The 57,671-nt window shown below is 69.2% G+C and carries 49 protein-coding genes and 1 pseudogene (2 of these 50 only partly in view); 29 read left to right on the plus strand and 21 right to left on the minus strand.

Annotated features, from left to right (window positions below; translation table 11 throughout):
- Positions 1–788, minus strand: the 5' portion of a protein-coding gene (locus ACFVAV_RS09460) for an RNA polymerase sigma factor SigF (protein WP_379033569.1). The gene continues 1 nt to the left of window position 1, outside the view; 788 of the gene's 789 nt are visible here — the first part of the coding sequence; the start codon lies at positions 786–788; its stop codon straddles the left edge of the window (only 2 of its three bases are visible, at positions 1–2).
- Between the two features lie 104 nt (positions 789–892).
- A complete protein-coding gene (locus tag ACFVAV_RS09465; RefSeq protein ID WP_379032556.1) occupies positions 893–1,315 on the minus strand; it encodes an ATP-binding protein in 423 nt (140 codons plus the stop codon).
- A gap of 98 nt (positions 1,316–1,413) precedes the next feature.
- Between ACFVAV_RS09465 and rpe the strand changes: the two genes are divergently transcribed.
- On the plus strand, positions 1,414–2,070 hold the full coding sequence (gene rpe, locus ACFVAV_RS09470; RefSeq protein WP_379033572.1) for a ribulose-phosphate 3-epimerase: 657 nt from the start codon (positions 1,414–1,416) through the stop codon (positions 2,068–2,070).
- Positions 2,071–2,083: 13 nt separating this feature from the next.
- On the opposite strand, the gene ACFVAV_RS09475 is transcribed toward rpe, so the two are convergent.
- Complete coding sequence (locus ACFVAV_RS09475) at positions 2,084–2,554, minus strand: hypothetical protein (protein WP_379032559.1); 471 nt, start codon at positions 2,552–2,554, stop codon at positions 2,084–2,086.
- 543 nt (positions 2,555–3,097) lie between these two features.
- Between ACFVAV_RS09475 and ACFVAV_RS09480 the strand changes: the two genes are divergently transcribed.
- From ACFVAV_RS09480 to ACFVAV_RS09495, 4 genes are all read left to right on the plus strand, one after another.
- The gene (locus ACFVAV_RS09480; RefSeq protein ID WP_379032562.1) at positions 3,098–3,721 is read left to right on the plus strand and encodes a riboflavin synthase; all 624 of its coding nucleotides are present in this window, start codon (positions 3,098–3,100) and stop codon (positions 3,719–3,721) included.
- A 122-nt stretch (positions 3,722–3,843) separates the two neighbouring features.
- Positions 3,844–5,088, plus strand: a complete 1,245-nt coding sequence (locus ACFVAV_RS09485) for a bifunctional 3,4-dihydroxy-2-butanone-4-phosphate synthase/GTP cyclohydrolase II (protein ID WP_379032565.1) — start codon at positions 3,844–3,846, stop codon at positions 5,086–5,088.
- A 31-nt stretch (positions 5,089–5,119) separates the two neighbouring features.
- Positions 5,120–5,596 carry a 6,7-dimethyl-8-ribityllumazine synthase gene (gene ribH, locus ACFVAV_RS09490; RefSeq protein WP_355281318.1) on the plus strand — a complete coding sequence of 159 codons (477 nt, stop codon included), beginning with the start codon at positions 5,120–5,122 and terminating at the stop codon, positions 5,594–5,596.
- A 2-nt stretch (positions 5,597–5,598) separates the two neighbouring features.
- Positions 5,599–6,093, plus strand: a complete 495-nt coding sequence (locus ACFVAV_RS09495; RefSeq protein WP_379033575.1) for a PH domain-containing protein — start codon at positions 5,599–5,601, stop codon at positions 6,091–6,093.
- A 4-nt stretch (positions 6,094–6,097) separates the two neighbouring features.
- On the opposite strand, the gene ACFVAV_RS09500 is transcribed toward ACFVAV_RS09495, so the two are convergent.
- Positions 6,098–8,044, minus strand: a complete 1,947-nt coding sequence (locus tag ACFVAV_RS09500; RefSeq protein ID WP_379032567.1) for a gamma-glutamyltransferase family protein — start codon at positions 8,042–8,044, stop codon at positions 6,098–6,100.
- A gap of 169 nt (positions 8,045–8,213) precedes the next feature.
- Between ACFVAV_RS09500 and ACFVAV_RS09505 the strand changes: the two genes are divergently transcribed.
- Positions 8,214–8,906: an HAD family hydrolase gene (locus ACFVAV_RS09505; RefSeq protein WP_379032570.1), complete on the plus strand. Its 693-nt coding sequence runs from the start codon at positions 8,214–8,216 to the stop codon at positions 8,904–8,906.
- Positions 8,907–8,956: 50 nt separating this feature from the next.
- On the opposite strand, the gene ACFVAV_RS09510 is transcribed toward ACFVAV_RS09505, so the two are convergent.
- Complete coding sequence (locus ACFVAV_RS09510) at positions 8,957–9,376, minus strand: hypothetical protein (protein WP_379032573.1); 420 nt, start codon at positions 9,374–9,376, stop codon at positions 8,957–8,959.
- Positions 9,377–9,521: 145 nt separating this feature from the next.
- Here ACFVAV_RS09510 and uvrC point away from each other — a divergent pair, with 145 nt between their 5' ends.
- The 7 genes from uvrC (at position 9,522) to tpiA (ending at position 17,834) form a co-directional block, all read left to right on the plus strand.
- Entirely contained in the window at positions 9,522–11,510 is a 1,989-nt protein-coding gene (uvrC, locus tag ACFVAV_RS09515) for an excinuclease ABC subunit UvrC (RefSeq protein ID WP_379032576.1), read from the plus strand.
- Positions 11,511–11,631: 121 nt separating this feature from the next.
- A complete protein-coding gene (gene rapZ / locus ACFVAV_RS09520) occupies positions 11,632–12,588 on the plus strand; it encodes an RNase adapter RapZ (RefSeq protein ID WP_379032579.1) in 957 nt (318 codons plus the stop codon).
- Entirely contained in the window at positions 12,585–13,631 is a 1,047-nt protein-coding gene (gene yvcK, locus ACFVAV_RS09525) for a uridine diphosphate-N-acetylglucosamine-binding protein YvcK (RefSeq protein ID WP_379032582.1), read from the plus strand. Before rapZ ends, yvcK begins: the two co-directional genes overlap by 4 nt.
- Positions 13,622–14,605: a DNA-binding protein WhiA gene (gene whiA, locus ACFVAV_RS09530; RefSeq protein WP_067493655.1), complete on the plus strand. Its 984-nt coding sequence runs from the start codon at positions 13,622–13,624 to the stop codon at positions 14,603–14,605. Before yvcK ends, whiA begins: the two co-directional genes overlap by 10 nt.
- Before the next feature lie 200 nt (positions 14,606–14,805).
- Positions 14,806–15,822, plus strand: coding sequence for a type I glyceraldehyde-3-phosphate dehydrogenase (gene gap, locus ACFVAV_RS09535; protein WP_379032585.1), 1,017 nt, complete (start codon positions 14,806–14,808; stop codon positions 15,820–15,822).
- Between the two features lie 5 nt (positions 15,823–15,827).
- Positions 15,828–17,042, plus strand: coding sequence for a phosphoglycerate kinase (locus ACFVAV_RS09540; RefSeq protein ID WP_379032588.1), 1,215 nt, complete (start codon positions 15,828–15,830; stop codon positions 17,040–17,042).
- 3 nt (positions 17,043–17,045) lie between these two features.
- A complete protein-coding gene (gene tpiA / locus ACFVAV_RS09545) occupies positions 17,046–17,834 on the plus strand; it encodes a triose-phosphate isomerase (protein WP_379032591.1) in 789 nt (262 codons plus the stop codon).
- 63 nt (positions 17,835–17,897) lie between these two features.
- Here the strand turns inward: tpiA and ACFVAV_RS09550 are convergent, their stop codons facing one another.
- Positions 17,898–18,686, minus strand: a complete 789-nt coding sequence (locus tag ACFVAV_RS09550; RefSeq protein WP_379032593.1) for an META domain-containing protein — start codon at positions 18,684–18,686, stop codon at positions 17,898–17,900.
- A 137-nt stretch (positions 18,687–18,823) separates the two neighbouring features.
- Here ACFVAV_RS09550 and ACFVAV_RS09555 point away from each other — a divergent pair, with 137 nt between their 5' ends.
- Both ACFVAV_RS09555 and secG read left to right on the plus strand, forming a co-directional pair.
- The gene (locus ACFVAV_RS09555) at positions 18,824–20,410 is read left to right on the plus strand and encodes an MFS transporter (protein ID WP_379033578.1); all 1,587 of its coding nucleotides are present in this window, start codon (positions 18,824–18,826) and stop codon (positions 20,408–20,410) included.
- A 34-nt stretch (positions 20,411–20,444) separates the two neighbouring features.
- A complete protein-coding gene (gene secG / locus ACFVAV_RS09560; RefSeq protein WP_218718250.1) occupies positions 20,445–20,678 on the plus strand; it encodes a preprotein translocase subunit SecG in 234 nt (77 codons plus the stop codon).
- A 78-nt stretch (positions 20,679–20,756) separates the two neighbouring features.
- Here the strand turns inward: secG and ACFVAV_RS09565 are convergent, their stop codons facing one another.
- Positions 20,757–22,994 (minus strand): dehydrogenase E1 component subunit alpha/beta, encoded by a 2,238-nt coding sequence (locus ACFVAV_RS09565; protein ID WP_379032597.1) that lies wholly within the window; start codon positions 22,992–22,994, stop codon positions 20,757–20,759.
- A 420-nt stretch (positions 22,995–23,414) separates the two neighbouring features.
- Between ACFVAV_RS09565 and ACFVAV_RS09570 the strand changes: the two genes are divergently transcribed.
- Positions 23,415–24,392: an alpha/beta hydrolase fold domain-containing protein gene (locus ACFVAV_RS09570; RefSeq protein WP_379032600.1), complete on the plus strand. Its 978-nt coding sequence runs from the start codon at positions 23,415–23,417 to the stop codon at positions 24,390–24,392.
- Between the two features lie 152 nt (positions 24,393–24,544).
- Here the strand turns inward: ACFVAV_RS09570 and ACFVAV_RS09575 are convergent, their stop codons facing one another.
- The 6 genes from ACFVAV_RS09575 to tkt all read right to left on the minus strand — a co-directional run bounded on the left by ACFVAV_RS09575 (position 24,545) and on the right by tkt (position 31,982).
- Positions 24,545–25,303 carry a PaaI family thioesterase gene (locus tag ACFVAV_RS09575; protein ID WP_379032603.1) on the minus strand — a complete coding sequence of 253 codons (759 nt, stop codon included), beginning with the start codon at positions 25,301–25,303 and terminating at the stop codon, positions 24,545–24,547.
- Between the two features lie 133 nt (positions 25,304–25,436).
- Complete coding sequence (pgl, locus tag ACFVAV_RS09580) at positions 25,437–26,222, minus strand: 6-phosphogluconolactonase (protein ID WP_379032606.1); 786 nt, start codon at positions 26,220–26,222, stop codon at positions 25,437–25,439.
- Complete coding sequence (gene opcA, locus ACFVAV_RS09585; RefSeq protein ID WP_379032609.1) at positions 26,215–27,123, minus strand: glucose-6-phosphate dehydrogenase assembly protein OpcA; 909 nt, start codon at positions 27,121–27,123, stop codon at positions 26,215–26,217. The genes pgl and opcA overlap by 8 nt, the downstream gene beginning before the upstream one ends.
- Positions 27,120–28,694: a glucose-6-phosphate dehydrogenase gene (gene zwf, locus ACFVAV_RS09590; protein ID WP_379032612.1), complete on the minus strand. Its 1,575-nt coding sequence runs from the start codon at positions 28,692–28,694 to the stop codon at positions 27,120–27,122. Before zwf ends, opcA begins: the two co-directional genes overlap by 4 nt.
- 4 nt (positions 28,695–28,698) lie before the next feature.
- Positions 28,699–29,835, minus strand: coding sequence for a transaldolase (tal, locus tag ACFVAV_RS09595; protein WP_379032615.1), 1,137 nt, complete (start codon positions 29,833–29,835; stop codon positions 28,699–28,701).
- A gap of 5 nt (positions 29,836–29,840) precedes the next feature.
- Entirely contained in the window at positions 29,841–31,982 is a 2,142-nt protein-coding gene (gene tkt, locus ACFVAV_RS09600) for a transketolase (RefSeq protein WP_379032617.1), read from the minus strand.
- 440 nt (positions 31,983–32,422) lie between these two features.
- Between tkt and ACFVAV_RS09605 the strand changes: the two genes are divergently transcribed.
- A complete protein-coding gene (locus tag ACFVAV_RS09605) occupies positions 32,423–33,412 on the plus strand; it encodes a heme o synthase (protein ID WP_379032620.1) in 990 nt (329 codons plus the stop codon).
- A gap of 99 nt (positions 33,413–33,511) precedes the next feature.
- On the opposite strand, the gene ACFVAV_RS09610 is transcribed toward ACFVAV_RS09605, so the two are convergent.
- Positions 33,512–35,038, minus strand: coding sequence for an FAD-dependent monooxygenase (locus ACFVAV_RS09610; protein ID WP_379032623.1), 1,527 nt, complete (start codon positions 35,036–35,038; stop codon positions 33,512–33,514).
- 96 nt (positions 35,039–35,134) lie between these two features.
- Here ACFVAV_RS09610 and ACFVAV_RS09615 point away from each other — a divergent pair, with 96 nt between their 5' ends.
- Positions 35,135–35,737: a TetR/AcrR family transcriptional regulator gene (locus ACFVAV_RS09615; RefSeq protein ID WP_379032626.1), complete on the plus strand. Its 603-nt coding sequence runs from the start codon at positions 35,135–35,137 to the stop codon at positions 35,735–35,737.
- A gap of 206 nt (positions 35,738–35,943) precedes the next feature.
- Here the strand turns inward: ACFVAV_RS09615 and ACFVAV_RS09620 are convergent, their stop codons facing one another.
- Entirely contained in the window at positions 35,944–36,909 is a 966-nt protein-coding gene (locus tag ACFVAV_RS09620) for a quinone oxidoreductase family protein (RefSeq protein WP_379032628.1), read from the minus strand.
- 76 nt (positions 36,910–36,985) lie between these two features.
- On the opposite strand from ACFVAV_RS09620, the gene ACFVAV_RS09625 reads away from it, so the two are divergent.
- Positions 36,986–37,354 carry a hypothetical protein gene (locus tag ACFVAV_RS09625; protein WP_379032631.1) on the plus strand — a complete coding sequence of 123 codons (369 nt, stop codon included), beginning with the start codon at positions 36,986–36,988 and terminating at the stop codon, positions 37,352–37,354.
- A gap of 60 nt (positions 37,355–37,414) precedes the next feature.
- Here the strand turns inward: ACFVAV_RS09625 and ACFVAV_RS09630 are convergent, their stop codons facing one another.
- The 6 genes from ACFVAV_RS09630 to ACFVAV_RS09655 form a co-directional block, all read right to left on the minus strand.
- A complete protein-coding gene (locus tag ACFVAV_RS09630; protein ID WP_379032634.1) occupies positions 37,415–38,389 on the minus strand; it encodes a heme A synthase in 975 nt (324 codons plus the stop codon).
- Positions 38,390–38,455: 66 nt separating this feature from the next.
- Positions 38,456–39,238: an ABC transporter permease gene (locus ACFVAV_RS09635; RefSeq protein WP_379032637.1), complete on the minus strand. Its 783-nt coding sequence runs from the start codon at positions 39,236–39,238 to the stop codon at positions 38,456–38,458.
- Entirely contained in the window at positions 39,235–40,167 is a 933-nt protein-coding gene (locus tag ACFVAV_RS09640) for an ABC transporter ATP-binding protein (protein ID WP_379032640.1), read from the minus strand. Before ACFVAV_RS09640 ends, ACFVAV_RS09635 begins: the two co-directional genes overlap by 4 nt.
- Before the next feature lie 73 nt (positions 40,168–40,240).
- Positions 40,241–41,959 (minus strand): polyprenol phosphomannose-dependent alpha 1,6 mannosyltransferase MptB, encoded by a 1,719-nt coding sequence (gene mptB, locus ACFVAV_RS09645; RefSeq protein ID WP_379033581.1) that lies wholly within the window; start codon positions 41,957–41,959, stop codon positions 40,241–40,243.
- A gap of 82 nt (positions 41,960–42,041) precedes the next feature.
- Complete coding sequence (locus ACFVAV_RS09650; RefSeq protein ID WP_379032643.1) at positions 42,042–42,992, minus strand: rhomboid family intramembrane serine protease; 951 nt, start codon at positions 42,990–42,992, stop codon at positions 42,042–42,044.
- A gap of 72 nt (positions 42,993–43,064) precedes the next feature.
- Positions 43,065–43,298, minus strand: coding sequence for a hypothetical protein (locus ACFVAV_RS09655; RefSeq protein WP_379033610.1), 234 nt, complete (start codon positions 43,296–43,298; stop codon positions 43,065–43,067).
- Between ACFVAV_RS09655 and ACFVAV_RS09660 the strand changes: the two are divergent.
- The 10 genes and pseudogenes from ACFVAV_RS09660 to ACFVAV_RS09705 form a co-directional block, all read left to right on the plus strand.
- A pseudogene (locus ACFVAV_RS09660) lies at positions 43,198–43,467 on the plus strand (FAD-dependent oxidoreductase); the annotation flags it as partial. The gene ACFVAV_RS09655 and the pseudogene ACFVAV_RS09660 sit on opposite strands and share 101 nt — an antisense overlap.
- Before the next feature lie 4 nt (positions 43,468–43,471).
- Positions 43,472–44,560: an FAD-dependent oxidoreductase gene (locus ACFVAV_RS09665; protein ID WP_379032646.1), complete on the plus strand. Its 1,089-nt coding sequence runs from the start codon at positions 43,472–43,474 to the stop codon at positions 44,558–44,560.
- Positions 44,561–44,745: 185 nt separating this feature from the next.
- Positions 44,746–45,540, plus strand: a complete 795-nt coding sequence (locus ACFVAV_RS09670; protein ID WP_379033584.1) for a helix-turn-helix transcriptional regulator — start codon at positions 44,746–44,748, stop codon at positions 45,538–45,540.
- Positions 45,537–46,973 (plus strand): Fe-S cluster assembly protein SufB, encoded by a 1,437-nt coding sequence (gene sufB / locus ACFVAV_RS09675; protein WP_379032649.1) that lies wholly within the window; start codon positions 45,537–45,539, stop codon positions 46,971–46,973. The genes ACFVAV_RS09670 and sufB overlap by 4 nt, the downstream gene beginning before the upstream one ends.
- Positions 46,973–48,151, plus strand: coding sequence for a Fe-S cluster assembly protein SufD (sufD, locus tag ACFVAV_RS09680; RefSeq protein ID WP_379032653.1), 1,179 nt, complete (start codon positions 46,973–46,975; stop codon positions 48,149–48,151). The genes sufB and sufD overlap by 1 nt, the downstream gene beginning before the upstream one ends.
- A gap of 36 nt (positions 48,152–48,187) precedes the next feature.
- Positions 48,188–48,955, plus strand: a complete 768-nt coding sequence (gene sufC / locus ACFVAV_RS09685) for a Fe-S cluster assembly ATPase SufC (protein ID WP_379032655.1) — start codon at positions 48,188–48,190, stop codon at positions 48,953–48,955.
- A 1-nt stretch (position 48,956) separates the two neighbouring features.
- The gene (locus ACFVAV_RS09690) at positions 48,957–50,210 is read left to right on the plus strand and encodes a cysteine desulfurase (RefSeq protein ID WP_379032657.1); all 1,254 of its coding nucleotides are present in this window, start codon (positions 48,957–48,959) and stop codon (positions 50,208–50,210) included.
- Positions 50,211–50,213: 3 nt separating this feature from the next.
- Positions 50,214–50,690 (plus strand): Fe-S cluster assembly sulfur transfer protein SufU, encoded by a 477-nt coding sequence (sufU, locus tag ACFVAV_RS09695; RefSeq protein WP_379032659.1) that lies wholly within the window; start codon positions 50,214–50,216, stop codon positions 50,688–50,690.
- On the plus strand, positions 50,690–51,079 hold the full coding sequence (locus ACFVAV_RS09700; RefSeq protein WP_379032661.1) for a metal-sulfur cluster assembly factor: 390 nt from the start codon (positions 50,690–50,692) through the stop codon (positions 51,077–51,079). Before sufU ends, ACFVAV_RS09700 begins: the two co-directional genes overlap by 1 nt.
- A gap of 655 nt (positions 51,080–51,734) precedes the next feature.
- A protein-coding gene (locus tag ACFVAV_RS09705; protein WP_379032664.1) for an amino acid adenylation domain-containing protein crosses the window boundary here: on the plus strand, positions 51,735–57,671 show its 5' portion. 7,854 nt of this gene lie beyond the right edge of the window; only the first 5,937 of its 13,791 coding nucleotides appear in the window; its start codon is at positions 51,735–51,737; the stop codon falls past the right edge of the window.

Genomic DNA, 57,671 nt, shown 5'->3' on the forward strand with positions numbered 1-57,671 from the left:
CAGTCCCGTTCGGACAATTCGCGCAGGCGGGCAAGGGTTTTCGCGAGGATGCGCGAGACGTGCATCTGGGAGATCCCCAGCTGGGCCGCGATCTGGGTCTGCGTCATCGACTCGAAGAAGCGCATCGTCAGAATGCGACGCTCGCGTTCGGGCAGGCCCGCCAGCAGCGGACGCACCGCGATGTACTCCTCGACCCGGTCGAACTGCGATTCCTCCTCGCCCAGGGTGTCGAGCAGCGAGGCATCGCTGTCGCGCCCGACCGAGGCGGCATCGATCGAGGTGGGCTGATACGCGTTGCCCGCGATCACCGCCTGGGTGACCTCGTCGGGGTCGACGTCGAGTTCGGCCGCGATCTCCTTCGCGGTCGGGGAGCGACCGAGCCGTTGCGACAGCTGGTCGACCGCTGCCCCGATGCGTAGGTGGGTCTCCTTGACCCGCCGGGGAACTCGCATCGCCCAGGTGTTGTCGCGGAAGTAGCGCCTGACCTCACCCATGATCGTCGGGACGGCGAAGGACAGGAAGTTCGAGCCGCGGCTCAGATCGAACCGGTCCACCGCGTGCACCAGGCCGACGCGCGCCACCTGCGACAGATCGTCGAACGGTTCGCCGCGCCCGCTGAACTTCCTGGCGATGTGATCGGCCAGCGGAATGCACCGGTTGATCAGCGCGTCCCGCGCGATCGCGTGCGCGACACTGCCGGGCTCGGTCGCCGCGAGACGCTCGAACAGCGCGCTGACATCGTCGTAGCCGGAAACCGGCTCCTCGGTCTCGGCGTCCTCGGCGACGATCTCCTCGGCCGGGTTCTCCGCCGCGGCGCCGTTGTCGGCGGCCTGCGGTTCGGCGCGGGTTTCCTGGTCGGGCTTGTGGTCTTCGGTGGTGTCCTCGCCGCGCACTACGCCTTCCCCCGGACCCGACGGAATCGGACCGTCGTCGGATAACCGGACACGACCGGGTCGAAGCCCTGCTGATCGGCGCTCACCTCGTCGCTGAGCGTGCGCAGCACATGCCAGCCGAAGCTGCGCTGATCCGGCATGCCCTCGGCCGCGGCGACACCGTCGACCCGCACCATCAGTTCGCTGTCACCGACCACGAATTCGCAGGTCAGCGTCGTTCCGGGCGCCGCGATCGCGATGAGCGTCGAGCAGACCTCGTCCACAGCCAGGCGCACATCGGCGACCTCGTCGAGGGTGAAATCGCTGAGCAGGACCAGGGTTTCGGCCAGTCCGCGCAGGATCGGCAGCTGGGTCAACGAAGCTGCTACGCGAATCTCCACCGGGGCGCTGAACAGCCCTTGTTCCGCCGAAATATTGGTCACTCTATGGAGGCTACCCACATCCAGGCAGGGCAATCACCATTTGGTCGCTACACTTGCGCGCTGTGTCCACACCGACGTTCTCCCGCCCTGCCAAGCCGATGATCGCCCCGTCCATCCTGTCTGCGGACTTCGCGAACCTGGCCGCCGAGGCCGCCGCTGTCGAAGGCTGCGACTGGCTCCACGTCGACGTCATGGACGGCCACTTCGTGCCGAACCTCACACTCGGCCTGCCGGTGGTGCAGAGCCTGCTGAAGGCCACCGACATCCCGTTCGACTGCCACCTGATGATCGACGACCCGGGCCGCTGGGCGCCGGGTTACGCCGAGGCAGGCGCCTACAACGTCACCTTCCACGCCGAGGCGACCGACGACCCGATCGCGGTGGCTCGCGACATCCGTGCCGCGGGCGGCAAGGCCGGGCTGTCGGTGAAGCCGAATACGCCGATCGAGCCGTACCTGGAGATCCTGCGCGAATTCGACACCCTGCTGGTGATGAGTGTCGAACCCGGTTTCGGCGGGCAGTCGTTCATTCCGGGCGTGCTGGAGAAGGCGCGGATCGTGCGCAATCTGGTCGACGCGGGTGAATTGCAGCTGGTCGTCGAAATCGACGGCGGCATCAACCTCGACACCATCGAGCAGGCCGCCGCGGCGGGCATCGATTGCTTCGTCGCCGGCTCGGCGGTCTACAACACCGCCGATCCCGGCGCCGCGGTGCAGACGCTGCGCAGCATCGCGACTGCTGTCTGGCAGCCGTAGGTCGCGCATTCGATCAGAGCGAGCGGAGTGTGCGGGTGCCCAGCGCCCGCGCCGCTTCGATCACCGCGTGCAGCGGCGGCCGGGTGTCGGCCGCCACGGGCGCCTGCACCCAGGTGCGGTAGCCGGTGCGCTCGTCGTCGGGTGAGGGCAGCACGATCTGGCTGCCGTGGCACGCGACCGTCGTGTAGAGCCGGAACAATTCCGCGGAGGCGGTGGGGGTGAGGGTGTCGGGGCGGCACGGGCCGGTGAGGAAGGTCCAGCGCCTGGCCCGCGGGTGGTCGACGACCGGACCCGCGATCGCGGCGCCCTGCAACCGGGCCTGCACCCGCTCGCCCAGGTCGCCCGGCATGGTGACCGCGCCGTAGTGCGCGCCGATCAACAGCAGAATGCGGCGGGAATCGGGATCGATCGTCGCGGGCAGGTGCAGTTCCCGCCGATAACGGACGCACCGAATTTCCAGCGTGGAATCGACCAATGTGCTCACACGGCACCCCCACATGTATCGAACCTGTTGTGACCCACAGTATTGTCTGACTTCCTGGAGTGGTGGACTATCCCTGGGTCGAACTGCCTGCGGCTGCCTTGCCGCGGGCCGAATGCGCCGCCGACCAGGTCGAGACGAATAGTTGAACAGCAGGAATCGGCGACATAACAATATTGCGTCAATGGCCCGCCCGGCGCAAGCATTCGAATCACCGTGTTTCCAGTTCGTAATTCAGGGTAAGTCCAGGTTAGAGCTGCCGGAGGAATGGTCGCGACCGATTCTCCGAAAATTCGATTGAACAATTACCGCCGGAGTGATTAACGGCGGGGTTCCGTCATCTCTGCCCGCATTCGCCGCCGGATCGATGCGCCGCCGTTCGTTTCCCTGGGCGTGCTCGTGCCCGCGGTCCGATTCGACCCCGACCCGACCGGCCTCACCCGGCCCGCCACTAGGCTGTGCGGCGAGCGGGTGCCGCCGGGAATAGCGGCCGCCCACCTGCTGTTGGGCCCAACGGGTACGGATGACGCGACAAGGGAGTCAGGCATGTTCACAGGGATCGTCGAAGAGCTGGGCGAGATCGTCGCCACCGAACAGCTGGCCGACGCCGCCCGGTTGACGATCCGCGGCAAGCTGGTGACTTCCGATGCCGGGCACGGCGATTCGATCGCCGTCAACGGTGTCTGCCTCACCGTCGTCGACGTGGTCGACGGCGACAGCTTCACCGTCGACGTCATGGCGGAGACGCTGAACCGGTCGAGCATCGGCGGTCTGGTCGCCGGCTCCCGGGTCAACCTCGAGCGCGCCGCCGCGCTGAACAGCCGCCTCGGCGGCCATCTCGTGCAGGGTCACGTCGACGGCACCGGCACGGTGCTCTCGCGGACGCCGTCGGAGAACTGGGAGGTCGTCCGGATCTCGCTGCCGGACGCGATCGCGCGCTATGTGGTGGAGAAGGGCTCGATCACCGTCGACGGCGTCTCCCTCACCGTGTCGGGCCTCGGCATCGCCGACGAGCCCGCCGCCGACGGCAACCGCGACTGGTTCGAGGTGTCGCTGATCCCGACCACGCTGGCGCTGACCGTCCTCGGTACCGCACCCGTCGGCACCACGGTGAATCTCGAGGTCGACGTGATCGCCAAGTACGTGGAGCGACTCGCCCAGCGAGGCTGACCTACCGCGGCCCCGGGCGGCACCGAAAGCGCCTGGAGCACGCCGTACTGTGTAGGAAGAATCGAGGCCGAGAGGCCGAGAAATCCGCGGCGCCAGCCGCCAAGAATACGGAGCAAGCAGACGTGACCAGGTTGGACAGCATCGAGCGCGCGGTCGCCGATATCGCGGCCGGCAAGGCTGTCGTCGTCGTCGACGACGAGGACCGTGAGAACGAGGGCGATCTCATCTTCGCGGCCGAGAAGGCGACCCCGGAGCTGGTCGCGTTCATGATCCGCTACACCTCCGGCTACATCTGCGTGCCGCTGACCGGTGACGACTGCGACCGCCTCGGCCTGCCGCCCGCCTACGCGATGAACCAGGACAAGCACGGCACCGCCTACACCGTCTCGGTCGACGCCCGCGAGGGCATCACGACCGGCATCTCGGGCGCGGACCGCGCGGTCACCATGCGGCTGCTGGCCAGTGCCGAGGCCAAGGCCGACGAGTTCACCCGGCCGGGTCACGTGGTGCCGCTGCGCGCCAAGGACGGCGGCGTACTGCGCCGTCCCGGCCACACCGAGGCCGCGGTCGATCTGGCCAGGATGGCCGGACTGCGCCCGGCGGGCGTGATCTGCGAGATCGTCAGCCAGAAGGACGACGGGCACATGGCCCGCACCGACGAGCTGCGGGTCTTCGCCGACGAGCACGATCTGGCGATGATCTCGATCGCCGACATGATCGCGTGGCGGCGCAAGCACGAGAAGCATGTCGTGCGGGTGGCCGAGGCGCGGATTCCGACGGCGCACGGTGACTTCAAGGCGGTCGGCTACCAGAGCATCTTCGACGAGGCCGAGCACGTCGCGCTGGTGCGCGGCGACATCGGCGACGGCGAGGACGTGCTGGTGCGCGTGCACTCGGAGTGCCTGACCGGCGATGTCTTCGGTTCGCTGCGCTGCGATTGCGGTCCGCAGCTGGACGCGGCGCTGGAGATGGTCGACGCCGAGGGCCGCGGTGTCGTGCTCTACATGCGCGGGCACGAGGGCCGTGGCATCGGCCTGATGCACAAGCTGCAGGCCTACCAGCTGCAGGACACCGGCCGCGACACCGTCGACGCCAATCTCGATCTCGGCCTGCCCGCCGACGCCCGTGACTACGGCACCGGCGCGCAGATCCTGGTCGATCTGGGCATCCGGTCGATGCGCCTGCTCACCAACAATCCGGCCAAGCGCGTCGGTCTGGACGGCTACGGCCTGCGGATCACCGAGCGGGTGCCGATGCCGTTGCGTGCCAATGCCGAGAACCTGCACTACCTGCGTACCAAGCGGGATCGGATGGGCCACGACCTGATCGGCCTGGACGACCTGGATCTGGGCGAAACCGCGCAGTGACCACCACGCACACTCCCGAAAGGCAGCAACGATGAGCGGCACGGGTGTCCCGTCCTTCGCGCTGGCACAGGCCAAAGACGTCAAACTCGGCATCGTCGCCTCGCGCTGGCACACCGAGATCTGCGACACCCTCGTCGCCAACGCGCAGCGGGTCGCGAAGGAAGCGGGCGTCGAGCAGGTGACCGTGGTGCGCTGCGCCGGCGCGATGGAACTGCCGGTGGTCGCCCAGGAACTGGCCCGCACGCACGACGCCGTCGTCGCGCTCGGTGTCGTGATCCGTGGTGGCACACCGCATTTCGAGTACGTGTGTGACGCGGTGACCGCAGGCCTGACCCGGGTTTCGCTGGATGCGGCCACCCCGGTCACCAACGGCGTGCTCACCACCAACGACGAGGAGCAGGCGCGCGACCGCGCCGGGCTGCCCGGTTCCGCCGAGGACAAGGGCGAGCAGGCCTGCGCCGCCGCCTTGGACGCCGCGCTCACCCTGCGCGCCCTGCGATCGGCGTGACCGTGCCGGTGGTGCGGACCTGGCGGCGCGGTGCGGGTGCACCCGACCCCACGCCGGAGTGGGAGTTCGAGGTACGGCCACGCCGCGCGATCCGCACCGCCGTGGTGGTCGCGATCGTCATCCTGGTCTTCTTCACCGCGGGCGGCCTGCTGCTGCGCACCGGTTCGACCGGCGTGAACTTCCGGTTCGCCGACCAGATCGCGATGATCCTGATCGGCGTCCTCGGCGCGGGTGCGGTCCTATTGCTCACCCGCCCCCGGGTCCGCGCGGGCGCCGCGGGCGTCTCGGTCCGCAACATCCTCGGCGACCACGAGTACCCCTGGCCCTACATCCGCGGCGCCGCGTTCCCCGACCGCAAGTCCTGGGCCCGCCTCGAGCTGGCCGACGACGATTACGTCCCGATGCTGGCGATCCGCTCCAACGACAAGGCCCACGCCGCCGACGCCATCGAACGCCTGCGTGAACTGGGCGCCAGGTATTCGTCCGGCCAGGACTGACCCGCTAGCGGGTGTCGCCGAGGACGGCGCCTTCGCGGCGGGGGTCGGCGCCGCCGATCCAGCCGTCCTTGCCGTCGCGTTGTAGTGCGCTCAGGCCGCTGGACTGGGGGGCCACCGAGACCTGGTGGCCCATGGCGCGCAGGCGCTGGACGAGGGGGTCGTGGTCGCCGTTGTCGGTGGCATTGATGTCGGGGTGTTCGCCGCCGATGCCGGTCACCGGGGTGTTGCCCGCGCCGAAGGAGACACCGGAGACCGCCTGTTGCGGGTCGACGCCCCAGTCCAGGACGTTGACGAGGGTCTTCACGACGAACTGGATGATCACCGCGCCGCCGGGCGAACCGGTCACCAGGGCGAGGTCGCCGCGGTTGCCCGCGTCGTCGCGGTCGAACACCAGGGTGGGGGCCATCGAGCTGCGCGGGCGCTTACCGGGCTGCAGGCGGTTGGCGACCGGGGTGCCGTCCGGGTCGAGCGGATCGGCGGCGAAGTCGGTGAGCTGATTGTTCAGCAGGAAGCCGTCGACGAAGTGGAACGAGCCGAAGGCCGACTCGACGGTGGTGGTCATCGCGGCGGCATTGCCGTACTTGTCGACGACGGAGATGTGGCTGGTGCCGTGCTCGGGCGGCTGAGGTCCGTTGCCCAGCGGCACCGGACCGAGGTCGCCGGGCTTGGCGGTGCCCATGCTGCGCTGCGGGTCGATCAGCGCCGAACGCTGCTTCAGGTACTGCGGGTGCACCAGCGACAGCACCGAATTGCCCGGCAGCGGAACGAAATCCGGGTCGGCGACGTACTTGTTGCGGTCGGCGTAGGCGAGGCGCTCCGCCTCGGAGATCAGGTGCACGGCCTGCGCGTCGGGGCGCCCGCCGTTGGCGTCGAGGTCCTGCGGGCGCAGGGCCGGGATGTCGAAGTTGGCCAGGATGCCGAGCGTCGCGGCGACGGTGCTGCCGCCCGAGGACGGTGCGGGCATGCCGCACAGCTCGAACTTGCGGTAGCCGGTGCACAGCGCGCTGCGCTTCTTGACCTGGTAGTCCGCCAGATCGGAGGTGGTCAGCAGGCTGGGAGTGCGCCCGCCCGCGGTGCTGCCCGCCGCCTCGACGATGTCCTGGGCGATGGCACCGGTGTAGAGGGCCTGCGCGCCGTCGGTGGCGACGGCGGACATCGTCTTGGCCAGGGCCGGGTTGGTGAGGACGGTGCCGGACTTCTTGGGCGAGCCGTCGGCTTCGAGGAAGTACCCGCGGGCGCCCTCGTCGGCGGAGAGGTCCTTGGCGGACTCGGCGATCTGCCCGGCCAGCCGCGGGCTGATCGCGAAACCGCTGTCGGCCAGGCTGATCGCCGGGTCGAACAGTTCCTTCCACGCGGTCATCCCGTGCTCGCGGTGGGCGAGCTCGAGCAGCCGCAGCACGCCGGGCACCCCGATGGACCGGCCGCTGGCACGGGTGTTCGGGGCGGGTTCGGTGCGGTCGGTGTCGCTGACCCAGCGCAGGTAGTTCTCGGTGGCCGCGGCGGGCGCGGTCTCGCGGCCGTCGTAGGCCTCGACGGTGCGCGACTTCGCGTCGTAGTGCAGCAGGAAGGCGCCGCCGCCGATGCCGGAGGCCTGTGGTTCGACGAGCCCGAGCATCGCCTGCGCGGTGACCAGTGCGTCGGCGGCGGTGCCGCCCGCCCGCAGCACCCGGCACGCGGCCTCGGTGGCGAGCGGATTGGCGGTGGAGACCGCGTAGGTGCGGGTGCGCACCGCGGTCATGTCCGAGCGGTAGCCCGACGCGATCTCCGGGTTGGTGCTGAGATTCTGTGTGGTCGGGGCGCCGGTCGCCGGCGCGGCCGCGACGGGCGTGCCGTTCGGCGTGCTCGTGCATTCGGCTGCCGCGGCGTCGTCGGACGCGCAGCCCGTCAGCAGACCCACCGTGAGCACTCCGGCCGCCGCGGCCCCGATCCACGTCTGTCGCCTTGGCGTCATCCTGGCAGCGTAACCCCGCGCGGCCCACCCCTGCCGCCTTTTTCTGCCGCAGCGCCCGCCGGCGACCGGTTGCCGCGCCGTCGACGTGCCGGTGACGATGGCACGAATGTTCGGTTGCCGGACCATTTTTCCACCTGGCACCCCGCGCAGGCCTCGCTACCCTGGCGAGATGGATATCGACGCGGTGCTGTTCGACTTCTCCGGTACGGTCTTCCGCCTGGAGGACGACCGGACCTGGGCCGACGAGTTGATCGACGACGACGGTGCACCGTTCGACATCGCGGCGAAAGCCGAAGTGCTGCGGCGGATGACGGCCCCGGTCGAGCAGTTCATGACCTTCGACGCGGCAGGCCAGCACGCCTGGGACAACCGCGACCTGGACCCGGCCCTGCACCGGCACGCCTATCTCGCAGTGCTGCGCGGCTCCGGCGTCGCCGACGCCCAGGCCGCGCGCCTCTACGAACGACTCATCGACCCGCTGGCGTGGACCCCGTATCCCGACACCGGCGCGGTTCTGGAATCCCTGGCCGCCCAGGGCATTCCGATCGGCATCGTCAGCAATATCGCCTTCGACATCCGGCCCGCCTTCGCGGCCCGCGGCTGGGCTGACCTGATCGGGTCGATGACCCTGTCCTATGAGGTCGGCGCCATCAAGCCGGACACCCAGATCTTCCGCGCCGCCACCGACCGCCTCGGCGTCGACCCCGAGCGGGTCCTGATGATCGGCGACAGCGCCGAAGCCGACGGCGGCGCGACCACCCTCGGCGCCCGCTTCGCCCTCGTCGACGCGGTTCCGACCACCCAGCGTCCCCGCGCGCTCATCGACGCACTCGCCGAACACGGCATCCGCACGGCCGACTGATCCGCACGCCGCCTACGCCGGTTGCGGTCGCACCACTCGCGGGCGGGAGGTCAGCGCTCGCGGGTGAACCAAGCTCGGGCCGACGGACGCAGGAGCAGCGCGGCGACCGCACCGTTGGCGACGATGCCGACCGCACCTGGCGGCAGCCCGGTCAGGATCCCGGTGCACGACACCAGACCTGCCAGCGCGGCGACCCCGATCGCGGCCTTCCGGACCAGGTCACCGCTGAGGCCGAACAACAGCACCAGCGGGGTGAGCGCGAAAGTCGGCAGATAGCCCGCGATCAGCGCGCCGAGCGAATCCCCCGTGCCCAGCGCGACGGTGATCGCGATCAGCACGATGCCGACAGCGGTCGCGACCCCGGCGATGAGCCGCGCACCGCGCACGGTGCCCGGCATGACCCCCAGCGGAGTGGCCTCGTCGAACAGGTCGTCGTCGGCGTGGGGTGGGGCAGCGGGCGCGTTGGTCATCGGACATCCTTTCCGGCACGGAAGCCGGCCACCCACGCTACACAGGCGAGTCCCCGGGTTCGCCCGGCGCACCGTCGCGCGGGGTGGCCGAGTGCTGACGGATCAGCGCGACCGGCCTGTCGGATGTGCTCGCTAGGCTGGATGGGTGGCAGATCCCGCGACGTACCGGCCGGCGCCGGGCACTATTCCCGTCGAACCCGGTGTGTACAAGTTCCGGGACGTGCACGGGCGGGTCGTCTACGTCGGCAAGGCCAAGAGCCTGCGCAGCCGGTTGAACTCCTACTTCGCCGATGTGTACTCGCTGCATCCGCGGACCAGGCAGATGGTGACCACGGCGGCGAGCGTCGAGTGGACGGTCGTGTCCACCGAGGTGGAGGCGCTGCAGCTCGAATACAACTGGATCAAGGAATTCGATCCGCGGTTCAACGTCCGCTACCGCGACGACAAGACCTATCCGGTGCTGGCGGTGACGCTGAACGAGGAGTACCCGCGCCTGTTCGTCTACCGCGGCGCCCGCAAGAAGGGTGTGCGCTACTTCGGCCCCTACGCCCACGCCTGGGCGATCCGCGAGACCCTCGACCTGCTGCTGCGGGTGTTCCCCGCGCGCACCTGCTCCAACGGAGTCTTCAAGCGGCACAGCCAGATCGGGCGTCCCTGCCTGCTCGGCTACATCGACAAGTGCTCGGCGCCCTGCGTCGGGCGGGTCACCGCCGACGAGCACCGCCAGATCGTCGACGACTTCTGCGACTTCCTCTCCGGCAAGACCGACAAGTTGGTGCGCGCGCTGGAACGGCGCATGCACGAGGCCTCCGACGACCTGGACTTCGAGACCGCGGCGCGCCTGCGTGACGACGTGCAGGCGCTGCGCCGCGCGCTGGAGAAGCAGGCGGTGGTCCTCGGCTCCGGCACCGACGCCGACGTGATCGCCTTCGCCACCGACGAACTCGAAGCCGCCGTCCAGATCTTCCACGTCCGCGACGGCCGCGTGCGCGGCCAGCGCGGCTGGGTGGTCGACAAGTCCGGCGACGCGCTCGACGTCGCCGAATCCGGCACCGAACTCGCGGCGCTGGTCGAACAGTTCCTCACCCAGTTCTACGGCGAACAGGCCGCCATGGCCGAGCAGAACGCCGACGGCGATGTGGTCGTCGTTCCGCGCGAGGTGCTGGTCCCCGAACTGCCCGCCGACGCCGAGGAGATCCAGGACTGGCTGAGCAGGCTGCGTGGTTCCGCGGTCTCGCTGCGCGTGCCGCAACGCGGCGACAAGAAGGCGCTCGCCGAGACGGTGCAGCGCAACGCGGGGGAGGCACTGGCCCAGCACAAACTCAAGCGCGCGGGCGACCTGACCTCGAGATCACAAGCGCTGCAAGACATCCAGGACTTCCTCGACCTCGACAGCGCACCGCTGCGGATCGAGTGTGTCGACATCAGCCACGTCCAGGGCACCGACGTCGTCGCCTCGCTGGTGGTGTTCGAGGACGGCCTGGCCCGCAAATCCGATTACCGCCACTACGCGATCAAGGAGGCCGCGGGCGACGGCCGCTCCGACGACGTCGGCAGCATCGCCGAGGTGACGCGCCGCCGCTTCGCCAGGCTGGCCCGTGACCGCCAGCAGGTCGTCGACGTCGAGATCGACGAGACCGACGAGCCTGCCTCGCGCCCCGGCGTCGACCCGACCACCGGCAAGCCGCGCCGCTTCGCCTACCCGCCGAACCTCTACGTCGTCGACGGCGGCGCACCCCAGGTCGCCGCGGCCGCCGAGGTGCTCGACGAACTCGGCATCACCGATGTCGCGGTGATCGGCCTGGCCAAGCGGCTCGAAGAGGTATGGGTGCCGGGCGAACCCGACCCGGTGATCATGCCGCGCACAAGCGAAGCGCTCTACCTGCTGCAACGCGTGCGCGACGAGGCACACCGCTTCGCGATCACCTTCCACCGCAGCAAGCGCTCGCGGCGGATGACGGCATCGGCGCTGGACTCGGTGCGCGGACTCGGCGAGGCGAGGCGAACCGCGCTGGTCACCCACTTCGGCTCGGTCGCCCGCATCAAGGACGCGACTGTCGAAGAGATCACATCGGTGCCTGGCATCGGCGTCTCCACGGCGAAAGCGGTGCTGGAAGCACTGAACAGCCCGTAGCCGGAGACGGGGGCGGATCACAGGACGCAAGATTGCGAGTGCCGTACGTTGTGTGTCTGCGCCCGATACCCGAGCCGGTGCGGGATGATCGAAAGGCACCCAGAAACGGATCCGGTAGGACATGACACGCGTCGAATCGAACAACAATGCGGGGGCGGTACCCGGACAGACCGGGTCGGCCACCGAAAAACAGCAACCAGTAGAAGTGGTCATCGTGACCGGCTTGTCCGGCGCGGGCCGCGGCACCGCCGCGCGCGTATTGGAGGATCTCGGCTGGTACGTCACCGACAACCTGCCGCCCGAACTGATCGGGCGGATGATCGAGCTCGGCGCCGCGGCCGAACCGCCGATCCGGCGCCTGGCGCTGGTCATGGACGTGCGGAGCCGGTTCTTCACCGGTGACCTCTCCGGCGTCACCGAGCAGCTGCGCTCGGCGGGCATCCGGACAAGAGTGCTGTTCCTCGAAGCCTCCGACGACGTCCTGATCCGGCGGTTCGGCTTCGCAAGGCGCAGGCACCCGCTGCAGAGCGACAGCCCCGACGGCACCCTCTCGGCGGGCCTGACCGCGGAGCGGGTCCGGCTCGCCGCGGTGAAGGCGGCGGCCGATGTCGTCATCGACACCACCGAGCTGTCGATCCACCAGCTGCACCGCAAGCTGGAGGAGGTGTACGGCGCAGGCGCGCCCGCCGCGCTGCAACTGACTGTGCAGTCGTTCGGTTTCAAGTACGGTGTTCCACTCGACGCCGACATGGTGTTGGATGTCCGATTCCTGCCCAACCCGCACTGGATTCCCGAGCTGCGGGAACACACGGGCCAGGAATCGGTGGTCAGCGACTACGTGTTGTCGAGGCCGGGCGCGCAGGACTACCTGCAGACCTGCCACCATCTCGTCGACCTGACCACGACCGGATACCGCCAAGAGGGGAAGCGATACATGACGGTGGCAGTGGGGTGCACCGGCGGCAAGCATCGCAGTGTCGCGATCGCCGAGGCGCTCGGCGAACGCATCGGCGCCGATACCGGGCACACGGCGGTGGACGTCGTCCGCGTGGTGCACCGGGATCTGGGGCGCGAATGAGTGGATGGGAAGCCGACCCAGCCGTCGTCGCGCTGGGCGGCGGACACGGGCTCTACGCGACCCTGACGGCGGTACGCAGGCTGACCAGGCGGATCACCGCGGTCGTCACCGTCGCCGACGACGGCGGGTCGTCGGGCAGGCTGCGCGCCGAACTGGGCATGCTGCCGCCGGGTGACCTGCGGATGGCGCTGGCCGCGCTCGCCGAGGACGCCGACGGCGTCTGGGCGACGACGGTGCAGCACCGTTTCGGCGGCACGGGCGCGCTCGCCGGTCACTCGGTCGGCAATCTGATCCTGGCCGGGCTCACCGATGTCCTCGGCGACCCGGTGGCCGCGCTCGACGAGGTGGGCAGGCTGCTGCGGATCACCGGGCGGGTACTGCCGATGTCGCCGATCCCGCTCGACATCGAGGCCGAAGTGTCGGGCCTGGAAGCGGATCCGCGGATCGGCCGGTGCGTGCGCGGTCAGGTTGCGGTGGCGACCACGCCGGGTAAGGTCCGGCGGGTGCGGCTGATTCCGTCCGATCCGCCTGCCAGCCCCGAGGCGACCTCGGCCATCGAGCACGCGGATGTCGTTGTGCTCGGCCCTGGTTCGTGGTTCACCAGCGTCATTCCGCATGTCCTCGTGCCACAACTGCACGAGTCGCTGGTGCATACCAGGGCGCGCAAGGTGCTCGTGCTGAACCTGGCCGCCGAGCCGGGGGAGACGGCCGGCTTTTCGGCCGAACGTCATCTGCATGTATTGTCCCAGCACGCACCGGATTTCGCGGTCGACGACGTACTCGTCGACTCGGCGTCGGTGCCCGAGGGGCGGCAGCGGGAACATGTGGCAAGAGCCGCCGAACAGTTGCGTGCACGGGTAACGTTCAGCGATGTCGCCGAGCCGGGAACGGATCGGCATCATCCCGGAAAACTGGCCGCCGCACTGGATCAGCTGATCCGGCAGCCGCGGTCGCAACTGGCAGGGCTTCGAGTCGAGGGACGGCACACGGTCGGAGATGTGCGTTCCGGGTCGGTGGGAAAGGAGCGCGTCTCGTGGCGATGACAGCCGAGGTGAAGGACGAGCTGAGCAGGCTCGTGGTGTCGCAGGTCAGCTCGCGCAAGGCGGAATTGTCGGCATTGCTGCGGTTCGCCGGTGGTCTGCACATTGTCGGGGGCCGGGTGATCGTCGAGGCGGAGGTGGACATGGGGTCCATCGCGCGGCGGTTGCGCCGGGAGATCTTCGAGCTCTACGGGTATGGCTCCGATGTGCACGTGCTCGGCGCGGGCGGGCTGCGCAAGACGTCCCGCTACGTCGTGCGGGTGTCGAAGGAAGGCGAGGCGCTGGCGCGCCAGACCGGTTTGCTCGACGTGCGCGGACGTCCCGTCCGCGGGTTGCCCGCCCAGGTGGTCGGCGGCAGCATCGGTGACGCCGAAGCCGCCTGGCGCGGTGCGTTTCTCGCGCACGGTTCGCTCACCGAGCCGGGGCGTTCCTCGGCGCTGGAGGTGAGCTGCCCCGGCCCGGAGGCGGCATTGGCGCTGGTCGGTGCGGCCCGGCGGCTCGGTATCACCGCCAAGGCGCGTGAAGTCCGCGGCACCGATCGGGTGGTGGTGCGGGACGGCGAGGCCATCGGCGCGCTGCTGACCCGGATGGGCGCGCAGGACACCAGGCTCACCTGGGAGGAACGCCGGATGCGCCGCGAGGTGCGGGCCACCGCCAACCGGCTCGCCAACTTCGACGACGCCAACCTGCGCCGGTCGGCGCGGGCGGCCGTCGCCGCGGCGGCGCGGGTGGAGCGGGCGCTGGAGATCCTCGCCGACGACGTGCCGGACCATCTGGCCGCCGCGGGCAAGCTGCGTGTCCAGCACCGGCAGGCCTCGCTCGAGGAGCTCGGTCAGCTGGCCGAACCGCCGATGACGAAAGACGCCGTGGCCGGACGAATCCGGCGCCTGCTGTCGATGGCGGACCGGCGGGCCAAGGACCTCGGCATCCCCGACACCGAATCGGCGGTGACGGCGGAACTCCTCGACGACGCGTAGCGCGGGTGTTCGCCGCTCGCTGTGGTGAATCCGACGTTTAGGGCAGAGCGGTCATGCATGACCGCTCTGCCCTTTATTCTGGGATCCTGCAGGCCGGGGGCCGGACCTCACAAATCACAGGTGGCTGTCGTGAAGTCGAACACGGCTACTAGTGTGGTGCCGGTCGGAATGAATCCGCTTGAAAGCTGAGGAGCGATAACGTGACTGTCCGGGTAGGTATCAACGGCTTCGGTCGTATCGGACGTAACTTCTTCCGTGCGGTGGAGGCGCTGAAGGCTGTCGGCAAGACCGATATCGAGATCGTCGCGGTCAACGACCTCACCGACATCAGCACCCTAGCCACGCTGCTGAAGTACGACTCCATCCTGGGTCGGCTGCCGCAGGACGTCTCCGTCGACGGCGACACCATCGTGGTCGGCGAGCAGCGCATCAAGGCACTCGCGATCAAGGAGGGCCCCTCGGCACTGCCGTGGGCCGACCTGGGCGTGGACGTGGTCGTCGAGTCGACCGGCATCTTCACCGCCGCCGAGAAGGCCAAGGGCCACCTGTCCGCCGGCGCCAAGAAGGTCATCATCTCCGCGCCTGCCACCGGCGACGACATCACCATCGTGATGGGCGTCAACGACGACAAGTACGACGGCACCCAGAACATCATCTCCAACGCCTCGTGCACCACCAACTGCCTCGGCCCGATCGCGAAGGTGCTGCACGACTCGTTCGGCATCGAGCAGGGTCTGATGACCACCATCCACGCCTACACCCAGGATCAGAACCTGCAGGACGCGCCGCACAAGGACCTGCGTCGCGCCCGCGCCGCGGCCCTGAACATCGTGCCGACCGGCACCGGTGCCGCCAAGGCTATCGGCCTGGTGCTGCCCGAGCTGCAGGGCAAGCTGGACGGCTACGCGCTGCGCGTTCCGGTCCCGACGGGCTCGGTCACCGACCTGACCGCGACCCTGACCAAGGCCGCCACCATCGACGAGATCAACGCCGCGATGAAGGCCGCCGCCGAGGGTCCGATGAAGGGCATCCTGAAGTACAACGAGGACCCGATCGTGTCGAGCGACATCGTCACCGACCCGCACTCCTCGATCTACGACGCGCCGCTGACCAAGGTCATCGGCAACGAGGTCAAGGTCGTCTCCTGGTACGACAACGAGTGGGGCTACTCGAACCGCCTGGCCAACCTGGTCGATCTCGTCGGCAAGTCGCTCTGAGCCCGATGACAGTCCAGACACTGCAAGATCTGCTGGCCGAGGGTGTCGAGGGCCGGGGTGTGCTCGTGCGCTCCGACCTCAATGTCCCGCTCGACGACAACGGCCAGATCACCGACCCGGGCCGCATCATCGCCTCGGTGCCGACCATCCAGGCGCTGGTCGAGGCCGGCGCCAAGGTGGTCGTGATGGCCCACCTGGGCCGCCCCAAGGGCGAGCCCGACGCCAAGTTCTCGCTGGCCCCCGTGGCCGCGAAACTGGCCGAGCTGCTGGGCCGCAACGTCCAGCTCGCCGGTGACGTGGTCGGCTACGACGCGCTCTCGCGCTCGGAAGGCCTCACCGACGGTGACGTGCTGCTGCTCGAGAACGTGCGTTTCGACGCGCGCGAGACCAGCAAGGACGACGCGGAGCGGGCCAAGCTGGCCGCCGCCTACGTCGAGCTGGTCGGCGACGACGGTGCGTTCGTCTCCGACGGTTTCGGTGTGGTGCACCGCAAGCAGGCGTCGGTCTACGACGTCGCGCAGGTGCTCCCGCACTACGCGGGCACGCTGGTGGCCGCCGAGGTCGAGGTGCTGCAGAAGCTCACCCAGGACCCGGCCCGCCCGTACGCGGTGGTGCTCGGCGGCTCCAAGGTCTCCGACAAGCTCGCCGTCATCGAGGCGCTGGCCCCCAAGGTCGACACCCTGGTGATCGGCGGCGGCATGTGCTTCACCTTCCTTGCCGCACAGGGCCTTTCGGTGGGCACCTCGCTGCTGCAGGAAGAGATGATCGACACCTGCAAGTCGCTGCTCGACCGCTTCGGCGACGTGCTGCACCTGCCGGTCGACATCGTGGCGGCCGACAAGTTCGCGCCCGACGCGGACGCCAAGACCGTCGCGTCCACCGAGATCCCCGACGGCTGGATGGGCCTGGACATCGGCCCCGAGTCGGTGTCGCGGTTCTCCGCGCTGCTGACCGAGGCGAAGACGGTGTTCTGGAACGGCCCGATGGGCGTGTTCGAGTTCGAGAAGTTCGCCGCGGGCACCCGCGGGGTGGCCGAGTCCATCGTGACCGCGACCGGCAAGGGCGCGTTCACGGTCGTCGGCGGCGGCGACTCGGCGGCTGCCGTGCGCACGCTCGGCCTGCCCGACGACGGCTTCTCGCACATCTCCACCGGTGGTGGCGCGTCCCTGGAATACTTGGAAGGCAAAGAGCTGCCCGGTATTTCGGTGCTGGAGGGCTGAGCGATGGCAGCACGTAAACCGCTCATCGCGGGCAACTGGAAGATGAACCTCAACCACCTCGAGGCCATCGCACTGGTGCAGAAGGTGGCCTTCGCGCTGCCGGAGAAGTACTTCGCGAAGGTCGACGTGTCGGTGATCCCGCCGTTCACCGATCTGCGCAGTGTGCAGTCGGTGGTCGAGGGCGACAAGCTCCTGCTCACCTACGGTGCGCAGGACGTGTCGGTACACGACTCGGGCGCCTACACCGGCGAGATCAGCGCGCCGATGCTGGCCAAGCTGGGCTGCACCTTCGTGGTGGTCGGGCACTCGGAGCGTCGTCAGTACCACAACGAGGACGACGCGACCGTGCTGGCCAAGGCCAAGCAGGCGCTGAAGAACGAGATCACCCCGATCGTCTGCATCGGTGAGGGTCTGGGCGTCCGCGAGGCGGGCACGCACGTCGAGTACAACCTCGAGCAGCTGCGTGGTTCGCTGAAAGGCCTGACGGCCGAGCAGATCTCGCAGATCGTCATCGCCTACGAGCCGGTCTGGGCGATCGGCACCGGCAAGGTCGCCTCGGCGGCCGACGCGCAGGAAGTCTGCGGCGCGATCCGGGCCGAGCTGGCCGAGCTGGCCTCCCCGGAGGTCGCCGCGGGTGTCCGCGTGCTCTACGGCGGGTCGGTCAACGCCAAGAACGTCGGCGAGCTGGTCGGTCAGGCCGACATCGACGGCGCGCTGGTCGGCGGTGCCTCGCTCAAGGCGGACGAGTTCGCGACCCTGTCGGCGATCGCCGCGGGTGGGCCCCTGCCCTGATCGGGTAGAGCTGTGGCGAAGGGTCGGAAACCGAAATGGTTTCCGGCCCTTCGTCGTTCGTCGCTACTGCGCGTGCAGAATCAGGCCGTTGCCGTTGTCGTTGCGCAGGGTGAGGCTGTCACCGTCGATGGTGGCCGTCGTCCGGCCGTCGAGGGCGCGCAGTACGTCGTTCTCGATCTGCATGACGTCTGGTGCGCACATCATCTTGGTGGTGGCGACGGCGAAATTCACCGCGTCGCCGGGGCCGACGCCCGCGGTGCCGGTCATCCGGTTGCAGCCGGCCATCCCGTTGACGGTGCCGCCTGCGCCGATCGTCAGGTTGGGGCCGACCTCGTCGAGGGTGGTGGAGCGGACCTGGCCCTGCGCGGTGATCAGGGTGGTGACGACCCAGGTGGTGCCGGTCAGCGGCTTGTCCGGGGTGACGATCTTCTTGTCGGTGAGGTGGATGGTGGCGGTCTTGTCGGTGAGGGTCAGCTTGTCGCCGTCCAGACGCCAGGCGGGATCGGACTCCAGAAAGGAGTTCTGCCAGGCGTCGGCGTTGCCGACCTCATCGGTGCACGCCATCAGGGTGCTCGCCAGCGGGGACGTCTGCAGGACGTGGTTGCTCAGGTCGACGGTGCCGCTGCTGGTGTTGCAGCCGGAGTTCGCCACGATGCGGCCGTCGGCGAAGGTGAGTGTCATCGGACCGCCGCCGGGGATCGGGTCGCCCTCGACCTCGGTGGAGATGTAGGTGTGTCCCATCGGGGTCGCGGTGTCGTCCGGCGCCTTCCCGGAATCGGAGGAGGAACAGGCCGTGGCCGCGGCGGTGGCGAGCACACAGAGCGCGGCGAGACGGAGCAGGGTTGCCGACATGTAGCCCATCGTACGTGGCGGGTGGGTGAATTCGGCTCGAGCTGCGGCGAATCCGTCGCGCGACCGCACCGGGGTGGCCCGCCGTTGCGCGCACCGTCGCGGAAGGTCGCCGGGGATATGCTCGGCGGGTGAGCAGTGTGGCGGCGGAACCGGTATCGACGTGGGCGCCGTTGCGGTCGCCGGTGTTCCGGGCGCTGTGGATCGCGCAGCTGGTGTCGAATCTGGGCACGTGGATGCAGACGGTCGGCGCGCAGTGGATCCTGGTCGACCAGCCGAACGCGGCGGCGCTGGTGTCGTTCGTGCAGACCGCGCTCGCGTTGCCGGTGATGTTGCTGTCCATCCCGTCCGGAGTGCTCGCCGACCTGGTCGACCGGCGCAGGCTGCTGATCGGCGCGCAGACGGGGATGGCGCTGGCCTCGCTCACCCTCACCGTGTTCACCGCCACCGGGCACACCACACCCGCCGTGCTGCTCACCCTGCTGTTCTTGCTCGGCTGCGGGCAGGCGCTCACCGCACCCGCGTGGCAGGCGATCCAGCCGGAACTGGTGCCGCGCGACCAGATCACCTCCGCGGCGGCGCTGGGCAGTATGAGCATCAATATCGGCCGCGCGGTCGGGCCCGCGGTGGCCGGTGTGATCGTGTCGATCGCCGGGCCGACGGTGGTGTTCGGGTTCAATACGCTGTCGTTCGTCGGCATCGTCGCGGTGCTGCTGGTGTCGCGGTGGCCGACCCGGGTGCGCACCCTGCCCAGCGAGCGTCCGCTCGCGGCGCTGCAGGCGGGCACGCGGTTCATCCGGGCCGCGCCCGCGATCCGGCGGGTGCTGTTCCGCGCGATCCTGTTCATCGCGCCCGCCAGTGCGGTGTGGTCGCTGCTGCCGGTCATCGCGCACGACCGGCTCGGGCTGGCCTCCGACGGCTACGGTCTGCTGCTCGGCGCGCTCGGCCTCGGCGCGGTGTGCGGTGCGCTCGGCATGTCCCGGCTGCGGGTGCTCCTCACGCCGACCCAGCGGTTGGCGCTGGCCGCGGTGCTGTTCGGGCTCGGCGCGGTGGCGACGGCGCTGGTGCCGAGCGTCCCTATCGTGCTGGTGCTGCTGGTCGGGTCAGGCCTGGCGTGGCTGCTCGCCATGGCGACGCTGAACTCGACGATGCAGTTGCTGCTGCCCGCCTGGGTGCGGGCACGTGGCCTGTCGGTGTACATGCTGGTGTTCATGGGCGGGCAGGCCATCGGCTCGCTGCTGTGGGGTCTGGTCGCCGGCGCGTACGGCGCGGAGGCGGCGCTGCTGGTCGCGGCGGTGCTGCTGGCCTGCTGTGCGGCGAGCACGCTGTGGTGGCCGATCCGGCACAACGTCGAGGACATCGACCTGTCACCGGCCGCGTTCTGGCCCGAACCGCAGCTCGTCGTCGAACCCGACCCCGAGGACGGCCCGGTCCTGGTGATGCGCGGCTACGACGTGCCGCCCGAGGATGTCGCCGGGTTCACCGCGGCGATGGCCATGGTCGGCCGGTCCAGGCAGCGCACCGGCGCGATGGAGTGGCGGCTCTATCGCGACGTCGGCACCGTCGACCGATTCGTCGAAGCCTTCGTCGTGCGCTCCTGGGCCGAGCACATGCATCAGCATCAGGTCCGGCTGACCGCCCGCGACCAGGAGATCGAACAGACCGTCGCGCACTGGTCGGCGGATGCTGAGACGGTCTCCCACCTGGTCGCCGTCGAGCCTGGTTAGACCAGCCGGGCGTCGACCCCATAGGATGGGCGCCATGTCGCTGTTCCTCGATATCCTCCTTGTGATCACCAGCGTCCTGTTGGTGCTGCTGGTGCTGCTGCACCGCGCCAAGGGTGGCGGCTTGTCCAGCCTGTTCGGTGGCGGCGTCCAGTCGAGCCTGTCCGGGTCCACCGTCGTCGAGAAGAACCTCGACCGCATCACCATCTTCGTCGGCCTCGTGTGGCTGATCGCGATCCTCGGCATCGGCCTGGAGATCAAGTTCGCCTGAGTTCGCGCGAACTCCTTTTGCTCGACCCCGCCGACCCGCTTGCGCGACCGGTGGGGTTTTTGCCTGCGCACCGCCGGGCTAGCGCACCCGCTGGACCACCCGCTGTGCCGCCGCTTCGATGGCGGACTCGCTCAGCAGGACGGTGTCTGCCGCGGGGCCGAGGGGGATGAAGCTGTCCTCGCTCGTGACGCGGGCGAGTGTGCCGTGGAAGCCCGCGTCGACGAGCGCCGCGTAGACCGACTCGGACACTCCGCCGCTGCGCCGGGTTTCGTCGGCGACGAGCACGCGGCCGGTCGCCTCGGCGTGGTGGAGCAGGTCGGCGACCGGGAGTGGGTTCAGCCAGCGTAGGTCGAGCACCCTGGCGTGGATGCCCTGGGCCGCCAGGCGGTCCGCGGTGCGCAGGCACATCGGGACCCCGTTGCCGAAGGTGACGAGGGTGAGGTCGGCGCCGTCGCCGTAGAGCCGGGCGCTGCCGATCGGGACATGCTCGGAAGCCGGTGCGGCGAGCCAGGATTCGTCGCCGGGATGCAGATCCCTGGTGTGGTACAGCGCGATCGGTTCCACGAACAGGCAGACGCGGCCGTCGACCCGGGCGGCGGAGACGCAGGTGCGCAGCATCGCCGCGGCGTCGTCGGCGCGGGCGGGCACCGCCAGGACGACGCCGGGGATATCGCGTAGGGCCGCCAGGGAATCGTCGTTGTGGAAGTGGCCGCCGAAGCCCTTCTGATACGCGAGCCCGGCGATCCGCACCACCATGGGATTGCGGTACTGGCCGTTGGAGAAGAACGACAGCGTCGCCGCTTCACCACGGATCTGGTCGGCGGCATTGTGGACGTAGGCCAGGTACTGGATCTCCGGGATCGGCACGAACCCGGCCAGCCCGGTCCCGAGCGCCGTCCCGAGGATGGTCTGCTCGTCGAGCAGGGTATCGAAGACCCGCCGCGCCCCGAATCGCTTCCGCAGGCCCTTCGTGACGCCGTAGACGCCGCCCTTGCGGCCCACGTCCTCGCCGAAGACCAGCACGTCGTCGCGTGTGAGCAGTTCGCCCAGCGTGTGGTTGATCGACTGGGCGAGTGTCATCGGCGGCAGTGCGGGGACGGCCGAATCGCGGTGCGACCCGGTGTCCTCCGGTGCGCCGCCGGGGCCGAGCTCGAGGACATCGGCTGCGCGGTTGCCGACGCTCCGGGCGACGTCGCTGCGGACCGCGTCGGGACTGGACGGGGCGAGGGGAGCCGTCACCGCCGCCGCGGAGTCGAGCCGGGCCTCGCGGAGCACCTCGTCGGCCGTGTCGCGGACCCGAGCACCGATGCGCTCGTAGCGGTCGAGGAGGTCGACGGCATCGCAGATCCCCGCACCGAGCAAGTAGCGGGCGGTGCCGAGCAACGGATCACGAGCCAGGTCGGCGGCGAGTTCGGCCGGGCCACGGTAGGCGGCCTCGACATCCGATCCCGCGTGCCCGCCGAGGCGCACCGTGCGCAGGTGCAAGAAGACCGGCACCCGCCACGTCCGCGCGAGGGTCACCGCGTCTTCGGCGGCACCGAGGACATCCGGGAGATCGCAGCCATCGGCAGCGAGGTAGGTGAGCCCTGGGCGTGGACCGTAGGAACGTTCGATCCAATCCGGCGGCGTCGGCACACTGATACCGATCCCGTTGTCCTCGCAGACGAACACGAGCGGCATCGGCACACCCTGATACGCGGCGTGCACCGCCGCGTTGATCGCCCCTGCCGCGGTGGAATGATTGGCCGAAGCGTCACCGAAACTGCACACCACCACCGCATCGGCGGGCCACGGACACGCAATGCCTTGCCGTGCGGCCCGGTCCAGCGCGAACGCCAGCCCGACCGCGCGCGGCAGCTGCGACGCGATCGTCGAGGTCTGCGGGATGATCGAGGCTTGCTTGCTCCCGTACACCTTGTGCCTGCCACCGGAAATCGGATCTGCGGCGGCCGCGACAACCCCGAGCAGCACGTCCCGGATCGGGTCGGCCCCCGGAATCTGCCTGCACCGCTGGACGAAGAACGCGCCCGATCGATAGTGCAGCAGCGCCGGATCGTCGACCCGCAGTGCGGCCGCCACCGCCGCATTGCCTTCGTGTCCCGATGACCCGATGCTGTAGTACCCCTGCCGGGCGGCACCGAGCCGCCGCGCCGCCAGATCGAGATGCCTACTGGTGACTTGGGATTCGAACAGCTCCAGCCCCCGCGCGGCATCGATCGCGCCGACGGCATCGCACCGGTCAGCCGCGGTGAGACCGGCCAGCGCGGTCCGAAATGCCGCATCCAGGTCGAGCGAGCTCCTCGCCACTTCGCCCATCGCACCCACTCCTCGCCCGCAGTCGAGTCGACGTCCGATCCCGTCGGCATGCCAGGAATCCGATGCTAGGCGCTCGCACGCTCCCGACCGCCGCATTGGACCGACATCGACCGGCTGATGTCGACACACCGTCCAGCACATCGGCATGGACCTGCCCGTAGCGGGAAGCGGTGCGAGCAGCCGGCCGGGTCGAATGACCACAACCTCCAGCCCTGACGTCGGCCAGGTGATGGCACGCCGCCGGATCCAGTACGACGGTGCTGTGCGGTGACATTGGTCGAACTCGACCCGGGCGTGTGCGGCGATCGTGCCGGACCGCATGTTTCCGAAAGCGCACCGCCGGTCACTCCTGGCACCGTAGTGCTACCCGCTGACTCAGCGGCCGGTGAACAGCACGACGAGACGCCCGGAGGACCCATCATGCGAGGCAGAATCCCCCTGCGAATGCGGATACTGGCCGCACTCAAGCCCGAACCGGACTGGGACACGATCACCCCGGCCGAGGTCGTCGAACTGCGCGCCGCCCAGGCGCGCACCCTGGGATCCACGCTCGGCGCCTTCGTCCTCGGCAAGCCCGACCCCGGTGCGCGGATCACGACGCATTCCCTCGAGCTCGCGGGTCGCACCCTCGACGTGCGGATCTACCAGCCGACGAGCGGCGGCACCGGGCTGCCGTTGATCGTCGCCTTCCACGGTGGCGGTCTCATCGGCGGTGTTCCGGCCCAGGACGATTGGCTGCTCAGCCATCTGGCCGCGCGCACCCCGGCGGTGGTCGCCTCCGTGGATTACCGCCTGGCACCGGAGCATCCGGTGCCCGAACCCGTCCGGGATGCCTACGACGCCGTGCCTCGCCTAGTCGAGCAGGCCACGCGATGGGGCGCCGATCCGGAGCGCCTCGCCCTGCTCGGCGCCAGCGCGGGCGCCACGCTCGCGGCCCTCACCGCGATCAGGGCCGTCGACCGCGGGCTGCCGGTGCGCAGCCAGGTCCTGATCAATCCGCAGCTCGACTGGACCGACGCCGTGTTCCGGTATCCGTCGTTCACCGAGAACGCCGACGCCCCGACCGCATCGCCCGCCAATTGCCGTGCGGTACAACGGATCGCGCTACCTTCGTCGTTCGATGCCAGGACGATCTCGCCGCTGTACGCCGACGATCTCACCGGCGTCGCCCCCGCCCTCATCCTGTCGGCCGGTCTCGACACCATCGAGGACCAGTCGCCCGCCTACGCCGACCGGCTGCGCCGAGCAGGCGTCGAGGTGACACTGACCCGCTATGCCGCAGCGACCCACGCCTTCCTGAGCATGCCCCGCCTCGTCCCCGCGGCGCGCCCTGCCCGCGAGGAAATCCTCGCCCACCTGCGTAATCGCCTGCTGGAGCGCGCGAGTACATCTCACTGACCACGGGCGTGGGCGACGTCGAGTTCGCCCGTGGCGATTAACTTCGTCGCAGAGGCGGCAAGTCGCCGGCGAGCTATCGCCCGGAAGCCGAGGCCGAGCTATCGCCCGGAAGCCGAGGCCGAGCTATCGCCCGGGAGCCGGGGGCGGCGCTATCACTCGGAAGCCGGGAGCGGGGTCTCCTCGCGCGGCGCCACCCACAGGGCCTCGGCGAGGGCACACAGCTCGCCGCCGCGCGTGGAAAGGGCCACGCCCACCGTGTGTTTGCGGCCTTCGCTGCGGATCGCCCAGGCATGCGAGATGTACTCCGCGCCCGCCAGGACCGGCTGGAACCGGGTGGCGGTGAGGGCCGCGGTGACCGCGCCGTGGGCCATGCCCTGGAACACCCAGGCGGCGATACCGCCGGGGCAGTCGAGGGCAGCCCAGACGATCTCCAGCGGCAGTTCCCCGTTGTCGTCCGCGAGGCCCTGATCCGGAGTCCAGGCCGCGGCGATGACCGGACGCTCCGGTACCGGCCAGGGGAACATGCGCAGGCCGTGGCCGGGAGCGCACTGAACACCGCAGCCGAAGCAGTCGGTGACCGGGCGTTTCGGGCTCGCGAGCGCGGCTTCGGCAGCGCGCTTGGCCGCCGACCAGGAGGGACCGGGCGGCGCGGTGTGGCCGAGCGTGGCGGGGGAGGCCTGCGCCAGCAGCGTGCCGTCCCCGTCGGTCAGTGTCGCGTGCCCGGGTTCGGCGGCGGCCAGGGCGATCGGGGTGTCGATCGGGACAGCGCGGCGGAAATCGACGCGCACGGTGCCGGCGCCGGATCGGCGGGCCAGCATTCCGGCCACATATCCGCCGAACGCCACCTGCGGATAGCCGTGCACATGGCCGGGAATCGTCACCGTCTCGGTCTGGATCATGCTGGTGGTCACCCTTTCGGCCGGTAGAACACCCCCGACGATATCGACGGGTCGTGGGGGGCGGCCGTGAGGGGCGGGTGACCGCGTGCCGCGGTGGCATGCGAAAGGGCCGGACCCGGCTGGGCCCGGCCCTTTCGTCAAGCGGTTACTTCTCGTCGAGCAGCAGGTCGGCGGCGGCCGCCTCGTCGATCACCCAGGTGGTCGACTCGATACCGACGGCGCCTGCCGACGGGACATCGTCGGGGGAGGCCCCGTTGACGGCGGCGGCGACCGCCGCGGCCTTGCCGGTGCCGCTGACGACGAGCATCACGTGGCGGGAACGGTGGATCGCCGGGAGGGTCAGGCTGACCCGGGTCGGCGGCGGCTTCGGGCAATCATGAACGGCGACAACGTAATCCGTCTGTTCCCGGATCGCGGGGGAGTGCGGGAACAGGGAGTCGATGTGGCCTTCGGGACCCATGCCGAGGACCGTCAGGTCGATCTCGCCGCGTTCGTCGAGCTCGGTGTGGATCGCCTGGGCGTAGGCGGCGGCCGCTTCCTCCGGGGAGCCGTACGGGCCGTCCGAGGCGGCGATCGGGAAGACGTGGGCCGGGTCGAGCGGGACGAAGTCGAGCAGTGCCTGCCTGGCCTGGAGCTCATTGCGATCCGCGTCGCCCGCGGGGACGAAACGCTCGTCGCCCCAGTAGACGTAGAGCTGGGACCAGTCGATGGCGCCCGGGTTCTGCCGGACTCGCTCGAGCAGGCGGATGCCGTCGCTGCCACCGGTCAGCGACACCGAGGCGGTGCCGCGTTCGGCCTGGGCCGCGACGATCACGTCGACGAATCGTTCGGCGGCGGCATCGGCGAGACCGTCGGCGTCGTCGTGGACCTCGATGGTGTCGGCGGGGAATTCGGCACCGAGCTCGTCGTGCACGTCGATGTGGTCACTCATAGGTCACCTTCTCGATTCCGGCGAGCGCCTCGGCGTAGATCTCGTCGGCATCGAGCCGGCGCAGTTCCTCGGCGAGGCAGTCGCGAGTTTCCCGGCGCGCCAGCGCGATGCGCTGATCGGGTTCACCGGTGCGGGTCAGCGTTGCTGTTCTTCCTAGTTGCGGGCGGCTGATGGCGATCGAACCCGTGCCGCGGTGCAGCTCCACCCGCAGCTCGCCCGTCCTGCGGACGACGGGACAACTCAGGCGCGAGGCCAGCCAGCCCGCCAGCGTGTCCAGGGCTGGCTCGCTGGCCAGCCCGGACACGGTCACCGAGGTGACCGGCTCGAACGGCGGCTCGTCCAGCGCCGCGGCCAGCAGTGCGCGCCAGTAGGTGATGCGGCTCCACGCCAGATCGGTATCGCCCACCGCGTAGGAGTAGCGGCGCTTCTTGATGGTGGCCTGTGGATCGCGCGCGAAGGTGGCGTCGGTGATCCGGCGCTTGGCCAGCTTGCCCACCGAGTCCAGCGACGGGAACTCCGGCGCGCCACGCGGCCACCACGCCACCACGGGGGTGTCGGGCAGCAGGAACGGCGTGACGACGCTGCTCTCGTGGTTCACCAGCGGACCCTGTAGGCGCAGCACGATCACCTCGGCCGCGCCGGCGTCGCCGCCGACCCGGATCTGGGCGTCGAGCCGGGTGTCGGCGTCGCGGTCACCGCGGGCCAGCACGATCACTCGACACGGGTGTTCACGGCTGGCGTCGTTGGCGGCGTCGATCGCGTCCTCGGCCTCGGAGGAATCCAGGGTGCACACCACCAGGGTGAGCACCCGGCCCTGGGTGATGACGCCGTTGGTCTCGCGCAGCTGCACCATCCGCTTGGCCACATCGGCCGTGGTGGTGTCGGGCATGTCGACGATCACGGGCGCCGCCATTCCCGCCCGCTGCGCGCGAGCATCTCATCGGCCGAGGTGGGACCCCAGGTGCCCGCCTCGTAGGGTTCGGGCTTGCCATCGGCCGCCCAGTGCTCGAGCACGGGATCGAGGATGCGCCAGGACAATTCGACCTCGGCGTTGACCGGGAACAGCGAGGGCACGCCGAGCAGCACGTCCAGGATCAGCCGCTCGTAGGCCTCGGGGGAGGACTCGGTGAACGCCTCGCCGTAACTGAAGTCCATGTTCACATCGCGCACTTCCATGCCCGAGCCGGGCACCTTGGAACCGAAGCGCAGGGTGATGCCCTCGTCCGGCTGCACCCGGATGACCAGCGCGTTCTGGCCGAGTTCCTCGGTCATGGTCTGGTCGAACGGCAGGTGCGGCGCGCGTTTGAAGATCACCGCGATCTCGGTCACCCTGCGGCCCAGGCGTTTTCCGGTGCGCAGGTAGAACGGGACACCGGCCCAGCGGCGGTTCTCCACGTGCAGGGTGATCGCGGCGTAGGTCTCGGTCCGCGACTGCGGGTCGAAACCGTCTTCCTCGTGCAGGCCGACCACGGGCTCGCTGCCCTGCCAGCCCTCGGTGTACTGGCCGCGCGCGGTCGTCTCGTCCAGCGGCGCGACGAGTTTGGTCGCCGAGAGCGCCTTGATCTTCTCGGTGGTCAGCTGCTCCGGCTCGAAGGAGGTGGGTTCCTCCATCGCGGTCAGCGCCAGCAGTTGCAGCAGATGGTTCTGGATGACGTCACGCGCGGCGCCGATCCCGTCGTAATACCCGGCGCGCCCGCCCAGGCCGATGTCCTCGGCCATGGTGATCTGCACGCTGTCGACGTAGTTGGCGTTCCACAGCGGCTCGAACAACTCGTTGGCGAAGCGCAGCGCCAGGATGTTCTGCACCGTCTCCTTGCCGAGGTAGTGATCGATGCGGAAGACCTGCTCCTCCGGGAAGACCCGGTTGACCAGCGCGTTGAGTTCCTTGGCGCTGGCCAGGTCGTGCCCGAAGGGCTTCTCGATCACCACGCGCCGCCACGGCAGGTAGCCGTCGGCGTCGGTGCCGACCGGCTGCGCCAGCTTGTGCTCGGAGAGCTGGTCGAGCACCACGGGGAACATGTTCGGCGGAATCGACAGGTAGAAGGCGTAATTGCCGCCGGTGCCGCGGGTGGCGTCCAGGTTGCGCAGGGTGTCGGCGAGCGTCGCGAAGGCCGCGTCGTCGTCGAAACTGCCCTGGACGAACCGCAGCCCCTCGGCCAGATGGTCCCAGACCTCCTGGCGGAAGGGTGTGCGTGCGTGTTGCTTCACCGCGTCCAGGACGACGGCGGCGAAGTCTTCGTCGGCGTAGTTACGCCGGGCGAACCCGACCAGGGCGAAACCAGGGGGCAACAGCCCCTGGTTCGCCAGGTCGTAGATGGCCGGCATCAGCTTCTTGCGGGACAGATCTCCGGTGACACCGAAGATCACCATGCAGCACGGGCCCGCGATGAAGGGAACCCGTTTGTCTCGTTCGTCGCGCAGCGGGTTATGCCACAGCCCCGCCGCCGGATCCGTCGATGCTGCGCCGGCCATCGGGTCAGTTGCCCCCCGCCGACGCGGTGCGCAGTTCGCCGGTGGTGGCTTCGAGCAGTTCGATCCACGCCGACTCGAACTTGTCGACGCCCTCGCGCTCGAGCAGCGCGAACACATCGTCGAGGTCGATGCCGACCGCGGCCAGGTCGGCGAAGACCTGCGCGGCCTCGGTGGCCCGGCCGCTGAGCGTGTCGCCGAGCACCTCGCCGTGATCGGCGAAGGCCTGCAACGTCTTCTCCGGCAGGGTGTTCACCGTGTTCGGGCCCACCAGCTCGGTGACGTACAGGGTGTCGGAGTAGTCCGGGTTCTTCACCCCGGTCGACGCCCACAGCGGCCGCTGGCGGTTGCCGCCCTGCGCGGCCAGGTGGTTGTAGGTGGAGGTGTGCGCCCCACCGTCGAACACGTCCTGGTACTCGGCGTAGGCCAGCCGGGCGTTGGCCACACCGGCCTTGCCACGCAGCGCGAGCGCCGCCGGCGTGCCGATCGCGTCCAGCCGCTTGTCGATCTCGGTGTCCACGCGGGAGACGAAGAACGAAGCGACGGAATGGATCTTGGCCAGGTCGTGGCCGCCGATCTGGGCGTTGCGCAGACCGTCGAGGTAGGCGCCCATCACCGCGCGGTAGCGCGGCACCGAGAAGATCAGCGTCACGTTGACACTGATGCCCTCGCCGATCACCGCGGTGATGGCGGGCAGGCCCGCCTCGGTGGCCGGGATCTTGATGAACAGGTTCTTGCGGTCGACGATCTTCCACAGCTCGATCGCCTGGGCGACCGTCTTGTCGGCGTCGAAGGCGAAGCGCGGGTCGACCTCGATCGACACGCGGCCGTCGACGCCACCGGTGGCCTCGAACACCGGGGCGAGCACGTCGCAGGCGGCGCGCACGTCGTCGGTGGTCATGGTGCGGATCGCGGCGTCGGCGTCGGCGCCCTGGGCGGCAAGCTCTTTCAGCTGACCGTCGTAGTCGTGACCCTTGCTCAGCGCGGCCTGGAAGATGCTCGGGTTCGTGGTGACGCCGACGACGCTGCGGGTCGCGACCAGGTCGGCGAGATTGCCGGACTTGATCCGATCACGGGACAGATCGTCGAGCCACACCGAGACCCCCGCGGCCGAGAGCGCGGCGAGATTCTCGTTCTGTGCCATTGGTTTTACCCCTTCACCTTGTCGGTCGAACGCAGCGCGGCGGCGACGACGGCATCGGCGGTGATACCGAATTCGCGGAACAGCGTCTTGAAGTCGGCCGACGCACCGAAGTGGTCGATACCGACGACCTCGCCCGCGTCACCGACGAACCGGTGCCACGGCATCGCGATACCGGCCTCGACAGCCACCCGGGCGCGCACCGAAGGCGGCAGCACCTCGTCGCGGTAGCCCTGCTCCTGCGCGTCGAACCATTCCACACACGGCATCGAGACCACGCGGGTCGGGATGCCCTGCTCCTCCAGGGTAGTGCGCGCGGCGACCGCGAGCTGGAGCTCGGAACCGGTGCCGATGAGGATGACCTGCGGTGCACCGGTCGAGGCCTCGGCCAGGATGTATCCACCCTTCTTGACACCCTCGTAGCTGGTGCCTTCCAGGGTCGGGATGTCCTGGCGGGTCAGCGCCAGCGCGGACGGGCCGTCCTGGTGCGGGGCGTCGAAGGTGTGGAAGTGCGAGGTGTGCTCGTCGGAGTCGCGCTCGAGGATGGTGCGCCAGGCGTGCACGGTCTCGTTGGCGTCGCCGGGGCGCACGACATTGAGGCCGGGGATCGCGCGCAGCGCGGCCAGGTGCTCGACCGGCTGGTGGGTCGGGCCGTCTTCGCCGAGACCGATGGAGTCGTGGGTCCAGACGTAGATGGCGGGCACCCGCATCAGCGCGGCCAGGCGAACGGCCGGGCGCATGTAGTCGGAGAACACCAGGAAGGTGCCGCCGTAGGGGCGGGTCGGGCCGTGCAGCGCGATGCCGTTGAGGATCGAGCCCATCGCGTGCTCACGGATACCGAAGTGCAGGGTGCGGCCGTAGGGCTGCGCCTTCCACATGCCGGTCGAGATCGACTCGGGGCCGAAGCTCGGCTGGTTGGGCATGGTGGTGTTGTTGGACTCGGCCAGGTCGGCCGAGCCGCCCCACAGCTCGGGCAGCTCGTCGGCGACGGCCGCCAGGAACTTGCCGGAGGCCTTGCGGGTGGCCATGCCCTTCGGGTCGGTGTCGAAGGTCGGCAGCGCCTCGACCCAGCCCTTGGGCAGCGAGCGGGTCTGCAGGCGGTCGAACAGGGTCTTGTTCGACGGGTTCGTCTCGGCCCACTTGTCGAAGTCCAGCTGCCACTTCGCCTTCGCCTCGGCACCCCGGGCCAGGGCCTGGCGGGTGTGCTCGACGACGGCCGGGTCGACGTCGAAGGACTTCTCGGGATCGAAGCCGAGCGCCTTCTTGACCGCGGCGACCTCCTCGGCGCCCAGCGCCGCACCGTGCGCGCCGCCGGTGTTCATCTTGTTCGGCGCGGGGAAGCCGATGATGGTGCGCAGGATGATGATCGACGGCTTGTCGGTCTCGGCCTTGGCGGCCTCGATGGCCGCCTCGATCGCCACGACGTCCTCGCCGCCCTCGACGATCTGCACGTGCCAGCCGTAGGCCTCGTAGCGCTTGGCGACGTCCTCGGTGAAGGCGATGTCGGTGTCGTCCTCGATGGAGATCTCGTTGTCGTCGTAGATCACCACGAGGTTGCCCAGCTGCTGGGTGCCCGCGATCGAGGAGGCCTCGGCGGTGACGCCCTCCTGCAGGTCGCCGTCGGAGGCGATGGTGTAGATGAAGTGGTCGAACGGGCTGGTGCCCGGCGCCGCTTCCGGATCGAAAAGGCCGCGCTCACGACGGGCGGCCATCGCCATGCCGACCGCGGAGGCCAGGCCCTGGCCCAGCGGGCCGGTGGTGATCTCGACGCCGTCGGTGTGCCGGAACTCGGGGTGGCCCGGGGTCAGCGAGCCCCACTGGCGCAGGTGCTCGAGGTCGGTCAGCTCCAGGCCGAAGCCGGCCAGGTAGAGCTGGATGTAGAGGGTGAGGCTGGAGTGCCCACAGGACAGCACGAACCGGTCGCGACCGACCCAGCGCGGTTCCGCGGGATCGTGGCGCATCGTGCGCTGGAAGAGGGTGTAGGCGACCGGCGCGAGGCTCATCGCGGTGCCGGGGTGCCCGTTGCCAGCCTGCTGCACGGCATCGGCGGCGAGGACGCGGGCGGTATCGACGGCCTTGGTGTCGAGGTCCGTCCAGTCGCTGGGGTAGTTCCGCTGAGTGAGGGCGCGAATGTCGTCTGTGACTGACACGACCGTGGTTCTCCTGACCTGAGGTTTCGTCGACGGCGATACATGGCAGCTGCGATGTGTCTCGAACGGATCGCACGCGGCCGGGGGTGCGTACCGATGTACATCCACACCCTAGTGGTGGTGCTCGGTGGGAGCGGCGCGAACCCTGGTAGAGAGTGTAGTGCGGACCTGGGCGTCGTCTCCGGTGTGGGCGGCATCCATCGGCAGGCAGGGCGGTGGCGCGTCCGCAGTGCCGTTCACCTGCATGTCGATGCCGGTTCACCGTGGGGTGGGGCCACGCGACGGCCGTGTGAGCGGCAGTGACCGTGCCCACGGTGGCAGGGGCCTGGCGTGGAGCGGCACCGGCGTGGGTCTACCATCGTCTGTAGTAGTGGCCGCGCCGCAGCCGCGCGCTGCTCGTTCCAATGCCGGATGCGAAGCACAGCGTGCGAGGAGAAACAGTGCGGATCGATCCCCAGCCGGGTAGTAGCGGTGCGCACAATTCCTCGACGGCACTGGCCGATCGCCTCACCGGGGACGGTCTCGTCTCCAAGATACTGCGCAAGCCGCTCGCCTACATCGCGCTCACCAAGCCGCGTGTCATCGAGCTGTTGCTCGTCGCCACCATCCCGACCATGTTGCTGGCCGACCGCGGCACCGTCGACATCCGGCTGATCCTCGTCACCCTGTTCGGTGGCTGGATGGGCGCGGCCAGCGCCAACACTCTCAACTGTGTCGCCGACGCCGACATCGACAAGGTGATGAAGCGGACCGCGCGGCGCCCGCTGGCGCGCGACGCGGTGCCGACCAGGCACGCGCTCGTCTTCGGTGTGGCACTGGGCGCGATCTCGTTCGCGTGGCTGTGGTGGCAGGCCAATCTGCTCAGCGGCGTGCTGGTCGTCGCGACGATCCTGTTCTACGTCTTTGTCTACACCAAGGGCCTCAAGCGCCGGACCTCGCAGAACGTGGTGTGGGGCGGCGCCGCAGGCTGCATGCCCGCCCTCGTCGGCTGGTCCGCGGTCACCGGGACCATCGGCTGGCCCGCGATCGTGCTGTTCGCCGTCATCTTCTTCTGGACGCCGCCGCACACCTGGGCGCTGGCCATGCGCTACAAGGAGGACTACCGCGCGGCGGGCGTGCCCATGCTGCCGGTGGTCGCGACCGAGCAGGTCGTCACCAAGCAGATCGTCATCTATACCTGGCTGACCGTGCTGGCGACGCTCGCCCTGGTACCCGCGACCGGTGTCATCTACGCCGCCGTCGCGCTGGTCGCCGGTGCGTGGTTCCTGCTGATGGCGCATCAGCTCTACGCCGGGGTGCGTCGCGGTGAATCGGTGAAGCCGCTGCGGTTGTTCCTGCAGTCGAACAACTACCTGGCGGTGGTGTTCTGCGGTCTGGCCGTCGACTCGGTGCTCGGGTGGACCACGCTCGGTAGCTTCGTCGGGCTCTGATACTTCTCGAACGAACACACCGGTGGCCGGGCAGGGATGCCCGGCCACCGGTGTGTTCGGGCCGTCATCGTGTCGGTGCCTGGCGCCCGGTGGCGTGGTCTACCAACGGCGGGCGAGGTGGCCGTCCGGACGGATCAGGATATGGGTGCCGGGGGTGGCCGCGTAGGCGGTGAATGCGTGACCGTCGGTGTCGACGAGTGTGGATGTGAGCCGGTCGGCGGCTTCTGGGAGGGCCGGGGCGTCGGCGCGGCGGATCTCGACCGTGCGAACGGCAGGATCGTCGAGGGGTATGCGGTCCGCCGAGATGTCGGAATGCGGGAAATTCTCGTCCGTTGTGACGGCGTGGGGCGCAGCGTCGGATGGGTCGGTTGCCGGCGCGAAACGCAGCAGGGTTGCGTGCGGACCGCGGAAGAGGTCGAACAGGCGGATCGGCCGGCCGGTTTCGTCGTGCAGTGGGGCGTCCGGTGCGCGGTCGCCTGCGACGAGCGGACCGTGGTCGGTGGGGGATCGGTAGGTGATGTCGAGTTGGCGGGTTTCGGGGCCGCGGTGCATCGCGTCCTCGTCGCCGTCGACGAGTTTGTCGAGGAGTTCGGTGCTCAGGCCGAGGACGCGGGCCGCGACCGTGCGGCGTTCGGGTTCGTAGGTGTCGAGCGGGGCGGTGTCGCCGTCGAGGGCGGCTGCCAGTTTCCAGCCGAGGTTGTAGGCGTCCTGGACACCGGTATTGAGGCCCTGTCCGCCGGTCGGCGGGTGGACGTGGGCGGCATCGCCTGCGAGCAGCACCCGGCCGTCGCGGAAGCGTTCGGCGAGACGAATGTTGGGGCGCCACACCGTGACCCACGACAGCTCACTCAGAGTCAGGCCCAGCGCTGGGGCGTGGCGGTCGGCGAGGTCCTGCAGGGTGGCCAGGCCGGCGGTTCGGTCCGCGGCCAGTGGCGCGGCGAACTGGAAGCGGCGCCCGCCCGGCAGCGGTGACAGCGCGAAGCCGTTCATCGGCTGGTCGCCCGCGGCGGCGAACCAATAGCCGTACTCGTGGTCGAGGGCGTCGATCCGGACATCGCCGAGCAGCATCTTCATCGAGTCGTCGGTGCTGCCCTCGAACGCGATACCGAGACGCTTGCGCACTGTGCTCGCGCCGCCGTCGGCACCGACCAGATAGCCGGCGCGGACGGTCTCGCGGACGCCGTCGCGCAGCAGTGTCGCGGTGATGCCCGTGTCGTCCTGCGTGAAATCGACCAGCGCCGTACCGAATTCGACCTGTCCACCCAGCTCGGCCAACCGGCTCCGCAGGATCGCCTCGGTGTCGGACTGGCCCAGCACCCACCCGTTCGGGTACGGCACGTCCGGTGTCGGTGCGACCGGTTCCGCCATGCGGCGCTCGCCGACGAACTCACCCGCGAAGTACGCGTGCATCACCGGGAGGTCGCGTCCGGCGGACAGCACCGCGCCGAGGACGCCGAGATCGTCGAACACCTCCAGCGTGCGCGGCTGGATGCCGTCACCGCGTGACCCCTGGAAGGGCTTCTCGGCCCGGTCGACGAGCCGGACACCGATCCCGCGCCGCGCGAGATCGATCGCGAGGGTGAGACCGGTCGGGCCTGCACCGGCGACAAGTACCTGGTCGGACATGAGAACTACCTCCTGCGACAAGAAATGAATTCACATTCAGTGAATATGAATTCAGTTTCAGCGTTGGTACCGTGCTTGTCAAGGAGGTGGCCTCGGGTGGCAGGCAGCAGGCGCGAGAAATCCGCGGAGACAGAGCAGGCGCTCAAGGACGCCGCGCGACAGGTGTTCGCCGAGCACGGCTATCTGAACGCGAAGATCACCGACATCACCGCTGCCGCGGGCCGGGCCGCGGGCTCGTTCTACAACCACTTCGCGAGCAAAGAGGAACTGCTGCAAGCATTGCTGGCCGATATCGCCGCAGCGGGCGACGAACGCGCCGCCGATCCCGAACACAACGGGGACTTCACCGATCCGGCCGCGGTGCGCTACCACGTGCGCGGCTACTGGACCTTCGCCCGCGAGAACGCCGCGGTGCTCCGGGCGATGGGGCAGGCAGCCCAGGTCAGCCCCGAATTCGCCAGGATCATCGCGGGTTTCGGCACCGCGCAGCGCGCCGATATCGCCGACCACGTTTCCGATTTCCCCGAGCGCGGGCTGCGGCTGCCGGGCACGGTCGATGCCAGCCTGGCGCTGATGTTCGCCGCGGTCGACGGGACGCTGCGCATGGTCGAGGACGGGTCGGTGGCGCTGACCGACGAGGAGGCGATCGAGTCGATCACACGCTTCGTCTACCGGGGGCTCACCGGCCGCGACTACTGACTGTGGATCCCCACGCGGGCGCGCACGGCGCCGGTGACTGCCGGTGTGGTCGCAGACTGCGTGTTCACCCGTACGAGGCCATGCCGTGCGTCCACTTCGATCGGCGGCACCGGGCCGATATCGGTCGCGTCGTTGGGGTTGCACACCCCCGGCCGGTACCGCGCTGGGCGTCGGGTACCGGCCGGGGCTGGTCAGAGGCTGTGCGGCTACGGCAGCAGGACGATGGAACCGGTGGTCTTGCGTCCGGCGAGATCTCGGTGGGCCTGGGCCGCGTCCGCGAGCGGGTAGGTGGCCCCGATCCGGAAGGTCAGCGTGCCCGCAGCGATCCCGTCGAAGACATCGGTTGCGCGCCACAGGAATTCGGCGCGATCCCGGGTGTAGGCGCCCAGTGACGGGCGGGTCAGCCACAGCGAACCGGCCGGGTTGAGGCGCTGCGGGTCGAACGGGGGGACCGCGCCGCTGGCCGCGCCGAACAGGGCCAGGGTGCCGCGCACGCGCAGCGAGGCGAGGCCGGCCTCGAAGGTGCTCGCGCCGACACCGTCGTAGACCGCGGCGACGCCGGCGCCGCCGGTCAGCTCGCGGACCTGGGCGGCCAGGTCGTCGCCGTAGCGCAGGACCTCGGCGGCGCCGGCCGCGCGCGAGAGCTTTTCCTTGTCGTCGGTGGAGACGGTGGTGATCACCCGCGCGCCCTTGGCGGCCGCCATCTGGGTGAGCAGCAGCCCGACGCCGCCCGCGCCCGCGTGGATGAGGACCGGATCGCCGGGTTCGGGGCGGAACACCGATTCGACCAGGTAGTGCGCGGTCATGCCCTGGAGCAGGGCGGCCGCCGCGACGGTCGGGTCGACGCCGTCGGGCACCGTCACCGCCACGGCCGCGTCGACGGCGACCTTGTCCGCGTAGCTGCCCGGCGCCGCGGCCCAGGCCACCCGGTCACCGACCGCGAAATCGGTGACGTCCGCGCCGACCGCCGCCACGATGCCGGTGCCTTCGGAGCCCGGTATATAAGGAGTCGCCTGCGGATACTGTCCGGTCCGGAAGTAGATGTCGATGTAGTTGACGCCCACACCCTGGGTGTCGACCAGCAGCTGACTCGGCCCGATCTGCGGATCCGCCACCTCGACGTACTGCAGGACTTCGGGACCACCGTGCTCGGAAACCTGAATGGCGCGCATGAGTCTCTGTTGTACACCTCGTGTTCGACGCCACTCGGGGGTGGACTCGGAAGTACCGGCCGGTAAACTCACGGTCATGAGTGCTACCACCGCCGCCCCCGTCGCCGTGAAGGTGCCTGCCGAGGTCGAGAAGTCCGTCGTCAAGTTCGTCGCCGAGCACGGTGGTTCGGGTACGGCCGTGCTGCAGTACATGGGCGAGCAGGGCGTGCGTATCACGCTGGTCGGCGCCGACGGCATCCTCGGCGACCGCGTGGTGGCCGACATGGCGACCGCGAAGGCCCTCGTCGAGCGGGTCGACGGCCTCGCCGAGACCGACGAGTGGAACCGCGAGCTGGTCTCCGTCGTGACCCCGACCGCGTCGCACTGGAAGAAGATGGCGGGCTGGGTCGCCCACCAGACCCGCTTCCCGAAGGCGCGCAACGGGAAGCTCTTCGCCGGCGCCTGATTCCGGCACGACAACAGCCCGCGATCCTCGAGATCGCGGGCTGTTGTCGTTGTCAGGTGATCAGTGCGCCGCGGGCTGGGACACCGGGGCGGGCGCGTCGACCTGCTCGCGGACACGCAGCGAGGCCCACAGCGCGGCGGTGGCGGCCGTGCACGCCGCGGCACCGCCGACATGGATGGCGACCAGCGCGGCGGGGACATCGGTGAAGTACTGGACGACGCCGACCAGGGACTGGGACACCACCAGACCGAGCAGCACGGACAGACGGACGCGGATCGCCGGAGTGATGCCGACAGCGAACAGGCCGAACGCGAGGCCGACCAGCAGCGCCAGATAGCCGACGAGCAACTGTGAGTGCAGGTGCACCAGCGTGACGATCTCTACTTGCAGACGCGCGACCGGGCGCTCGATGCTCTTGTCACCGGCATGCGGTCCGGCGGCGGTGACCAGCGTGCCCGCGATCAGCACACCCGCCAGCGCGACACCGCTGAGCGCGGTGAGCCAGCGCAGGGGAGCGGGCACCTGAACGGTGTCGATGCCGTCGTCGGGCTGACCGATCTTGGCGTACAGCACGACCGCCAGCCACACCATCACCATCGAGGCCAGCAGGTGCACGGCCACCGTCCACCACAGCAGCCCGGTGCGCACGGTGATGCCGCCGATGATCGCCTGCACGACTGTGCCGCCGGGCATCAGCCACGCGTAGACGAGCACCTCACGGCGGCGCCGCGCCCTGACCACGGCGAGCACGATGAGGGCGGCGCACAGCGTCACCGCGAAGGTGAGCAGCCGATTGCCGAACTCGACGGTCTGATGGACGACCGGCACCTCCGACACCCCCACCGGGGTGAAGCTGCCGGGGAAGCACTGCGGCCAGGTCGGGCAGCCCAGGCCCGACGCGGTGACGCGCACGACGGCGCCGGTCACGGAAATGCCGGCCTGGCTGAGGATCACCGCGAACGCGATGAGCCGCTGCACCCGCAGCGAGGGGAGCGGCAGCCGGTCGACGAGTCCCAGGAAGGCGCGATACAGCACGTCACGATGGTACTGGCCGCGAATTCCCGACCGATACCAGGGCTACTACAGTGCGTCGTTGGTCACTCAGCTGAACCGGAACAGCCGGGTCGCGAGCCACCCGCACACCACGCCCCACACCGCGAGCACCGCGACCCCGAACCAGTCGATCGCCCCGGACAGCGCCGCTTCCAGCGCGAACGCCAGCGCGCCGGACGGGACCAACCGGACGAGCACGGTGACCGCGGTGGGCAGCGAATCGCCGACGAGCACCAGGCTGGCGACGCCGAGCATGATGAACCACAGGATATTGGCCAGTGCCAGCACGACCTCGGCCTTGAGCGTCCCGCCCAGCAGCAGGCCCATGGCCGCGAAGGTCGCGGTGCCGAGCGCGATCACCAGCGCGCCGAGGGCGAGTCCGCCGAGTCCGGGCCGCCAGCCCAGGGCCGCACCGATCGCGCCGAGCAGGATCGCCTGCAGCACCACGACGATCAGCACCGCCGCGCACTTGCCCGCGATCACGCCCCAGCGCGGCAGCGGCGTCGCGCCGAGGCGCTTGAGCGCACCGTAGCGCCGGTCGAAGCCGACGGCGATGGCCTGGCCGGTGAACGCGGTCGACATCACCGCGGTCATCATGACCATCGGCACGACCTTCTCGACCCGGTGCTCGCCGAGCTCGCCGAACGGCAGCAGGGTGAGCCCGATCAGCAGGGTGATCGGGATGAACATGGTGAGCAGCAGCTGTTCGCCGTTGCGCAGCAACAGCTTCAGCTCGAGCCCGGTCTGCGCGGTCAGCATCGCCCGCCGCGAGGCCGGTCGCGGGCCGGGGGCGAACGTGCCGGGCAGGAACCGGCTGGTGGTCTCGGTCATCCGCGCAGGTCCCGTCCGGTCAGTTCGAGGAAGACGTCTTCGAGGCGTCGCTGATCGATGCGGATGTCGGTGGCCAGCACGTCCATCCTGGCGCACCAGGCGGTGACGGTCGCCAGCACCTGCGGGTTGATCTCGCCCTCGACGAGATAGGTGCCCGGCGAGGTCTCGCGCGGCGAGAAGCCTTCCGGCAGCGCCGATTTCAGCAACGCGATATCGAGTTTGGGTGGGGCGCAGAAGCGCAGCTGACCGGCGGCGCCGTGCGCGGTGACCTCGGCGGGCGTGCCCTGGGCGACGATCTCGCCGTGATCGATGATCACCAGCTGGTCGGCGAGCTGTTCGGCCTCGTCCATCATGTGCGTGGTGAGCACGACGCTCACCCCGTCCCGGCGCAGGGCGTCGATCAGTTCCCACACGATCAGCCGCGCCTGGGCGTCCAGACCGGCGGTGGGTTCGTCGAGGAACACGATCTCCGGCCTGCCGACCAGCGCGCAGGCCAGCGCGAGCCGCTGCTGCTGACCACCGGAGAGACGACGGTAGGGCGTGCGGCGGTTGTCCTGCAGACCGAGGGTCGCCAGCAGCCAGTCGGGATCGATCGGGTCGGCCGAATACGCGGCGACCAGGTCGAGCATTTCGCCCGCGCGGGCGCCCGGGTAGGCACCGCCGCCCTGCAGCATCACGCCGATGCGCGGGCGCAGCTGTTCGGAGTCGGCGATCGGGTCGAGGCCGAGGACGCGCACCGTGCCGGCGTCGGGGCGGACGAAGCCTTCGCACATCTCGACGGTGGTGGTCTTGCCCGCGCCGTTCGGGCCGAGCAGCGCGAACACCTGGGCCTGTTCGACGTCGAATCGCAGGCCGTCGACCGCGGTGGTCTCGCCGTAGCGCTTGACCACACCGTCGATGCTGACGGCAGGTCCAGGGCGTGTTGTCACGACTCCGCCTCGCTAGCGCTCGGCTCCGGCGTGCCAAAGGGTGCTGTGCCTATGGTTCGCTCGCTTCGCTCCCTCACGACGTCACACGGTAAGCCGTGCCCTCCTGTGACGGAGCCGACACCCCCGGCTGAGCCCGCCAGGGCAAGGTGTGGCGGGTGAGCGCGAAGAACAGCGCGAAGCAGACCGCGGCCGCGAGGGCAGCGCCGATGATCTGGAAGACCTGGAATTCCGCACCGCGCGGCATCACCAGCATCGAGACGACGGCGGAGAACGCGACCGCGGGCACGCGGAACACCGGTTGGGTGGCCCAGGCGGCCAGCGGCACGATCGCCCACAGCAGGTACCAGGGCTGGACCACCGGGAACAGCAGCACGATCGCGCCGAGCGAGACGCCGAGCGCGCCGACCGGGTGCAGCCTGCCGGTGCCGGTGGCGACCAGCATGCGGACCGTCACGTAGGCCGCGACCGTGGCCGCGATCGGCCGGGTGATCGACAGCAGCGCCGTCGTGTGATCACCGAGCCCGAGCAGCACCCCGCCGAATCCGGTGATGATGCCGATGACGGTCGGCAGCGACATCCAGCTGCGCACGGCGTTGGCGACGCTGAGGGTGAAGACCCAGCCGAATCCCAGTCCGCTCAGCCAGCTCACGAGCAGTGTCGTCACCCCGGCGATGACGCCGAGTACCAGGGCCGCCTTGACGACGGCGCGGAAGTCGCCGCCCCAGCGTCTGGCGAGCGCCATGCCGACGAAGCCGAGCGCGATGATCGAGGTGAGCTTCACCGACGACGACAACGTGATGACGACCGCGCCGCCGATCAGCAGGGCATAGGCACGAGCGTCGAACGGTGCCGGATTCGTGCCGGTCAACCGATCGGGTTTGCCACCGTTGCCGTAGATCGCGCGCAGCATCAGCTCCACGCCGGCCAGCATCAGACCGAGCATGAGCGCGTCGTTGTGCACGCCGCCGACCAGATGGAACAGCACCAGCGGGTTGGCCGCGCCCAGCCACAGCGCGCTCACCGGAGCGACACCGCAGCGCACGGACAGCCGGGGCAGCGCCCACACGATCAAGGCGACACCGGCCAGCGCCAGCAGCCGGTGCACCCACACCCCGGCGATGATGTTGTCGCCGGTCAGCTCCGCGATGCCACGGCCGATCCACAGGAACAGCGGGCCATACGGCGCGGGGGTGTCGCGCCAGATCGTCGGCACATTGTTGGTGAGGACGTTGTCGATGCCGAGCCCGGCGACCGGACCCTCCAGGTAGGGGTCGATGCCGCGCGCGGCGATCTCGCTCTGGGCCAGATAGGAATAGACGTCGTTGCTGAACATCGGCGGCGCCACGCTGAGCGGGATGATCCACAGCAGCAGCGTCCGGTCCAGTTGCGACCGGCTCAACCGGTGCAGCGGCGACCCGGCCAGCCCTCCGATGGCGAACCGGCCCAGCAGCAGCCACGCGCCGATCACCAGCACGGTGCCGAACATGCACATCGCCAGCGACCCGGTGTGCGCCCGCGCGAAGATGCCGAGCACCCGCATGCCCGAGACCGGGTTCTGGTGCACCGGCTGCGCGCCGATGCCCAGCGCCGCGATCGCCATCAGCACCGCGCCGGTCGCGCCCATCAGCCGGATCCGGTCCAGCTGCGCGCGCTCGCGCGGATCGAGCCCAGGCACCTCGCTCTCGTCGCGGTGCAGCACCGCGACGGTGTGATCGAGCGTCGGCACGTCGAGCCCGAGAGCCCGCCTCCCGAACGCCAGTGTCTTGCGCGCCGCGCCCTCCAGTACCGCCACGAACACGGAGCCTAGTGTGGTGCGCCGCGCGTGGCGCTGTTCCGGTCCGCCGCACGTCGCCGACCAGCGCGGATCGCGTCGGCTAACGCGGTTGCGGCGCCTCGACGACGGGCGCCGACACCTCGACGGGCGCCATCGGCCGGTCGCCGCGCACCACGAGGGTGGCCGCGACGATGACCGCGAGACACGCCACCGCGACCGCGGCGAGCGCCGCCCAGCCGATGCGCCGCGCCGCTTCCGGCGTCCGCGCCGCTTCCGGCCTGCGCGCCAGCAGCCAGCCGGGGACGAACAGGATGCCGAGCGTGGCGAGCGTGCCCGCGGCCAGCCCGCCGAGATGGCCCCACAGCGAGATGCCGGGGAGCGAGAAACTGATCAGCACGTTGATACCGATGACGACCAACATCGGCGTCGGGCTCTGGCGCAGCCGGATCAGCGTGACGGTGACCGCGCCGAACAGGCCGTATACCGCGCCGGAGGCGCCCGCGGTCGCGACGATCGTGTCCGAGAGGGCCATCACCGCGGCGGAACCGCCGAGCAGCGAGACCAGGTAGACACAGGCGAACCGCACCCGGCCCAGTACCTGCTCGAGATCGCGTCCGACGACATACAGCGCGAACATGTTGACCAGCAGGTGGATCGCGCCGTAATGCAGGAATCCCGAGCCGAGCAACCGCCACCACTCGCCGTCGGCCACCAGCAGCGGTACCAGTACGAACTCCCGGAACAGTGCCGACCCGCGATAGTTGTTCATCGCGCTGCCCGCCTGGGCGGCGGTGATGACGTAGACCAGCACATTGACCGCGATCAACCCATAGGTGACAGACGGAACGGCACCGGCACCGGCCCGACCGCCACCGACGGTGCGCACCTGCCGCACCTCACGCTGCCCCTGCCGCACGCAGTCCACACAGTGCTGCCCGACCGACGCGGGCCGCAGGCATTCCGGACAGGCAGGCCTGCCACACCGCGTGCACGCAAGTCCGGTCGGTCGATCGGGGTGGCGGACACACGTGGGTGTGGGCGGGTTGGACACACCGCTATCGTGCCATGCGCCGCCGCGGCGGGCGGTCTGTCACGGGCGGCCGTTTCGGTTGGCGCGACGGGGCTATGACCGGGACATGACGTCATTGTGGTTGACCAACGCCGAGGTCCCCGCCCGCTTGCGGCTCACCGCCGGTTCCCGCTTCGACACCGTCGTCATCGGCGCCGGACTGGTCGGGCTGGCGACGGCGCTGCTGCTGGCCGAGCAGGGTCGTGAGGTCGCGGTGCTCGAGGCCAGGCGGGTCGGCGCGGGCACCACGGCCGCCTCCACGGCGAAGATCTCGCTGCTGCAAGGCACCCGGGCTCAGCGCATCGCGCGCAGACACGGCATCGCGCCGCTGTCGCGCTATCTCGCGGGCAATGTCGAGGGATTGGATTGGCTGCTGAACTTCTGCGCGGCGCACGACATCGACGCCCAGCGGGTCCCCGCGCTCACCTACGCCCAGCAGGCATCCGAAACCGCCGCTGTGCGTGCGGAATTCGAGGCCACCCGCGCCGCGGGACTACCCACCGAGCTGCTCGACGACATCGAGGTTCCGTTTCCCGGCGTACGGCGCGGTCCGGCTGCGCGAGCAAGCCCAGATCGACCCGATGGCGATGCTGGCCGCCCTCGCCGCCGAGGTGGAATCGCACGGCGCGCCGATCTTCGAATCCACCCGTGCCCAGAGCCTGCACCACCGCGACGGTGCGGTCGTGATCGGCACCGAACACGGCGAGGTGTCGGCCACGAATGTCGTGGTGGCCACCGGCACCCCGATCTTCGACCGTGGCGGCTTCTTCGCCCGCCTCACCGCGCAGCGTTCCTATCTCTCGGCGTGGCGGGTACCGGAACCGGTGCCGCAGGAGATGTACATCAGCGCGGGGCGGCCCATCCGGTCAGTGCGCGTAGTCCCCGCCGAGGACGGTGATGTGCTGCTCGTCGGCGGCAGCGGCCACGACGTGGGCCGGGAGGACTCGGCGAACGCCCACGTCCAGCAGTTGCTCGACTGGACGGGCCGCTGGTTCCCCGGTGCCGAACTGCTGAACCGCTGGTCGGCCCAGGACTATCACCCCGTCGGCGAACTTCCGTATGTCGGACCGCTGCTCCCGGGCCGCGACAATGTCCTGGTCGCCACCGGCTTCGCGAAATGGGGACTGACCAACGGTGCCGCCGCCGCACTCGCGCTGGCCGGACGGCTGACCGGCACACTGCCGCCGTGGGCAGGCATGCTGTCCGCCTGGCGGCTCAGCGAGGTGATCTCGGTCGTGGCAGGCGCCGGATCCAACGTGGCCGTGGCCAAGTACCTGTCGACTGGGTGGCTGCGGCTGGTCGGCGCGGGCGAGCACACGGTGCCGCCGGAAGGCTGCGGCCGGACCGAACGCCACGGGTTGCGCCCCACCGCCGTCTGCACCGTCGACGGGGTGACCACCGAGGTGTCGGCGGTATGCCCGCACCTGCACGGCATAGTGCAGTGGAACGACGCCGAACAGACCTGGGACTGCCCGCTGCACGGATCGCGCTTCACCCCGGACGGGGCCGTGCTCGAGGGCCCGGCGACCGAACCGCTACCCCGGCGATAGATCCGCGCGCTGTGCGATGAGTCACCCCGGCGCGCGGAATTGATCCGGTGCCGGAAGCGGTACCAGGGCTTTTACCCGGCACCGTGTCGGTGGAAGTGACGACTTCCCAGGTCAGGGCACCCTTGCATAGGCGACCCTTATTAGATTTAGGGAAGTAATTCCGCCACACTGGTGTTGTGAAAACCGTGGGTTTGCGGACAGACGTGGACGGGACCGGTCGTAAGACGACCGGCGCCCGGACGGCGCCCGTGCCCGTCGCGACCGTGCACGAGGGGCACACCAGGGCGGCGATCGTCCAACTGCTGCTCGAAGACGGGCCGATCACCGCGACCGCCATCGGCACGGCACTCGGGCTCGCGCCCGCGGGCGTGCGCAGGCACCTCGACGCGCTCATCGACGCGGGTCAGGCCAGGGCGAGCCGGTCGGCGCCGTGGCAGCAGAAGGGCCGTGGCCGACCGGCCAAGCAGTACCAGCTCACGGCAGCGGGGCGTGGCAATCTCGGCCACGCCTACGACGATCTGGCCGGGGCGGCGATCCGCCAGCTCGGCGAGATCGGCGGCGACGCGGCGATCGCCGAATTCGCGCGCAAGCGGGTTCGCGTCATCGTCGACGGCATCGAGCCGGTCGCCGAGCACACCGCTCCGGAGATCGAGGCCAAGGTGGAGGAGATCGCGGACGCGTTCACCGACGCCGGTTTCGCCGCCACCACCCGCCAGGTCGGCGCCGGTGTGCAGATCTGCCAGCACCACTGCCCGGTGGCCCACGTGGCCGAGGAATTCCCGCAGCTGTGTGACGCCGAACTGGACGCTTTCCGGGACCTGCTCGGCACCCACGTCCAGCGACTTGCGACCATCGCCAACGGCGATTGCGCCTGCACCACCCACGTACCGCTGGTCGCGCTCCCCAAAACAGCCTCCACCCCATCCGCCGCACAGCCCGCGGCGGGACGAACGAACGACTCCGGAAGGAGTGCCGAATGACGACGACCACCGACCAGGTGCAACCGCTGACCCAGGACGAGACCATCGCCTCGCTGGGCAACTACGGTTACGGCTGGGCCGACTCGGACGAGGCCGGCGCCAGCGCGCAACGCGGTCTGTCGGAAGCTGTCGTTCGCGACATCTCGGCCAAGAAGAGCGAGGCGGAGTGGATGCTCGACATCCGCCTCAAGGCCCTGCGCATCTTCGATCGCAAGCCCATGCCGAACTGGGGTTCCAACCTCGACGGCATCGACTTCGACAACATCAAGTACTTCGTGCGCTCGTCCGAGAAGCAGGCCGAGAGCTGGGAAGACCTGCCCGAGGACATCAAGAACACCTACGACAAGCTGGGCATCCCCGAGGCGGAGAAGCAGCGGCTGGTCTCCGGTGTCGCCGCGCAGTACGAGTCCGAGGTCGTCTACCACTCCATCCGCGAGGACCTGGAGAAGCAGGGCGTCATCTTCCTCGACACCGACACGGCGTTGAAGGAGCACCCGGAGATCTTCCAGCAGTACTTCGGCTCGGTGATCCCCGCCGGTGACAACAAGTTCTCCGCGCTCAACACCGCCGTCTGGTCGGGTGGCTCGTTCATCTACGTGCCGCCGGGCGTGCACGTCGACATCCCGCTGCAGGCCTACTTCCGGATCAACACCGAGAACATGGGCCAGTTCGAGCGGACGCTGATCATCGTCGACGAGGACGCCTACGTCCACTACGTCGAGGGTTGTACCGCCCCGATCTACAAGTCGGACTCGCTGCACTCCGCGGTCGTCGAGATCATCGTGAAGAAGGGTGGCCGCTGCCGCTACACGACCATCCAGAACTGGTCCAACAACGTCTACAACCTGGTCACCAAGCGGGCCAAGGCCGAGGCGGGCGCCACCATGGAGTGGGTCGACGGCAACATCGGCTCCAAGGTCACCATGAAGTACCCGGCGGTCTGGATGACCGGTGAGCACGCCCACGGCGAGGTCCTCTCGGTCGCGTTCGCCGGCGTCGGCCAGCACCAAGACACCGGTGCCAAGATGCTGCACCTGGCCCCGCACACCTCCTCGACCATCGTGTCGAAGTCGGTGGCGCGTGGCGGCGGTCGCGCGTCGTACCGCGGTCTGGTCCAGATCAACAAGGGTGCCCACGGCTCCAAGTCGACGGTGAAGTGTGACGCGCTGCTGGTCGACACGATCAGCCGCTCCGACACCTACCCCTACGTCGACATCCGCGAGGACGACGTGACGATGGGCCACGAGGCGACCGTCTCCAAGGTCTCCGAGGATCAGCTGTTCTACCTGATGAGCCGCGGTCTGACCGAGGACGAGGCGATGGCGATGGTGGTGCGCGGCTTCGTCGAGCCCATCGCCAAGGAACTGCCGATGGAATACGCGTTGGAACTGAACCGGCTCATCGAGCTGCAGATGGAAGGGGCCGTTGGCTGATGTCGTCGCTCGAGACGCCGACCCAGAATCCGGGCGCGGGCGCCGCCGTCAACAAGGGCGAGGTCTTCACCTCGTTCGATGTCGACCAGTTCGAGGTGCCGTCGGGCCGTGACGAGGCCTGGCGCTTCACCCCGCTGCGCCGGCTGCGCGGCCTGCACGACGGCACCGCGGTGCGCGACGGTCAGGCGACGGTCGAGGTGACCCCGGTCGCCGGTGTGACGGTGGAGACCGTCGACCGCACCGACGCCCGCCTCGGCCAGGCCGGTACCCCCGCGGATCGTGTTGCCGCCCAGGCCTACTCGGGCTTCGAGTCGGCGACCGTGATCACCGTCGGCCAGGAGACCGAGCTTTCCGACCCGGTCACCGTGACCATCACCGGCCCTGGCGAGGGCAAGACCGCCTACGGTCACCTGCAGGTGCGCCTGGACAACTTCGCCGTCGCCACCGTGGTCATCGACCAGCGCGGCAGCGGAACCTACGCCGAGAACGTCGAATTCGTGCTGGGTGACAGCGCCAAGCTGACCGTCGTCGCCGTCCAGGAATGGGCCGAGGACGCCGTGCACGCCACCGCGCACCACCTGATGCTGGGCCGCGACGCCACCGTGCGGCACTTCGCCGCAACCCTCGGCGGCGACCTGGTCCGCCTCTCCGGCACCGTGCGCTACGCCGGTCCCGGCGGCGAGGCCGAGCTGTTCGGCCTGTACTTCGCCGACGCGGGCCAGCACTTCGAGCAGCGACTGCTGGTCGACCACTCGGAGCCCAACTGCAAGTCCAACGTGCTGTACAAGGGTGCGCTGCAGGGTGATCCGTCCTCGCCCAAGGGCGATGCCCGCACGGTCTGGGTCGGCGATGTGCTGATCCGCGCGGCCGCCGAGGGCACCGACACCTACGAGGCCAACCGCAACCTGGTGCTCACCGACGGCGCGCGCGCCGACTCGGTGCCGAACCTGGAGATCGAGACCGGCGAGATCGCCGGCGCCGGACACGCCAGCGCCACCGGCCGTTTCGACGACGAGCAGCTGTTCTACCTGCGTGCTCGCGGTATTCCGGAAGACATCGCCCGCCGCCTGGTGGTGCGTGGCTTCTTCCACGAGATCATCCAGAAGATCGCGGTCCCCGAGGTCCGGGAGCGGCTGGAGGCGGCCATCGAGGCCGAGCTCGCCACTGTCGGTATCTGACACCACACTTACTCCCCACGAAGGAATTCGAATTCGATGACCACCTTGGAAATCAAGGACCTGCACGCCGAGATCACCACCCCCGAGGGTGAGTCCAAGAAGATCCTCAACGGCGTCAACCTGACCGTGCGCTCCGGCGAGACGCACGCCATCATGGGCCCCAACGGCTCGGGCAAGTCGACGCTGTCCTACGTGATCGCGGGCCACCCGAAGTACACCGTCACCCAGGGCACCATCACCCTCGACGGTGAGGACGTGCTGGAGATGTCGGTCGACGAACGCGCTCGCGCCGGCCTGTTCCTGGCCATGCAGTACCCGGTCGAGGTCCCCGGCGTCTCGATGTCGAACTTCCTGCGGACCGCCGCCACCGCCGTGCGCGGCGAGGCGCCGAAGCTGCGCACCTGGGTCAAGGAGGTGAAGGAGTCGATGAAGGAACTCGACATCGACTCGGCCTTCGCCGACCGCAGTGTGAACGAGGGCTTCTCCGGTGGCGAGAAGAAGCGGCACGAGGTCCTGCAGCTGGGTCTGCTCAAGCCGAAGATCGCGATCCTCGACGAGACCGACTCCGGCCTGGACGTCGACGCGCTGCGCATCGTCTCCGAGGGCGTCAACCGCTACAAGGAGCGCGAGAACGGCGGCGTGCTGCTGATCACGCACTACACCCGCATCCTGCGCTACATCCAGCCCGACTTCGTGCACGTGTTCGTCAACGGCAAGATCGTCGCCGAGGGCGGCTCCGAGCTGGCCGAGGAACTCGACGCGAACGGCTACGTGCGCTTCACGTCCGCGACCGCTGGAGCCTGACATGACCGCGACGGTGCCCGCCCTCGACGTCGCCCGGATCCGGGCCGACTTCCCGATCCTGAACCGCACGGTCCGGGACGGGAAACCGTTGGTGTACCTGGATTCCGGTGCGACCGCGCAGCGCCCGCTGCAGGTGCTGGACGCCGAGCGCGACTTCCTGCTCACCCGCAACTCGGCGGTGCACCGCGGTGCGCACCAGCTGGCGGAGGAGGCGACCGACTCCTACGAGGACGCGCGCGTCGCCATCGCGCGCTTCGTCGGCGCCGAGGCCGGGGAGATCGTGTTCACCAAGAACGCGACCGAGTCGCTGAACCTGGTGGCCAACGCGTTCGGCGACGACCGGTTCCCGTACAAGGTGGGTCCGGGCGACGAGATCGTGATCACCGAGCTCGAGCACCACGCGAATCTCGTTCCGTGGCAGGAACTCGCGCGCCGCACCGGTGCCACGCTCAAGTGGTACGGCATCACCGACGACGGCCGCATCGACCTGGATTCGCTCGAACTGTCGCCCGCGACAAAGGTTCTCGCGTTCACCCACCAGTCGAATGTGACCGGCGCGGTCGCGCCGGTGGCCGAATTGGTGCGCCGGGCAAAGGAAGTCGGCGCGCTCGTCGTGCTCGACGCCTGCCAGTCGGTGCCGCACATGGCGGTGAACTTCCGTGAGCTCGGCGTCGACTTCGCCGCGTTCTCCGGTCACAAGATGCTCGGCCCGATGGGGGTGGGCGGACTGTACGGCCGCCGGGCGCTGCTCGAGGAGACGCCGCCGTTCATCACCGGTGGGTCGATGATCGAGACCGTCACCATGGAGAAGACCACCTACGCGCCGCCGCCGCAGCGCTTCGAGGCGGGCACGCCGATGACCTCGCAGGTCGTCGGGCTGGCCGCCGCGGTGCGCTACCTCGAAAACCTCGGCATGGACGCGATCGCCGCCCACGAGCACACGCTCACCGGCGCCGCGCTCGACGGGCTGCGCGGGATCGACGGCGTGCGGATCATCGGGCCGACCGAGAACGTGGACCGCGGTGGCGCGGTGGCCTTCGTGGTCGACGGCATCCACGCCCACGATGTTGGCCAGATCCTCGACGACCAGGGTGTCGCCATCCGGGTCGGGCACCACTGCGCCTGGCCGTTGCACCGCAAGTTCGGTGTCGCGGCGACCGCGCGGGCGTCGTTCGCCGTGTACAACACCCTCGACGAGGTCGACGCGCTGGTACAGGCCGTGCGGAAGGCTCAGAACTTCTTCGGAGTTGCATAAACCATGCGCATGGAGCAGATGTACCAGGAAGTGATCCTGGACCATTACAAACACCCGCATCACCGCGGGCTGCGGGAGCCGTTCGGTGCCGAAGTGCACCACGTGAACCCGACCTGTGGTGACGAGGTGACCCTGCGGGTGAACATCGACGGCGCGGGCGAGATCGCCGATGTCTCCTACGACGGTCAGGGTTGCTCGATCAGCCAGGCCGCCACCTCGATCCTCACCGATCAGGTGATCGGGCTGCCGGTGCAGCAGGCGCTGAAGGTGGTCGACTCCTACAGCGAGATGATCTCGAGCCGCGGCACCGTCGAGGGTGACGAGGACATGATCGGCGACGGCATCGCACTCGCGGGTGTCGCCAAGTACCCGGCGCGCGTGAAGTGCGCACTGCTGGGGTGGATGGCGTTCAAGGACGCCGTCGTGCAGATCGCCTCGGCCGAAGATGCCAAGCCTGCCATGGGAAATGGGGAAGCGTGATGAGTGAGACACCGGCTGCCGAAGCCACCGAAGCTGCTGCCCCGGCTCCCGAGGTGGAGCTGACGGCCGAGCAGGTCAAGCATCTCGAGGATCTCGAGGAGGCCATGCGCGACGTGGTCGACCCCGAGCTCGGCATCAATGTCGTCGACCTCGGCCTGGTCTACGGCATGTCCGTCGACGGCGAGAACATCGCCACCCTCGACATGACGCTGACCTCGGCGGCCTGTCCGCTGACCGACGTCATCGAGGACCAGTCCCGTAACGCCCTGGTGCGCAGCGGCCTGGTCGAGGACCTGAAGATCAACTGGGTCTGGATGCCCCCGTGGGGCCCGGACAAGATCACCGAGGACGGCCGCGAACAGCTGCGCGCCCTCGGCTTCACGGTCTAGAGAAACACCGAGAAAGGCCCGAATCCCGCCTGGGATTCGGGCCTTCGGTGTCTGCGCTACCCGCCGGAATACCGGTGGCTGGAGGGGTGGAATTTCGGGTCAGGACGAATCTGGAGCATTGCCACGTGCGCAGCGGGTGCCTATGCTGAAAGAGGCTGTTCAGCTCGCCACGCCGGGTTTGCACTGTGTCGGCGCGCACCATATTCGGGCGTGCGTCACACGAAAGAATGTCGCACACGGCGTCGCACATGCTTGATCCGGAGCCCTGAGCGCTCTCGCGCGGATCGCGAATCGAAGCGATCCCGCGTAGAGGACCACGGGTGCCGTACATCAGCCGCCGCGGCCCGACGGGAGCGCTGGCGGAAGGGAGCAAAGCCATGGCCGCCACGTCGACAACGTCCCTCGCGTGCCGATCGAAAACCCGGCGGAGAGCACCGTCCGGCAGCATGCTCGAGGTCTGAAACATGTTGTCCCGTCGTGGCTGATCTGTCCCCTGTCTGCACTGGCACGCTCGGCATCGAACCGACGGCGCGCGAGAACCCGGCTGCCGGATCCCCGGTCTTCGCCTCACATAATCCGCACGCGCGACCGCTGCGCCCTCGAACGGATCCCGACGTGTAGGCCGCGAGGCCGCACCGACTGCGGAAGCCCTCCCATGAAGATCCCTGATTCGAACCGAATTCCCCCTGAAGCGTTTCCGCTGTCGCCCGCGCAGCGCGGGATCTGGATGGCGCAGCAACTCACACCCGATATCCCCTTCGTCATTGCCCAATATGTGAAATTCCACGGCGCATTGGATTTAGATCTGTTGCGGGCCGCAATCGACGCGGCCGCCCGTGAGTTCGAGACCGTCTATTTGCGTCTGATCGAGGTCGATGGGCAGCCGTTCCAGATCGTCGATCGAGGGCTCGAGTTTCACACGGAGGTGCTGGACTTTCGCGACGAGGGTGACCCGCTGTCCGCCGTCGACGAGTGGCTGCACCGGGACGTCGAACTACCGATGGATCCTGTGGTCGATCGCCTGTGCAAGATCGCGATCCTCTACGTCAGCGAATCCGACTTCCGGATTTATGTCAAAGCCCACCACATTGTGCTGGACGGCTACGGGGCGATGATCTTGATGAACCGGGGGGCCGAGTTGTACTCGGCCGCCGTCGCCGGCCGCGAGGCCGGCGCCGCACGGTCTACGGGTCTGCGCATCCTCTACGACAAGGATCAGCAGTACCGCGCCTCGCATCGTTTCACCGTCGATCGTGACTACTGGGCGCAGCGAATGGGTGATATGCCGGCCGCAAGCCTGAACGACGAGGTTGCCCCGGCTGCTCGTAGCCTCACCGAAGTTGCCGCCTTGTCGCAGACAGCCGACGAACACCTGGACGGATCCGAGGCCCTGCGCGCGAACCTGACGGTGGTGGTGCTCGCGGCCTTCGCCTGCTACTTCTCACGGCAATCGGGAAGCCACGACGTGCTGGTCAACATTCCGGTGTCGGCTCGAACAACCGCACAATTGAAGCGGTCGGCCGGCATGCTGGTCAATGTCGTGCCGCTGCGGATACGGATTGATCCCGACGAACCCCTCGGCGAGGTGATCGGACGGATGCAGCTCGAGCTGCTCGGTGCGCTACGCCATCAGGGCTGTGGGATCGAGGATATCCGACGCTCCACGGGTGACACCGTGTCACGATTTTCCGTGCCGCTGGTCAATGTGATGCTCTTCGACCAGGAACTGAGACTGGAAACGGCCACCGGTTCTCTGCATGCGCTCTCCCGCGGACCGGTCGGAGACCGCCTGATCAGTGTGTATCGCAGCGGTACCCCGACAAGGACAACGATCGAATTTCGCGCCAACCCGAATCGGTATCGCGAGGACGAAGTGCACGAGCAGTGCACACAGATCGTGGAACTCCTCGACGAGTTCGTCACCGCAGATCCGGACACACCGCTCAATCTCATTCACCGCGCAAGCGCGCGTGCGGCGGAACGCCGGTACCGGGACACGGAGGTCTTGGACTATTGGAAGTCGGCTCTGGGCGGGCTGTCGGCACTACCGGACCTGCCCACAGACGGTTCCCGCCCGACTCCGACGCCGGGTGAGCGATCGTCGGTCGAGTTCTCGGTCGACGCCGAGCTGCATCGGGCCGTGGTCACGCTGGCCGCCGAACAGGATGTCGATTCGTTCGTCGTCCTGCACGCGGCGGTGTCGATGCTTGTCGCGCGCCTCGGCGGTGTCGATGATGTCGCAATCGGCACTCCGGTCGCTCGCACCGAACAGCCCGGGCCCGAGGCCGAGGCGGAGGACATCCTCGTGCTGCGCACTCGTGTCGACGCGGCGGCCACTGTCGCCGACCTGCTCGACGACATCGGCAGAGTCGACCGGGGTGCCTTCGAGCACGCCGATATGTCGTCGCACCGTCTGGCCTCGGCGCTGCGGCCAGGTGGGCCGCACCCACCACTGTTTCGGGTGACATTCGAGGATCATGTCGGCCGGCAGCCGCCCCCCGTCGCGTGCGACACGGTCGCGGCGACCCTGTGCGACGACCTCGGCACGGCGGACCTGCAGTTCTCCGTGACCGAGCACCGGGATGGAGACGGCCGCGCCGCCGGCATGAGCGTGGGAGTGCGGTACCGGACCGATCTGTTCGACGAAGAGATCGTCCGGGGATTCGCGGATCGGTGGACACGGATTCTGGTGGCGATGACGACGGAGGGGTCCGTGCCGGTCGGCGACATCGATCTGCTCGACCCTGCCGAGCGGCAGACCTTGGTACCGGTGCGCGGTGCGCCCGGGGTCCCGGCGCGGCTGCTGCCCGAGATCCTGGCGGCCGCGGCTTGCGCGCATCCGGCGGCACCGGCGATATCGTGCGGGGATCTCCGAATCTCCTATCGCACGCTCGACGAGCAGTCGGACCGGTTGGCGCTGCTGCTGATCGGCCTCGGCGCGGGTCCGGAACGCTTCATCGCGATCGGCATGCCGCGGTCGGTCGAATCGGTGCTCGCGATATGGGCGGTAGCCAAGACCGGCGCGGCGTTCGTACCGGTGGATACCACCTATCCCGCCGAGCGGATCGCAGTCATGCTGGACGATTGCGGTGCTGTGCTGGGACTGACGGTCGCGGCCGAGCGCGATCGGATGCCGGGAAGTATTCCGTGGGTAGTGCTCGATGATCCCCAGGTGGTGCAAACGCTCGCGCAGCCGTCGACAGCGGTGACCGACGCGGACCGGACGGCCGCGCTGCGGCCGGATCATCCGGCGTACCTGATCTACACCTCGGGGTCGACGGGAACGCCGAAGGGAGTGGTGATCACCCATCGGGGACTGGCGAATCTCGTTGCGCACGCGACGACATTGGCCGATGCCGGGGCCCGGGTATGGCACGGCGCCTCACCGAGTTTCGATCTGGCCGTGTTCGAGCTGCTCGTCGCGTTCGGCGCCGGGGCTCACCAGGTCATCGCGCCGCCCGGGGTGTACGGCGGCGCCGAACTCGCCCGGTTGCTCGCCGCCGAGCGGATCACCCACTGGTGTACCACGCCTGCTGTCCTGGCCACCCTCGATCCGACGGACCTGGACGACCTCGCCTTTGTGAGCGTCGGGGGCGAGGCATGCCCGCCGAGTCTGGTGGAACGGTGGGCGCCGGGTCGGCGCATGGTCAACGGATACGGCCCCAGCGAGACTGCAGTGCAGGCGACGACCATCGACCTGCACCCCGGCGACGACGTGACACTGGGCAGTCCCGGACGCGGATTCCAGGCGCTCGTGCTCGATGCACGCCTGCATGCGGTGCCCATCGGCGTCGTCGGGGAGCTCTACCTGTCGGGACCGGCTCTCGCTCGCGGGTATCACCGTCGGTTCGCGTCGACCGCGGCTCGGTTCGTGGCGGATCCGTTCGGTGCAGCGGGGCAGCGGATGTACCGGACCGGCGATCTGATGCGGTGGACAGCGGGGACGACCGCCCTGGGCAACGGGGCCGCGGCACCGCGGCTCGAGTACGTCGGACGGGCCGACCTTCAGGTGAAGCTGCGGGGCCGGCGGATCGAGCTCGGTGAGGTGGAAGCGGCGCTGCTGCGGCATGGGCGGGTGGCGCAGGCGGTGGCCGAAGTCCGCGTCGACGCCGGAATCGAACACCTCGTGGGATACGTGGTGCCCGAGGCGGGCGAGAGCGTCGATGGGCCGGAGGTCATGGCATCGGTGGCGTCCGTGCTGCCCGACTACATGGTGCCCGCGGTGGTGATGGTGCTGGCGGTGATGCCGATCACGGGCAACGGCAAGATCGATCGGAACGCGCTGCCGAAACCGGAGTTCAGAGCCGCGGCGTACCGGCCGCCGCGCACCAGCCTCGAACGAGAGCTGGTCGGCGTGTTCGCCGAGGTACTCGGCCGCGCGCCCGACCGGGTCGGCCTCGACGACCGATTCTTCGACCTCGGTGGGGACTCCTTGCTGGCGACCGGGCTCGTCGCCCGGATCCGCTCGGCGCTCGGGGCCGAGCTGCCGATCCGGACGATCTTCGAGGCGCCGACAGTCGCCGAACTGATACCGCGGCTCGCGGCGAGCGGTGTGGCACGGCCCGCACTGGTCCCACAGCCGCGACCGGCGCGGATCCCGCTGTCCTACGCGCAGAACCGCCTGTGGTTCATCCATCGATACGAGGGTCCGTCCGCGACGTACAACATCCCGATGGCGACACGGCTGCGTGGCGACGTGGACGTCGCGGCCATGGTCGCGGCGTTCACCGATGTGGTTGCCCGCCATGAAAGTCTGCGCACGGTGTTCGAGGAGGACGAGGGCGTCCCCTTCCAGCGGATCCTGCCTGCCGACACCGTGACATTGTCGCTACCGGTGACAACGGTGGCCCCCGAACGGATGGTCGACGCGATTGCGACGGAGGCTGGGTATCGGTTCGATCTGTCGGCCGACATTCCGGTACGCGCGGCCTTGTTGCGGCAAGCTCCCGACGAGCACGTGCTGGTGCTCGTGCTCCATCACATCGCCGGTGACGGTGCCTCGATGGTCCCGTTGGTGCGTGACGTCATGACCGCGTACAGTGCCCGGGCGGCGGGGGTGGAGCCGGCCTGGGATCCGTTGCCGGTGCAATACGCCGACTACACCCTGTGGCAGCGGAAGGTGCTCGGTGCGGAGAACGATCCAGACAGCGTACTGTCCCGCCAGTTCGATTATTGGCGAGCCGAATTGGCGGACGCGCCGCAACAGCTCCGCCTACCGACCGATCGGCCCCGGCCGCCGATCCAGTCCTTCCGGGGCGGGGTGGTCGAGTTCACCGTCGACGAGTGGCTGCGTGCGTCGGTCGATGCTCTCGCCCGGTCTCGCGGAGCGACCGCATCCATGGTGGTGCAGTCGGCACTGGCGGTGCTCCTGCACAAGCTCGGCGCCGGGAACGACATCACGATCGGTGGTCCGGTAGCCGGTCGCACCGATGAGGCGCTTGCCGACCTGGTCGGCTTCTTCGTCAACTCCTGGGTGTTGCGTGTCGATCTCTCCAAGAGCGACGAGTTCACCGACGTTCTCGACCAGGTCAGGGCGAAAGCGCTGGCCGCATACGAGAATCAGGAAGCTCCCTTCGAGCGGCTCGTCGAGTTGCTCAACCCGGTTCGATCCACTGCTCATCACGCGCTGTTCCAGGTCGCGATGGCGTTGCAGAACCTGCCCGTTCCGGTGCTGGACTATCCCGGGTTGCAGGTGACGGTGGAGCCGCTGACGGCGGGGGTCGCCCGTTTCGACCTGTTCTTCAACCTGTCCGACCGCTCGGTGACGCCGGGTGCGCCGGGCGGGATGCGGGGAACGATCGAGTACGCCAGCGACCTGTTCGATCGCCAGACCGTGGAGCAGTTCGCGGCTCGCTTCGTGCGGGTACTCACCGCGATGGTGACCTCTCCGCACAATCGGTTCGAGCTGGTGGACCTCCTCGAACCGGGTGAGCGTCTGCAGCTGTTGCGGCAGTGGAACGGCACCACGGCCGCCGTCCCGGACGCGACCGTACCGATGCTGTTCGCCGAACAGGCATCGGCCACCCCGGACGCAGTGGCGCTCACGTTCGGTGCCGAACACTGGACGTTCCGCGAGCTCGCCCTTCGCGTGAACCGGTTGGCCCACCGGTTGATCGCCCAGGGCGTGGGCCCGGAGTCGGTCGTTGCGGTCGCCCTGGACCGGTCGGCGACGTTGATCGTGGCCATGCTGGGGGTGTCGGCCGCCGGGGGGGCGTACCTGCCGATCGACCCCAACTATCCGGGCGAGCGCACCGCATTCATCCTCGACGACGCCGCTGTGCACGTGATGGTGAGCGAGTCGGGCGTCGCCGGGCAACTGCCTTCCCATGCCTGCCCCGTCCTGCTGCTGGACACGAGCGCGGCCTCGGTCGACGACCCGGATGCGGGCGACCGTACCGTCACCGATGCCGACCGGAGCATGCCACTGAGGCCCGAACACCCGGCGTATCTCATCTACACCTCGGGTTCGACCGGTGTACCCAAGGGCGTGGTGATCACCCACCGCAACCTGGTCCATTTGGTCGCCCACGGCTGGCCGGCGAACCGGCCTCGGCGGCGCATGTCGATGACGTCGTCGCCAGGATTCGACGCA

The organism is Nocardia sp. NPDC057663, from assembly GCF_042799895.1.
Lineage (GTDB): Bacteria > Actinomycetota > Actinomycetes > Mycobacteriales > Mycobacteriaceae > Nocardia.

What these genes read in the sequence shown, in the direction of transcription:
- tal (WP_379032615.1), bottom strand. Translation starts at nt 29,835, where the DNA reads ATGGCACAGAACGAGAATCTCGCCGCGCTCTCGGCCGCGGGGGTCTCG.
- ACFVAV_RS09625 (WP_379032631.1), top strand. Translation starts at nt 36,986, where the DNA reads ATGAGTGCTACCACCGCCGCCCCCGTCGCCGTGAAGGTGCCTGCCGAG.
- ACFVAV_RS09505 (WP_379032570.1), top strand. Translation starts at nt 8,214, where the DNA reads ATGGATATCGACGCGGTGCTGTTCGACTTCTCCGGTACGGTCTTCCGC.
- ACFVAV_RS09570 (WP_379032600.1), top strand. Translation starts at nt 23,415, where the DNA reads ATGCGAGGCAGAATCCCCCTGCGAATGCGGATACTGGCCGCACTCAAG.
- ACFVAV_RS09480 (WP_379032562.1), top strand. Translation starts at nt 3,098, where the DNA reads ATGTTCACAGGGATCGTCGAAGAGCTGGGCGAGATCGTCGCCACCGAA.
- ACFVAV_RS09540 (WP_379032588.1), top strand. Translation starts at nt 15,828, where the DNA reads ATGACAGTCCAGACACTGCAAGATCTGCTGGCCGAGGGTGTCGAGGGC.
- sufB (WP_379032649.1), top strand. Translation starts at nt 45,537, where the DNA reads ATGACGACGACCACCGACCAGGTGCAACCGCTGACCCAGGACGAGACC.
- ribH (WP_355281318.1), top strand. Translation starts at nt 5,120, where the DNA reads ATGAGCGGCACGGGTGTCCCGTCCTTCGCGCTGGCACAGGCCAAAGAC.
- ACFVAV_RS09700 (WP_379032661.1), top strand. Translation starts at nt 50,690, where the DNA reads ATGAGTGAGACACCGGCTGCCGAAGCCACCGAAGCTGCTGCCCCGGCT.
- ACFVAV_RS09510 (WP_379032573.1), bottom strand. Translation starts at nt 9,376, where the DNA reads ATGACCAACGCGCCCGCTGCCCCACCCCACGCCGACGACGACCTGTTC.
- sufC (WP_379032655.1), top strand. Translation starts at nt 48,188, where the DNA reads ATGACCACCTTGGAAATCAAGGACCTGCACGCCGAGATCACCACCCCC.
- ACFVAV_RS09690 (WP_379032657.1), top strand. Translation starts at nt 48,957, where the DNA reads ATGACCGCGACGGTGCCCGCCCTCGACGTCGCCCGGATCCGGGCCGAC.
- pgl (WP_379032606.1), bottom strand. Translation starts at nt 26,222, where the DNA reads ATGAGTGACCACATCGACGTGCACGACGAGCTCGGTGCCGAATTCCCC.
- secG (WP_218718250.1), top strand. Translation starts at nt 20,445, where the DNA reads ATGTCGCTGTTCCTCGATATCCTCCTTGTGATCACCAGCGTCCTGTTG.
- tpiA (WP_379032591.1), top strand. Translation starts at nt 17,046, where the DNA reads ATGGCAGCACGTAAACCGCTCATCGCGGGCAACTGGAAGATGAACCTC.
- rpe (WP_379033572.1), top strand. Translation starts at nt 1,414, where the DNA reads ATGATCGCCCCGTCCATCCTGTCTGCGGACTTCGCGAACCTGGCCGCC.
- yvcK (WP_379032582.1), top strand. Translation starts at nt 12,585, where the DNA reads ATGAGTGGATGGGAAGCCGACCCAGCCGTCGTCGCGCTGGGCGGCGGA.
- ACFVAV_RS09620 (WP_379032628.1), bottom strand. Translation starts at nt 36,909, where the DNA reads ATGCGCGCCATTCAGGTTTCCGAGCACGGTGGTCCCGAAGTCCTGCAG.
- zwf (WP_379032612.1), bottom strand. Translation starts at nt 28,694, where the DNA reads ATGGCCGGCGCAGCATCGACGGATCCGGCGGCGGGGCTGTGGCATAAC.
- ACFVAV_RS09500 (WP_379032567.1), bottom strand. Translation starts at nt 8,044, where the DNA reads ATGACGCCAAGGCGACAGACGTGGATCGGGGCCGCGGCGGCCGGAGTG.
- ACFVAV_RS09550 (WP_379032593.1), bottom strand. Translation starts at nt 18,686, where the DNA reads ATGTCGGCAACCCTGCTCCGTCTCGCCGCGCTCTGTGTGCTCGCCACC.
- ACFVAV_RS09635 (WP_379032637.1), bottom strand. Translation starts at nt 39,238, where the DNA reads ATGACCGAGACCACCAGCCGGTTCCTGCCCGGCACGTTCGCCCCCGGC.
- sufD (WP_379032653.1), top strand. Translation starts at nt 46,973, where the DNA reads ATGTCGTCGCTCGAGACGCCGACCCAGAATCCGGGCGCGGGCGCCGCC.
- ACFVAV_RS09565 (WP_379032597.1), bottom strand. Translation starts at nt 22,994, where the DNA reads ATGGGCGAAGTGGCGAGGAGCTCGCTCGACCTGGATGCGGCATTTCGG.
- sufU (WP_379032659.1), top strand. Translation starts at nt 50,214, where the DNA reads ATGCGCATGGAGCAGATGTACCAGGAAGTGATCCTGGACCATTACAAA.
- ACFVAV_RS09610 (WP_379032623.1), bottom strand. Translation starts at nt 35,038, where the DNA reads ATGTCCGACCAGGTACTTGTCGCCGGTGCAGGCCCGACCGGTCTCACC.
- rapZ (WP_379032579.1), top strand. Translation starts at nt 11,632, where the DNA reads ATGACACGCGTCGAATCGAACAACAATGCGGGGGCGGTACCCGGACAG.